General features: G+C 68.6%; 44 protein-coding genes and 2 pseudogenes. 23 read left to right on the top strand and 23 right to left on the bottom strand.

Annotation, left to right across the window (positions count from 1 at the left end; translation table 11 throughout):
* The 7 genes and pseudogenes from A5736_RS08640 to A5736_RS08610 all read right to left on the bottom strand — a co-directional run.
* Nucleotides 1-389 (bottom strand): annotated as a pseudogene (locus A5736_RS08640) (lipid-transfer protein); the annotation flags it as partial.
* Nucleotides 386-841: a MaoC family dehydratase gene (locus tag A5736_RS08635; RefSeq protein ID WP_076245613.1), complete on the bottom strand. Its 456-nt coding sequence runs from the start codon at nucleotides 839-841 to the stop codon at nucleotides 386-388. The pseudogene A5736_RS08640 and the gene A5736_RS08635, both read right to left, overlap by 4 nt.
* A complete protein-coding gene (locus A5736_RS08630; RefSeq protein WP_076245611.1) occupies nucleotides 838-1,950 on the bottom strand; it encodes an acyl-CoA dehydrogenase family protein in 1,113 nt (370 codons plus the stop codon). The genes A5736_RS08635 and A5736_RS08630 overlap by 4 nt, the downstream gene beginning before the upstream one ends.
* 9 nt (nucleotides 1,951-1,959) lie before the next feature.
* A complete protein-coding gene (locus tag A5736_RS08625; protein WP_076245610.1) occupies nucleotides 1,960-2,370 on the bottom strand; it encodes a Zn-ribbon domain-containing OB-fold protein in 411 nt (136 codons plus the stop codon).
* Nucleotides 2,370-2,912, bottom strand: a complete 543-nt coding sequence (locus A5736_RS08620; RefSeq protein WP_076127852.1) for a MaoC family dehydratase N-terminal domain-containing protein — start codon at nucleotides 2,910-2,912, stop codon at nucleotides 2,370-2,372. Before A5736_RS08620 ends, A5736_RS08625 begins: the two co-directional genes overlap by 1 nt.
* Nucleotides 2,913-4,112 carry an acyl-CoA dehydrogenase family protein gene (locus tag A5736_RS08615; RefSeq protein ID WP_076245608.1) on the bottom strand — a complete coding sequence of 400 codons (1,200 nt, stop codon included), beginning with the start codon at nucleotides 4,110-4,112 and terminating at the stop codon, nucleotides 2,913-2,915.
* A gap of 3 nt (nucleotides 4,113-4,115) precedes the next feature.
* Entirely contained in the window at nucleotides 4,116-5,336 is a 1,221-nt protein-coding gene (locus A5736_RS08610) for a cytochrome P450 (protein ID WP_083667267.1), read from the bottom strand.
* Nucleotides 5,337-5,504: 168 nt separating this feature from the next.
* Here A5736_RS08610 and A5736_RS08605 point away from each other — a divergent pair, with 168 nt between their 5' ends.
* On the top strand, nucleotides 5,505-6,974 hold the full coding sequence (locus tag A5736_RS08605) for an aldehyde dehydrogenase family protein (protein ID WP_076245605.1): 1,470 nt from the start codon (nucleotides 5,505-5,507) through the stop codon (nucleotides 6,972-6,974).
* A complete protein-coding gene (locus tag A5736_RS08600) occupies nucleotides 6,971-9,280 on the top strand; it encodes a CaiB/BaiF CoA-transferase family protein (RefSeq protein ID WP_076245604.1) in 2,310 nt (769 codons plus the stop codon). The genes A5736_RS08605 and A5736_RS08600 overlap by 4 nt, the downstream gene beginning before the upstream one ends.
* 1 nt (nucleotide 9,281) lies before the next feature.
* On the opposite strand, the gene A5736_RS08595 is transcribed toward A5736_RS08600, so the two are convergent.
* Both A5736_RS08595 and A5736_RS08590 read right to left on the bottom strand, forming a co-directional pair.
* A complete protein-coding gene (locus tag A5736_RS08595; RefSeq protein ID WP_076127860.1) occupies nucleotides 9,282-9,689 on the bottom strand; it encodes a VOC family protein in 408 nt (135 codons plus the stop codon).
* On the bottom strand, nucleotides 9,689-10,231 hold the full coding sequence (locus A5736_RS08590; RefSeq protein WP_076127862.1) for a carboxymuconolactone decarboxylase family protein: 543 nt from the start codon (nucleotides 10,229-10,231) through the stop codon (nucleotides 9,689-9,691). Before A5736_RS08590 ends, A5736_RS08595 begins: the two co-directional genes overlap by 1 nt.
* A 113-nt stretch (nucleotides 10,232-10,344) precedes the next feature.
* Here A5736_RS08590 and sigI point away from each other — a divergent pair, with 113 nt between their 5' ends.
* The 6 genes from sigI (at nucleotide 10,345) to A5736_RS08565 (ending at nucleotide 16,436) form a co-directional block, all read left to right on the top strand.
* Complete coding sequence (gene sigI / locus A5736_RS08585) at nucleotides 10,345-11,238, top strand: RNA polymerase sigma factor SigI (RefSeq protein WP_076127864.1); 894 nt, start codon at nucleotides 10,345-10,347, stop codon at nucleotides 11,236-11,238.
* A 126-nt stretch (nucleotides 11,239-11,364) separates the two neighbouring features.
* Nucleotides 11,365-11,772, top strand: a complete 408-nt coding sequence (locus A5736_RS26280; protein ID WP_175611227.1) for a hypothetical protein — start codon at nucleotides 11,365-11,367, stop codon at nucleotides 11,770-11,772.
* Entirely contained in the window at nucleotides 11,750-12,631 is an 882-nt protein-coding gene (locus A5736_RS08580) for an alpha/beta fold hydrolase (protein ID WP_076245602.1), read from the top strand. The genes A5736_RS26280 and A5736_RS08580 overlap by 23 nt, the downstream gene beginning before the upstream one ends.
* A gap of 29 nt (nucleotides 12,632-12,660) precedes the next feature.
* The gene (locus A5736_RS08575) at nucleotides 12,661-13,569 is read left to right on the top strand and encodes an alpha/beta fold hydrolase (RefSeq protein WP_076114951.1); all 909 of its coding nucleotides are present in this window, start codon (nucleotides 12,661-12,663) and stop codon (nucleotides 13,567-13,569) included.
* Nucleotides 13,570-13,591: 22 nt separating this feature from the next.
* Nucleotides 13,592-15,007 (top strand): acyl-CoA synthetase, encoded by a 1,416-nt coding sequence (locus A5736_RS08570; protein WP_076245601.1) that lies wholly within the window; start codon nucleotides 13,592-13,594, stop codon nucleotides 15,005-15,007.
* Between the two features lie 142 nt (nucleotides 15,008-15,149).
* Nucleotides 15,150-16,436 carry an MFS transporter gene (locus A5736_RS08565; protein WP_076245624.1) on the top strand — a complete coding sequence of 429 codons (1,287 nt, stop codon included), beginning with the start codon at nucleotides 15,150-15,152 and terminating at the stop codon, nucleotides 16,434-16,436.
* A gap of 1 nt (nucleotide 16,437) precedes the next feature.
* Here the strand turns inward: A5736_RS08565 and dapD are convergent, their stop codons facing one another.
* A complete protein-coding gene (dapD, locus tag A5736_RS08560) occupies nucleotides 16,438-17,391 on the bottom strand; it encodes a 2,3,4,5-tetrahydropyridine-2,6-dicarboxylate N-succinyltransferase (protein ID WP_139333207.1) in 954 nt (317 codons plus the stop codon).
* A 44-nt stretch (nucleotides 17,392-17,435) separates the two neighbouring features.
* Between dapD and dapE the strand changes: the two genes are divergently transcribed.
* Nucleotides 17,436-18,512 (top strand): succinyl-diaminopimelate desuccinylase, encoded by a 1,077-nt coding sequence (gene dapE, locus A5736_RS08555; RefSeq protein WP_076245599.1) that lies wholly within the window; start codon nucleotides 17,436-17,438, stop codon nucleotides 18,510-18,512.
* A gap of 13 nt (nucleotides 18,513-18,525) precedes the next feature.
* On the opposite strand, the gene A5736_RS08550 is transcribed toward dapE, so the two are convergent.
* A complete protein-coding gene (locus tag A5736_RS08550) occupies nucleotides 18,526-20,658 on the bottom strand; it encodes an ATP-binding protein (protein WP_076245598.1) in 2,133 nt (710 codons plus the stop codon).
* Nucleotides 20,659-20,717: 59 nt separating this feature from the next.
* On the opposite strand from A5736_RS08550, the gene A5736_RS08545 reads away from it, so the two are divergent.
* The 7 genes from A5736_RS08545 (at nucleotide 20,718) to A5736_RS08515 (ending at nucleotide 26,344) form a co-directional block, all read left to right on the top strand.
* Nucleotides 20,718-21,281: a TIGR00730 family Rossman fold protein gene (locus tag A5736_RS08545; RefSeq protein WP_076245621.1), complete on the top strand. Its 564-nt coding sequence runs from the start codon at nucleotides 20,718-20,720 to the stop codon at nucleotides 21,279-21,281.
* 47 nt (nucleotides 21,282-21,328) lie between these two features.
* Nucleotides 21,329-23,104 carry a long-chain-acyl-CoA synthetase FadD6 gene (gene fadD6 / locus A5736_RS08540; RefSeq protein WP_254848329.1) on the top strand — a complete coding sequence of 592 codons (1,776 nt, stop codon included), beginning with the start codon at nucleotides 21,329-21,331 and terminating at the stop codon, nucleotides 23,102-23,104.
* Nucleotides 23,105-23,207: 103 nt separating this feature from the next.
* Nucleotides 23,208-24,083, top strand: coding sequence for a dihydropteroate synthase (gene folP / locus A5736_RS08535; protein ID WP_076245594.1), 876 nt, complete (start codon nucleotides 23,208-23,210; stop codon nucleotides 24,081-24,083).
* Nucleotides 24,080-25,021 carry a glucosyl-3-phosphoglycerate synthase gene (locus A5736_RS08530; protein ID WP_076245593.1) on the top strand — a complete coding sequence of 314 codons (942 nt, stop codon included), beginning with the start codon at nucleotides 24,080-24,082 and terminating at the stop codon, nucleotides 25,019-25,021. The genes folP and A5736_RS08530 overlap by 4 nt, the downstream gene beginning before the upstream one ends.
* 33 nt (nucleotides 25,022-25,054) lie before the next feature.
* Nucleotides 25,055-25,423: a DivIVA domain-containing protein gene (locus A5736_RS08525; RefSeq protein ID WP_076123721.1), complete on the top strand. Its 369-nt coding sequence runs from the start codon at nucleotides 25,055-25,057 to the stop codon at nucleotides 25,421-25,423.
* Between the two features lie 5 nt (nucleotides 25,424-25,428).
* A complete protein-coding gene (locus A5736_RS08520; RefSeq protein WP_076245619.1) occupies nucleotides 25,429-26,010 on the top strand; it encodes a DNA-3-methyladenine glycosylase I in 582 nt (193 codons plus the stop codon).
* A gap of 166 nt (nucleotides 26,011-26,176) precedes the next feature.
* Nucleotides 26,177-26,344, top strand: a complete 168-nt coding sequence (locus A5736_RS08515) for a DUF3117 domain-containing protein (protein ID WP_003406247.1) — start codon at nucleotides 26,177-26,179, stop codon at nucleotides 26,342-26,344.
* A 25-nt stretch (nucleotides 26,345-26,369) separates the two neighbouring features.
* Here A5736_RS08515 and glgA read toward each other — a convergent pair whose 3' ends face one another.
* Nucleotides 26,370-27,533, bottom strand: a complete 1,164-nt coding sequence (gene glgA / locus A5736_RS08510; protein WP_076123722.1) for a glycogen synthase — start codon at nucleotides 27,531-27,533, stop codon at nucleotides 26,370-26,372.
* Nucleotides 27,534-27,708: 175 nt separating this feature from the next.
* Between glgA and glgC the strand changes: the two genes are divergently transcribed.
* The gene (glgC, locus tag A5736_RS08505) at nucleotides 27,709-28,923 is read left to right on the top strand and encodes a glucose-1-phosphate adenylyltransferase (RefSeq protein WP_076064043.1); all 1,215 of its coding nucleotides are present in this window, start codon (nucleotides 27,709-27,711) and stop codon (nucleotides 28,921-28,923) included.
* Between the two features lies 1 nt (nucleotide 28,924).
* Here the strand turns inward: glgC and A5736_RS08500 are convergent, their stop codons facing one another.
* From A5736_RS08500 to A5736_RS08475, 6 genes are all read right to left on the bottom strand, one after another.
* On the bottom strand, nucleotides 28,925-30,610 hold the full coding sequence (locus A5736_RS08500) for a CocE/NonD family hydrolase (RefSeq protein WP_139333206.1): 1,686 nt from the start codon (nucleotides 30,608-30,610) through the stop codon (nucleotides 28,925-28,927).
* 18 nt (nucleotides 30,611-30,628) lie between these two features.
* Complete coding sequence (locus A5736_RS08495) at nucleotides 30,629-31,303, bottom strand: isoprenylcysteine carboxylmethyltransferase family protein (RefSeq protein WP_076245618.1); 675 nt, start codon at nucleotides 31,301-31,303, stop codon at nucleotides 30,629-30,631.
* Between the two features lie 13 nt (nucleotides 31,304-31,316).
* On the bottom strand, nucleotides 31,317-32,960 hold the full coding sequence (locus tag A5736_RS08490; RefSeq protein ID WP_139333205.1) for an ABC transporter permease: 1,644 nt from the start codon (nucleotides 32,958-32,960) through the stop codon (nucleotides 31,317-31,319).
* A complete protein-coding gene (locus tag A5736_RS08485; RefSeq protein WP_076245588.1) occupies nucleotides 32,957-33,898 on the bottom strand; it encodes an ABC transporter ATP-binding protein in 942 nt (313 codons plus the stop codon). Before A5736_RS08485 ends, A5736_RS08490 begins: the two co-directional genes overlap by 4 nt.
* On the bottom strand, nucleotides 33,888-34,526 hold the full coding sequence (locus tag A5736_RS08480; protein WP_076245587.1) for a TetR/AcrR family transcriptional regulator: 639 nt from the start codon (nucleotides 34,524-34,526) through the stop codon (nucleotides 33,888-33,890). Before A5736_RS08480 ends, A5736_RS08485 begins: the two co-directional genes overlap by 11 nt.
* 85 nt (nucleotides 34,527-34,611) lie before the next feature.
* The gene (locus A5736_RS08475) at nucleotides 34,612-35,286 is read right to left on the bottom strand and encodes an O-methyltransferase (protein ID WP_076245585.1); all 675 of its coding nucleotides are present in this window, start codon (nucleotides 35,284-35,286) and stop codon (nucleotides 34,612-34,614) included.
* A 203-nt stretch (nucleotides 35,287-35,489) separates the two neighbouring features.
* On the opposite strand from A5736_RS08475, the pseudogene sigE reads away from it, so the two are divergent.
* The 4 genes and pseudogenes from sigE to tatB all read left to right on the top strand — a co-directional run.
* Nucleotides 35,490-36,253, top strand: a pseudogene (sigE, locus tag A5736_RS08470) (RNA polymerase sigma factor SigE); the annotation flags it as partial.
* A 127-nt stretch (nucleotides 36,254-36,380) separates the two neighbouring features.
* Nucleotides 36,381-36,773, top strand: coding sequence for an anti-sigma E factor RseA (rseA, locus tag A5736_RS08465; RefSeq protein ID WP_076123728.1), 393 nt, complete (start codon nucleotides 36,381-36,383; stop codon nucleotides 36,771-36,773).
* 132 nt (nucleotides 36,774-36,905) lie between these two features.
* The gene (locus A5736_RS08460; RefSeq protein WP_076123729.1) at nucleotides 36,906-38,420 is read left to right on the top strand and encodes a S1C family serine protease; all 1,515 of its coding nucleotides are present in this window, start codon (nucleotides 36,906-36,908) and stop codon (nucleotides 38,418-38,420) included.
* Nucleotides 38,421-38,816 (top strand): Sec-independent protein translocase protein TatB, encoded by a 396-nt coding sequence (tatB, locus tag A5736_RS08455; protein WP_076245584.1) that lies wholly within the window; start codon nucleotides 38,421-38,423, stop codon nucleotides 38,814-38,816.
* A 4-nt stretch (nucleotides 38,817-38,820) separates the two neighbouring features.
* Here tatB and A5736_RS08450 read toward each other — a convergent pair whose 3' ends face one another.
* The 5 genes from A5736_RS08450 to A5736_RS08430 form a co-directional block, all read right to left on the bottom strand.
* Nucleotides 38,821-39,978 carry an Mrp/NBP35 family ATP-binding protein gene (locus A5736_RS08450; RefSeq protein ID WP_139333204.1) on the bottom strand — a complete coding sequence of 386 codons (1,158 nt, stop codon included), beginning with the start codon at nucleotides 39,976-39,978 and terminating at the stop codon, nucleotides 38,821-38,823.
* 34 nt (nucleotides 39,979-40,012) lie between these two features.
* Nucleotides 40,013-41,350 (bottom strand): lytic transglycosylase domain-containing protein, encoded by a 1,338-nt coding sequence (locus tag A5736_RS08445; protein WP_083667264.1) that lies wholly within the window; start codon nucleotides 41,348-41,350, stop codon nucleotides 40,013-40,015.
* 127 nt (nucleotides 41,351-41,477) lie between these two features.
* Complete coding sequence (locus A5736_RS08440; RefSeq protein WP_076123732.1) at nucleotides 41,478-42,020, bottom strand: DUF1003 domain-containing protein; 543 nt, start codon at nucleotides 42,018-42,020, stop codon at nucleotides 41,478-41,480.
* Nucleotides 42,017-43,327, bottom strand: a complete 1,311-nt coding sequence (locus tag A5736_RS08435) for a magnesium transporter MgtE N-terminal domain-containing protein (RefSeq protein WP_076064019.1) — start codon at nucleotides 43,325-43,327, stop codon at nucleotides 42,017-42,019. Before A5736_RS08435 ends, A5736_RS08440 begins: the two co-directional genes overlap by 4 nt.
* A 62-nt stretch (nucleotides 43,328-43,389) precedes the next feature.
* Complete coding sequence (locus A5736_RS08430; protein WP_076245580.1) at nucleotides 43,390-43,860, bottom strand: DUF4190 domain-containing protein; 471 nt, start codon at nucleotides 43,858-43,860, stop codon at nucleotides 43,390-43,392.
* 108 nt (nucleotides 43,861-43,968) lie between these two features.
* Here A5736_RS08430 and A5736_RS08425 point away from each other — a divergent pair, with 108 nt between their 5' ends.
* The gene (locus tag A5736_RS08425; RefSeq protein WP_076123735.1) at nucleotides 43,969-44,496 is read left to right on the top strand and encodes a general stress protein; all 528 of its coding nucleotides are present in this window, start codon (nucleotides 43,969-43,971) and stop codon (nucleotides 44,494-44,496) included.
* Between the two features lie 18 nt (nucleotides 44,497-44,514).
* Nucleotides 44,515-45,637 (top strand): extracellular solute-binding protein (locus A5736_RS08420; protein WP_076245615.1); only part of this gene is annotated, 1,123 nt, incomplete at its 3' end.

Here is a 45,637-nt window from a genome sequence, read left to right as displayed (position 1 = left end):
GTCTCCGCGCTGGTGCGTCCACTGCCACCGAACCGGAAGCCGGAACGTTCGTTGAACGCGCGCCAGCACACCACCACATCGGCGACGCCCGTGGCGACGGCCATCGCCGCGTGCACCACGGTGCCCGCCGCGGCGCCGCCGCCGTGGTGCACCCGGCTGAAGAAGCTCAGGTCTCCGATGCCGACGTTGCGTGCGATGTCGATCTCGTCGCTGGCGTCCATGGTGAACGTCACCATGCCGTCGACATCGCCCGGTGTCAGGCCGGCGTCGTCGAGTGCGGCGCTGACCGCCTCACAGGCCAATTGGAGCTCGCTGCGCCCGGATTCCTTGGAGAACTCGGTCTGGCCGATCCCCACGATGGCCGCGGTGCCGCCTAGCGACGAACTCATGCGGAAGCTCCGTCGAGCAAGCTCAGGACGGCGGTGCCGGAAACGTGATCGCCAAGGCTGTTGGACGCCTTGAAGGCGACCTCGACGAAGTTCTCATCGCCGGGCCCCTCGGTCTTGCCGGTCACGGCGCCGGTGAACCGCAGCGGATCGTCGGGGAAGCACGGCACCCCGAGCCGGATCGACAGGTTCTTGACCATCGCTTCGGGGCCCGCCCAGTCGGTGAGGAACCGCACGCAATACCCATTGCTGGTCAAGATGTTCATGAACAAATTGGGCGAGCCCTGTTTGTTGGCGTAGTCGCGGTCGTGATGCACCGGCATGAAGTCACGTGAGGCGATCGCGCCCGCGACGATCATCGTTGTGGTGATGGGGATCTCGAGCGGGGTCACCTCGTCGCCGACTGCGATGTCGGCCCACTTCAAGGTTGTGGTGCGGGTTTTGGCGGTAGTCATCGGTTTCCTTTTCCAGCGGGGTATGTGTTGCCCATCCGGGCCAGTTGTGCGGTAGCGGAACCAAGGGTGAGCTCGTTGTGCTTGGCCCACAGGAAGTAGCGGTGCAGGGGATAGGTGGTGTCAATCCCGATCCCGCCGTGGACGTGCTGGGTGGTGGCGGCGACGCGGGCGCCGGCCTCTGCGGCCCAGAACTTCGCGATGCGCGCGGCTCGGTCGGCGGGCCGTCCGTGGGCGATCAGCCAGGCCGCGTGCCAGGTGGTCCACCGGATCGCCTCCACGTCGATGAAAGCGTCGGCCATCCGCTGTTGCACCGCCTGGAAGCTGCCGATCGGACGCCCGAATTGCTCGCGCTCCGTGGTGTATTCCGCGGCGATCTTCAACGCCCGCTCCGCGACGCCGAGCTGGATCGCGCACAGTCCGACCAAGGCCCGGGTGTAGAGCGATTCGATTGGCCCGTTGAGCCGGTTTTCCTCGGAAACGATTGCGCCATCGAGGAATACGTCCGCATGTGGCTCGTGGTTGGTGGTCGTTACCGCCCGGATCTCGACACCGTTGGCGTCAGTCGGCAACAGGAAAAGGCCCACGTCACCGTCGTCAGTGCTGGCGGGTACCACCACGGTATCGGCGAGCTGGGCGGCCGGCACCAGCTGTTTGGCCCCGTCTAGGCGCCAGTTCGGGCCGTCGCGAAGGGCTTTGGTGGATGGGCTCGTCGGGTCGGAGCGGCCGGGCTCGGCTAGACCGGCACTGAGGATGTGGGTTCCCGCGACGACCCGAGGCAGGAAACGTTGCTGTTGCTCGGGGCTTCCGTGTCGGGCGATCGGATCCGCGCCCAGCACCAAGGTCGCGTAGGCAGGCACCGGAGCCACGCTCCATCCCACCTCGGCCAGCAACACCCCGAGTTCCACGAAGCCGCCGCCATTGCCGCCCACCGATTCCGGCAATCCCGTGCCCAGCAGGTCGACGGCGGCGAGTTCTTTCCACAGTGCGGCGTCGTATCGGGTTTCGCCGGCTTCGAGGTCCGTCAGTCGCTCAGGGGTGGCGCGGCGTTCAAAGAGATCGCGCGCCAGCTTGCTGATGGTCTCTTGCTCTTCGGTGAAGGTGAAGTCCACGAGGCATTCCTAGGTGCTGGGCCGGAACTGATGCAGCACAAGGTCTTCGGGTCCAGAACTGTCGAAGGTCTGGTAGAAAACCTCGACCGGCATCCCGACCTTGACGTCCGCCGGGTCGATCTCGCACAGGTTCGAAACCAGCCGCACCCCTTCGGCGAGATCCACCAGCACGACGATGTAGGGGTATTCGAAGAACGGAAACTTCGGTTCGTGTGGCATCACGTAGCTGTAGACGGTTCCGCGGCCCGACGATTCGATGGCCTCCCAGTCCAGGGAGCGGCAGTTCGGGCACATGGGGCGAGGAGGGTGGCGCAGCTGCCCGCAGCCGCCGCAGCGCTGGATCAGCAGCTTATTGTCCCGCAGCCCATCCCAGAAGAACTTGGTGTCCGGGCTGATCGCCGGTGCCAGCCGGGTCGCCATCAGTTGGCCGGCCTGAATCGAAGGACCCGGAATCGCTGCCGCCCCAATACCTCACCGTCCTGGTTGGTATAGGTCGTCAACCAAGTGAGGAAGAAGCCGGTGCCCAGCGCCGTCTTCTTCTCGTCGGACACCGATTCGAATACCGCCGTTGCGCTGATGACGTCACCCAGCCGGGGATAGCGCTCGATCTCGAACTCCGAGTTCGTCGCGACGGTGCTGGTGTAGCCGGCCTCGTCGAGGAACGCCGTCGGGTTGTTCGTGATTATCATTGGGGCGCCGCCTCGTTCGCCGATCCCCTCGAGTAGCGGCGACGGCATGATCCACGTCTGCAGCATGACCGGCGGGGAGACGATGCCGCCGAACCGCGACGCGGCCGCGAACTCCGGATCGAGGTACACGGGGTTCATGTCGGCCAGTGCGTACGCCCAGTGCCGAATCATCGGCTGGTTGACGGGATCGGGTGCGACCGAAGGCTTTCCGGTGCCCCCGGTCGGCTGACCAACGAGCGCCCGCACCTTGGCTTGCACGTCTGCGTCTGTCACTTAACCTGCCTTTCCTGTTGCCGTGGCCCGAAGGTCACGGGGCGCGCGCGGCATGAGGAGCCCTGCCATGGCGATGATGTCACGCTGGATTTCGTTGGCTCCGCCGCCGAACGTATTGATGACCGCCATCCGGTAGGCGGATTCCAGTTCGCCGCGCAGCGGCGCGCCGGCGCCGCGGCGTATTCCGTTGCCGTCGAGCACTTCCAGGAGTTCGCGGGCGACCTGTTGGGTGAGCTCGGTGCCGAACACTTTGGCGGCCGACGCCTCGCCCATGTTCAGCACGCCCTTGGTCATGGCCGCGTTAACCCGCAGGTTGACCAGCTTGTAGGCGGCGACCTGGGCCTCGACCCGGGCGAGCGCGAGCTGCACCCACGGCTGGTCGATGACGTACCCGTCGTCGAGCTCTGTGGTTTGCGCCCAGCGCAGCGCCTTCTCGAACAACGGCTCCAGCGCGCCCAGATTGCCCAGCGCCGCGCGTTCGAAGTTCAGCTGCGTGGTGATCAGCTGCCAGCCCTGGTTCTCTTCTCCCACCAACGCACTCGCCGGGACGCGCACGTCGTCGTAGAACGTATAGAAGGTGGAGATGCCGGGCATCGTGTGCAGCGGCTGCCAGGAGAATCCGGGCGAGGAGGTCGGCACGATGAAGATCGAAATACCCTTGTGCTTCTTGACATCCGGGTTGGTGCGCGCCGCCAGCCAGATGTAGTCGGCGTAGGCGGCGCCGCTGGTGAACATCTTTTGGCCGTTGATGATGTAGTCGTCGCCGTCGCGCACCGCTGTGGTGCGCAGCGATGCCAGGTCGCTTCCCGCCCCGGGCTCGGAATAGCCGATGGCAAACTCGACGCTGCCGTCGAGGATTGCGGGCAGGAACTTTTGTTTCTGTTCCTCGGTGCCGCACTGCATGAGCGTCGGCCCGACCGTGTTGAGCGTCACCAGGGGGATGGGGGCGTCGACCCGGCGCGCCTCCTCGGAGAAGATAAACTGCTCGATCGCCGAGAACCCGCGTCCACCATATTCTTTGGGCCAGCCCACGCCGAGCAGGTTGGCCGCAGCCAGGGCGCGCACGCAGTCCCGGACCGCCGGGCCACCCTCGATGCGTCCGTCGATGGCGGCGATGCGCCCCGGTGTCATCACCTGTTCCAGGGTGGCGCGGATCTCGGCGCGCAGCTGCTCCTGATCGGGCGTGTATTCCAAGTGCATCGGTCAGGTTCCCAGCCGCACCGGCATGCGCTTCACTCCGGGCACCATGGTGGCCCGCATCCGGTCCACCTCACCCACCAGCTCGATCTTCGGGAAGCGGCGCAACAGTTCGTCGAACATGACGGACGCCTCCAGACGCGCCAATTGTGCACCGACACAGGAATGTTCGCCGCATCCGAACGCGATGTGCGGGTTCGGGTGCCGGGTCACCTTGAAGTCTTCGGAGTCGGCGCCGAATATCTCCTCGTCCCGGTTGGCCGATCCATACAGCATCACCACTGCGTCGCCTTCGGCGATTCGCTGACCCCGGATCTCAACGTCGGTCGTCGCGGTGCGCGCCATGTGCACGACCGGGCTGTTCCACCGCAGCATCTCTTCGACGGCGCCCGGGATCAGCGAGCGATCCTCGACCAGCAGGCGGCATTGGTCGGGATGGGTGATCAGCGCCAGCGTGCCCAGCGCGATCAGATTGCGGGTGGTTTCGTTTCCGGCGACCAGCAGCAGGTACGCGAAGTTGAGCAGGTCTTCGTCGGTGAGCCGGAGCCCGTCGATCTCAGCGCCGGCGAGCACTGACAGCAGGTCGTCACGCGCCTCGGCGCGCCGGGCCGCGATCAGCTTTTGGAAGTACTCGAATAACTCCCCCATGGCCACCAAGGGGTCGAGTTCGATCTCCGGGTCGGCGCTTCCGGTGGCGGCGTCCGACCAAACTCGGAACTGCTCCCAGTCGTCGGGCGGGGCGCCGATCAGCTCGGCGATCAGGCGGGTGGGCAGGGGAGCGGCGATCTTCTCGGCGAACTCGTGGACGGCACCAGGTTGTACTCCGTCGAGGATTCCCCGCACAATTTCGCGGATTTTCGGCTCCAGCACGGCCACCCGCCGCCGGGTGAACCCCGCGTTGATCAGCTTGCGCATCTGCCGGTGGCGCGGCGGGTCGGTGAAGATGAGGCTGCCCGGCACGACGGGGCTCGGCGCGCGCGGGTCGGGGATGGTGACGCCCTTGGTCGAGGAAAACAGGGCCGGGTTGCTCGACACGAAGCGGATGTCCTCATATTTCAGCAGTGCCCAGAAGTTGGTGACGTCGTTCCAACACACCGGTGACATGGCGCGCAGTTCCCGGTAGGCCGGGTAGGGGTCGGCCGCGTAAAAGTCGGGGGAATGCAGCGGAAAAGTGGTCTGCACGGCGAACCTCCTCGGCCGACCCCGCAGGATCGCGATCCGACACATTGGGCCAATGTGTCCTCCGGCGTTGTGTCTACTCTCGGCCAAGCGTCTCTGTCAATACATCCGCAACACCCGTGAAATAGCGGAAAATTCGCCGGATTAGTGATTGACGCCAGAGATCCACGGGTGAACACTGACTGTCGAGATGACCGACGCACGGTGAGGAAGCTGATGGCCGAGCTACAAACCCCGGGACCTCTTGTCGACACCTACCAGCTCTACATCGACGGGAGATGGGTCGAGCCGCAGGACGGTCGGTACGACGACATCGACCCGGCCACCGAGCAGACCATCGCAAGCGCGCCGGACGCGAGCGTCACACAGGTCGGTGACGCGATCGCGGCCGCACGCCGGGCGTTCGACGAGGGACCATGGGCCGCCGCGAGCCCCGACGACCGCGCCGGTTACCTCAATCAGCTCGGCGACGCGCTACTCAAGCACGCCGACGAGTTCTTCGCGCTCTCCCAGGTCGAGTGGGGCTGCGTCGCGAACGAACGAATGATGCAGATCGACGGCGCCGGATACATGTCAATGCACGCCGCCCAGCTCGCCACCAAGCTGACCGACGAGCCGGTCACCGGAATCGGCGCCGGAACGACGGTGCTTCGCCGTGAGCCACTCGGTGTCGTGTCGATCCTGACGCCGTGGAACTTCCCGCACTGCCTCAACGTCATGAAGGTGAACAACGCGCTGGCCGCCGGCAACACCGTGGTTCTCAAGCCATCGCCGCTGACGCCGCTCGCCGGACTTGCACTTGCCCGCATCATCGACGAGCACACCGACATCCCGCCGGGGGTAGTCAACGTCGTCACGCCGTCGGGTCTCGACGCCGCCAAGCTGCTCACCACCGATCCGCGAATCGACATGATCAGCTTCACCGGCAGCTCGGCCGTCGGCTGTGAGGTGATGCGAGCCGCCGGCGACGCCATGAAGCGGCTCTTGCTGGAGTGCGGCGGGAAGTCGGCAAGCATCGTTCTCGACGACACCGACGTGACCGACGAGATGCTGGAGCAGATGATGTTCGATTGCTGCTCGCTGCACGCCGGGCAGGCCTGCATCCTGCACAGCAGGCTACTTCTTCCCGACGCGTTACACGACGACGTCGTCGACCGGCTCGTCGGGCTGGCCCGCGCCGTGCGCGTCGGCGACCCCAAAGACCCTGCCGCGCAAATGGGTCCGCTGATCAGCGCGGCACAGCTGAAGCGCGTCAAGGCGCATGTCGACGGGGCGGTCAACGACGGAGCCAAGCTGGTGACCGGCGGCGGCCGTCCGGCCGGCCTGGATGTCGGGTTCTACTTCGAACCGACGATCCTCACCGACGTCGATCCGGATTCGACGATCGCGCAGGAAGAAGTCTTCGGACCGGTGCTGACGGTTCTGCGCTATCGGGACGACGACGACGCGGTGGCGATCGCCAACAACTCCCGCTACGGCCTGTCCGGTGCCGTGTGGGGTGGCGACGTGGACCGCGCCGTCGACATTGCCCGCCGGATCCGGACCGGCCAGGTGGCGGTCAACGGTTGCGGCCCCGGTGACGCGCCGTTCGGCGGCTTCAAATTGAGCGGGTTCGGTCGAGAGAGTGGCGGTGTCAGCGGAATACACCAGTACATGGAGGTGAAGGCTATCGGGATCCCCGCATGACGGGACCCCTCGCCGGGCTCCACGTCGTCGAAATCGCCAACGAGATCTCAGGTTCTTACGCCACCAAGCTTTTCGTCGACCTCGGTGCCGAGGTCACCAAGGTCGAGCCGCCCTCCGGGGACCCGCTGCGCCGGTGGGGTCCGTTCCCCGGCGGAGTTTTCGACCCGCGGCGCAGCGGATTGTTCGAGTATCTCAACGCCGGAAAGCGCGGGGCGACAATCGATTTCGCCGAGGCCGACGGCATGTCGGCCGCGCGCGAGCTGATCGCGCACGCACACCTGCTCGTGGAGGATTTCGGGCCGGGAACATTGGAGGACTGGGGACTGGGAGTCGATGAACTGCAACGGCTGAACCCGGAGTTGGTGCTGCTGCGCATATCCGCATTCGGGCAATCCGGCCCGCTGCGCGACCGGGCGTCCACACCCCTGACTCTGCAGGCGGCATCTGGCTGGATCAGCACCCGGGATCCCGAGCGCCCCCCGGTAGGCGTTGGCGCCCGGATCTCCGAATATGTCGCGGGCGCCTACGGCGCCCTGGGCGCGCTGACCGCGCTGCGCTCGGCGCCCACCGGCCGGGTTGCGGTGGTGGATGTCTCGCAGCTGGAATCGCTGCTCTCGACGTTGCCGTATCCGATGTTGATGGCGAAGCGGATGCGACGGCTCGGCCTGCCCGCCAACCTGCGATCGGCCCCAATGCTCGGTGTCGTCCGGGCCGCCGACGGCTGGGTGGGAATCAACTGCCTCACAGGTCAGCACTGGCTCGACGTGTGCGCGATGCTCGGGCTGCCCGAGTACGGCGAGCATCAGATCGCCATCATGATGGGCGGCCCCGAGCGTGCAGAATTCTTCGCCAAGGCCGAGCCGTGGTTGGCCAACCAAACCGTCGCCGAGATCGTCGAACTGGGCCAGGCGTTGCGCATTCCGGCCGCCGCGGTCAACGACGGCGCCACAGTGCTGGGCTGTCCGCAGTACGCCGAACGTGGGTTCTTCGTCACCGGCGGCACAGAGGGCTGGTCGTTCCAACGCCCGGGGCCGCCGTTCAGGTTCTCAAAAACCCCTGTGGCACAACCACACCCGGCACCCGGGCTGGGAGAGCGGCTAGCGCGATCGGGCACCGGCGGCCAGGCGCTTTCGCCTTCACGGGGGGAGCTGCCGTTTGCCGGACTCCGGGTGCTCGACCTGACCACGTTTTGGGCCGGTGCGTACCTGACCTGCTATCTCGGCGCGTTCGGTGCCGACATCGTCAAGGTCGAGTCGATCCAGCGGCCCGACGGCCACCGGTACTCGGGGGCGTTCGCCTACGAGGGCGACGACTGGTACGAGCGCAGCGCCATGTGGCAGGGGACCAATCTCAACAAGCGGGACCTCACGCTCGACCTGACCTCGCAGCCGGGACTCGACATCGCGCGGCGGCTGGCCGCGCAGGCCGACGTTGTCGTGGAGAACTTTTCGCCCCGGGTGCTCGAGCAGTTCGGCCTCGACTACGACTCGCTGGTATCGGCCAACCCCGACGTGATCGTGGTCCGGATGCCGGGGTTCGGCCTGCGGGGGCCGTGGCGCGACTACGTCGGCTGGGCGCTGAACATCGAGCAGACCTCGGGGATGTCGGCCGTCACCGGCTACCCCGACGGTCCGCCGTGCAACCCGCAGGGTCCCGCCGATCCCGTCGTCGGTGTACACGCCGGCGTTGCGCTGCTGGCCGCGCTCGAGCATCGCAGCCGGACCGGTGCGGGCCAACTCATCGAAGTCGCTCAGATCGAGGTCGCCGCCTGTGTCACAGCCGAGCCGGTGATCGAGTACTCGATGAATGGTGTCGTCCGATCGCGCGACGGCAATCGTCAGCGCGGCTACCTGCAGGGCGTCTACCCGACCAGCGTGGCGGATTCGTGGGTCGCGTTGTCGGTGCGCGACGACGGGCCGGGGCGCACGGACCACGACGTCTTCGACGCCATGGTCACGGCCTGGACCCGAACGCAGCCACCAGCGGTGATCATCGAAGCCTTGCAAGCACAAGGTATTCCGGCCGAGGAGGTGATCACCGGCGACCAGATGTACGACGGTTATGTCGGAGCCCAACTCGACGCGCGTGGATACTACGAGGAGCTTGAGCATCCGATCACCGGCCCGCACAGGTATCCCGGCTGGCCGTTTCGCATCAGCCCCGGACCGGACCGCCACCACCGCTCCGCGCCGCCGACACTTGGCCAGCACAACGACGAGATCCTGCGCGGTCTGGGCCTGTCCGACGACGAGGTGGCCACTTTGCGCGCCGATCGGGTGATCGGTGAGCGGCCGCTCAACGCCTGAATCACCTTGTGACGGAAGAGGATACGGTGATCAGCTGACCGTTGGGATCACGGAAGATCATCGAGCGTCTGCCCCATGGTTGGTTCGTGGGCGGCATCACCCAGCTCACGCCCAGGGCGTCGATGCGCGAATATTCGGCGTCGACGTCGTCGGCGGTGAAATCGACAATGATTTCTCCTTCCCGGGGCGCCAGGCCGGGCGGGCAGGTGGTGTGCGGGCCGCGGTCCTCGGTGAACCCGGCTTTGGAGAACCCGACCGAGGACGGACCCGCCGGCACTTCGAGGTAGTGCTCGTTCAGTGGCACCGACACGCCGAGGAGCGCGGCGTAGAAACCGGCGATCGGTTCGATCGTCGCCGACACAAATCGCAGTTGTGCCAGGGACAGCCGCGGCCCGTCGGGTCGGGTCATCACGCACCCGCCGGAACGTCGAGATCGGTTTGCGCATAGTTGAGGAAGTACGCGGTGAACACGGTCAGGCCCAGATAGGCGAAGGCCTCCGTGAGTTGTTCGGCGTTCCAGCCGGCCTCGACCGCGCCGGCCCACGTGGTGTCGCTGACCTTTCCGGAGTTGGCGGTCGCCTCCCGGACGAGACCGACGATCGCGTCCACCTTGTCGTCCCCGGTCGCGGTTCCCGCGTGCAGGGCCCCGACCTGCTCGTCGGTCCATCCCGCAAGTTTGGCAAGCCGGCCGGTGATCGCGACGACGTAGTCGTTGCCGACGGCGCTGCCCGCCGCGAGCATCAATGCGGCCGACAGCTGGGGGCCGAGGGTGCCATGCTCGGCCGTCGCCGCCCGCAACGACGTATACGCGACGAGCACCGCCGGGGAGTGCGCCATTTGGCCGTGCAGATTCAGCGGCCGTCCCGTCGGGGAGAACTGGATGACGTTTTCGAGCAAGCCGCGGCTGGCCTGCGGGGCATCGCCGACGGTGTGGGTGGGGATCCGGCTCATGGCTCTCACTTCTCTCGGACTCGATGGTTTCGGTGTCTGGAAGGACGGCACAGCGGCTCGGAATGTGACAGCGCGCGTGTCACATTCGGCCGGGCTATCGCGTCCTTAACTTCATGAATGCCCAGCACGACCAGGTGAGCGACGCGTGGCGGGCCCATCGCGCCTACCTGGTGGACCTCGCGTTTCGGATGCTGGGCGACGTCGGGGCGGCCGAGGACGTGGTGCAGGAGGCCTTCTTCCGGCTGCTGCAGGCCCCGATCGGCGACATCAACGACGAACGGGGTTGGCTGATCGTGGTGACCAGCCGACTCTGCCTGGACCACATGAAATCGGCCACGTCACGTCGCGAACGCGCGCAGGACATGGCCGAGCCCCGATACGGCGACCGGCCCTCGTCGTCCATCGACCCCGCCGACCGGGTAACCCTCGATGACGAGGTCCGGCTGGCCCTGCTGATCATGCTCGAACGCCTCAGCCCCGCCGAGCGGGTGGTGTTCGTGCTGCACGACATCTTCCAACTGCCCTACGACGCCATCGCCGCGACGGTCGGCAGCCGCGCGCCCACCTGCCGGCAGCTGGCGCATCGGGCCCGGCGCAAGATCAACGACGCCCGCCCCGGCAGCCCGGCCCGATCCGGGCAAGTGGAACCGGCCCAGCACCACGTCGTCACCCGGGCCTTCATCGAAGCGTGCTCCACAGGAGACCTGGACGCCCTGCTCGAGGTGTTGGACCCGAACGTCTCGGGCGAGATCGACGCCCGTAGGGGCGCTGTCGTCGTCGGCGCCGACCAAGTCGGCGGGAACATCCTGCGATTCTGGGGCCGGCCCGAAACCGTCCTGGTGGCCCAGCCGGTGTGCGGTCAGCCCGCGGTCCTGGCCTTCGTCAAGCGCAAACTCGTCGGCGTACTGGCCCTGACGATCGGGGACGGCAAGATCACGAAAATTCATGTGCTGGTCCAGCATTCGACGCTGGGTCCGCTGCGCGCCGAACTCGGCGGCGCGCGCTAGCGTCACATTCCCGCAAGCTGCGTCGTCCTCTAATGCATGAGTACACCAGCAGCACAACCACATTCAGCGAATGTGTCGTTCGTCCCGGTCGGGCCGTCACTCTTCGTCCGGCTGGTCCTCCGGCCAATGTCCAGACTGCTCAACCCGCTCGTCGGCGTGCTCGCCGGGCGGCGTTTCGTCCCGGTGATCGCCCGGGTCCATCACGTGGGCCGGCGCTCCGGCAAGCCATACGTGACCTCGACGGGCGCCCACATCACCGGCGACACCATCGTGATTCCGCTGTCGTTCGGCAACCAGTCCGACTGGGCGCGCAACGTGCGCCGCCGCCGGGCACTGCGACGTGCAGCTGGGTGGCCGGCTTTATCACGCGACGCAGCCGCGATTCGTCGACGCCGAGGACGCCAAACCCGTTGTCAGACAGTCATTCAACGCGGCCAACCGCGCCGGATTCAGGCTGTTTGGTATCAAGCAGTACCTGTTTCTGCACACCACAAATTGAGAGGAAACCGACATGAAAACGCTTGCCACACTTGACCGGCCAAGCTGGCTGCCGCCCTCGGCCTGGCCCTGGCCGACCTACACATTGCGCCACGACCGGGGCCGCATCGCGGTCACCGACATCGGCGAGGGGCCGACCCTGCTCTTCGTTCACGTCGGCAGTTGGAGCTTCGTCTGGCGCGACGTATTGCTGCGCCTGCAGAACGAGTTTCGATGCGTCACGGTGGACGCGCCCGGTAGCGGCCTCACCGACCGGCAGTCGAGCCCGCCGACGCTCGCCCAAGCGGGCGACGCCGTCATCGCGGTCATCGATGCGCTGCAATTGCGCGACGTAACCCTGGTCGCTCACGACCTGGGCGGCCCGGCCGGATTCCTCGCCGCGGCACGCCGTCCTGACCGCATCGCAGCATTCGCGGCGGTCAACTGCTTCGCGTGGCGGCCGACGGGCCCGGCATTCCGCGGCATGCTTGCGCTGATGGGCAGCGCCCCGGTCCGCGAACTCGCCGCCGCCACCAACGTGCTGTCCCGCGTGACGTCGACGAGCTTCGGCGTCGGCCGGCACCTGAGTCGTGGCGACCGCGCGGTCTTTCGGGCGGGCATCGACGCGCCGGCGCGCCGGGCCTGGCACGGCTACTTCCGCGACGCGCGCCGCGCCGACGCCCTCTACGCCGAGGTTGGTGACGCCCTGCGGGGAAAACTGGCCGACCGGCCGCTGCTGACCATCTTCGGCCAGCTCAACGATCCGCTGCGGTTCCAGCGGCGGTGGAAGGCGTTGTTTCCCGCGGTACGCCAACTGAAAGTTCGACGCGGCAACCACTTTCCGATGTGTGACGACCCGGACCTGGTAGCCGGGGCGATCAAGACCTTTGTGCGGCAGGCCGTGCGCCTTTCGTAAACGGCGCGGCGCATGCAAAGCTGCTGGGCATGGTTATCGCGATTGCCCGCCCTAAGCTCGAAGGCAACATCGCGGTCGGAGAGGACCGCCAAATCGGTTTCGCCGAGTTCGGTGCCCCCTGGGGTCGCGCGGTCTTCTGGTTCCACGGAACTCCCGGCGCCCGCCGGCAGATCCCGATCGAGGCCCGGGTCTACGCCGAGGAACACAACATCCGCCTGATCGGCATCGACCGGCCGGGCATCGGCTCGTCGACACCCCATCGGTACGCGAACATCCGGGCCTTCGGGGACGACCTGCGGACGATCGCGGACACATTGGGCATCGACAAGATGGCGGTCATCGGCCTGTCCGGCGGCGGCCCCTACGCGCTCGCGTCCGCCGCCGTGCTGTCGGATCGCGTGGTCGCGGCCGGCGTGCTCGGCGGCGTCGCGCCGTTCCTCGGCGACGAGGGGATCACCAGCGGTCTGATGAACCTCGGTAAGCGGGTGGCGCCGCTGCTGCGGGTGGGGGGTGACCCGCTGCGGATCGGCGCGAGCCTGGTGATCCGGATGATCCGTCCGGTCGCGAATCCCGCGCTGTATCTTTATGCCGCGATATCGCCCGAAGCCGACCGGCGCCTGCTCACCCGGCCCGAATTCAAAGCGATGTTCCTCGACGACCTGCTCAACGGCAGCCGCAAGCAACTGGCGGCCCCGTTCAACGACGTCATCCTGTTCACGCGGGACTGGGGTTTCCGGCTCAGTGAGGTCAAAGTCCCGGTCCGCTGGTGGCATGGTGACAGCGACCACATCGTCCCGTTCGCCCACGGCGAGCACGTCGTGTCCATGCTGCCCGACGCCGAGCTGTTCGTGCTGCCCGGCGAAAGCCATCTGGCCGGGTTGGGCCGCGGTGAGGAAATCCTGTCCACGCTGATGAAGATCTGGGACGAGCAGGCCTGACGCCGGCGGGTAACCTGCTGACGTGCTGCTGGCCTCGCTGGACTCCGCTGTCACCACGGACATTCCCGACGCGGTGAGCATCGACGGCACCGCGCTGAGCCGCAGCGGCTTGGTCGGTGCGGCGACCTCGGTGGCCGAGCGCGTCGCCGGCGCGGACCGCGTTGCCGTGCTGGCCACCCCGACCGCGTCGACGGTGCTGGCGATCACGGGGTGTCTGATCGCCGGCGTGCCGTTCGTTCCGGTGCCGTCGGACGTCGGCGCGGCCGAACGGCGGCACATGCTCACTGACTCTGGCGCGCAGGCGTGGCTGGGGCCCGAGCCGGACGACCCAAATGGCTTGCCGCACATCCCCGTTCGGCTACACGCCCGGTCCTGGCACCGCTATCCCGAGCCGGCGCCGGAGTCCACCGCGATGGTCATCTACACCTCGGGCACCACGGGGGCGCCCAAGGGGGTGGTGCTGAGCCGGCGAGCGATCGCCGCCGACCTGGATGCGCTGGCCCAGGCCTGGCAGTGGACCGCCGACGACGTGTTGGTGCACGGGTTACCGCTGTTTCACGTGCACGGGCTGGTGCTGGGCCTGCTCGGATCGCTGCGGATCGGAAATCGCTTCGTGCACACCGGAAGACCGACACCGGCGGGGTATGCGCAGGCCCGTGTCGAAGCCGGCGGCACGCTGTTTTTCGGGGTCCCCACCGTGTGGTCCCGGGTGGTGGCGGACGGGACGGCCGCCAAGGCGCTACGGCCGGCGCGGCTGCTGGTCTCCGGGAGCGCCGCGCTGCCGGTGCCGGTGTTCGACCGGCTGGCACGTCTCACCGGGCACCGGCCCATCGAGCGCTACGGCGCCTCGGAATCGCTGATCACGGTTTCGACGCGCGCGGACGGCGAACGGCGAGCGGGCTGGGTGGGGCTACCGCTCGCCGGTGTGGAGACCCGGCTGCTCGACGACGATGGCGGCCCGGTGCCACACGACGCGGAAACCGTTGGGAAGCTTCAGGTTCGGGGCCCGATGATGTTCGACGGCTACCTGAATCGGCCGGAGGCCACCGCCGGGGCCTTCGAGCCCGACGGGTGGTATCGCACCGGCGACGTCGCCGTCGTCGACGACGCCGGCATGCACCGCATCGTCGGCCGCGAGTCCGTCGACCTGATCAAGTCGGGCGGATACCGCGTCGGCGCGGGGGAGATCGAAACGTCGTTGCTCGGGCATCCGGGCGTGCAGGAGGCGGCCGTCGTCGGGCTGCCCGACGAGGACCTGGGCCAACGAATCGTCGCGTTCGTCGTCGCCTCCTCCGAGCTGAAAGCCGACGACCTGATCAGTCATGTCGCCGGCGAGTTGTCCGTGCACAAGCGGCCGCGCGAGGTGCGCATCGTGGATGCGCTGCCGCGCAACGCGATGGGCAAGGTCCTCAAGAAGCAGTTGCTGGCCGAGGGCTGAGTTGCTGGCGGCCCGAAGGTGCCCGGACCACGACACGCAGGATGTTGCCAGGTTTTCTAGCGGGCGCGACCGCGAGCCTTCACCTACCGTCGTAGGCGTGACGGAACTGCCGACGATTGCGGCCGGGCGCGCGTCGACACCGATGAGGCGGGTGGCGGCGGCGTGTCTCGTCGGCTCGGCGATCGAGTACTACGACTTCCTTATCTACGGCACCGCCGCGGCGCTGGTGTTCCCGACGGTGTTCTTCCCGCGACTCGGTTCGACGCTGGGGATCGTCGCCTCGATGGCGACGTTCGCGACGGCGTTCCTGTCCCGGCCGCTGGGCGCGGTCGTCTTCGGGTACTTCGGTGATCGGCTGGGCCGCAAGAAGACGCTGGTCGCAACGCTGCTGATCATGGCCGTGTCGACCGTCAGCGTGGGGCTGGTGCCGAGCACGGCCGCCATCGGTGCGGCCGCCCCCCTGATCCTGATCGTGTTGCGGCTCTTGCAAGGGTTTGCCGTCGGCGGCGAATGGGCGGGGTCGGCGCTGCTGAGCGCCGAGTACGCGCCCGCGGGCAAGCGGGGCCGCTACGGCATGTTCACCCTGCTCGGCGCGGGCACCGCCTCCGTGCTCGCCAGCCTGACCTTTTTGGGCGTCAACTTCAGCATCGGGGAAAAGAGCGCCGCGTTCATGCAGTGGGGATGGCGGCTGCCTTTCCTGTTCAGCGCGGGGCTGATCGGGATCGCGCTCTACGTGCGGCTCAACATCGACGAGACCCCGGTGTTCGCCGAGGAGAAGGCCCGCGACCGGGTCCCCAAGGCGCCGCTCGGGGAGCTGTGGCGCCTGCAGCGCCGCGAGATCCTGCTGGCCGGCGGCAGCCTGCTGGGCGGATTCGGGTTCGGCTACCTGGGTCACACCTATCTCCTCATCTACGCCAATTCGCACCTCGGGTACACCCGCGGCTTCATCTGGTCGGTGGGCGCGCTGACCGGGCTCGTCAGCATCGCGACGGTCGCGGCTTCGGCCGCCCTCTCCGACCTGGTCGGGCGCCGCCGCCTGATGCTGCTGGGCTGGTCGCTGCTCTTGCCGTGGGCGTTCGTGGTGATGCCGTTGCTGAACACCCGCAATCCGGCGATGTATGTGGTCGCCATCGTCGGCATGGCCGTCGGTGGTGCGATCGGCTCCGGGCCCACCGCCGCCTTCATTCCGGAGCTGTTCGCCACGCGATACCGCTACAGCGGATCGGCGCTGGCCCTCAACCTCGCCGGGGTCATCGGCGGGGCCCTGCCGCCGCTGCTCGCCGGGACGCTGTTCGCGACGTACGGCAGCTGGGCGATTGGCGCCATGCTGGCCGTGCTGACATCGATCGGCCTGGTCTGCACCTACCTGCTGCCGGAGACCAGCGGCGCGACGCTCGGGTCGCGCTTCGAAGAGCTGTCCGGCCGTTAGCTCAGTTGGCGTGCAGGTCCTCGTTGAGCGCGATGCCCTGACCGTCGCGGGCCACCGCTTCGACCGCCCCGGTGAGCGAATTGCGCCGGAACAACACGTTATTGGCGCCGGAGAGTTCTCGGGCCCTGACCGCCTTGCCGTCCGGCGCGGCGACCTTGGTGCCCGCGGTGACATACAGGCCGGCCTCGACGACGCAGTCGTCGCCCAGCGAGATGCCCAGGCCCGCGTTGGCGCCGAGCAGGCACCGCTTGCCTATCGAAATCACTTGCGTTCCACCGCCGGACAACGTTCCCATGATCGACGCCCCGCCGCCGATGTCGGACCCGTCGCCCACTACCACGCCGGCCGAGATGCGGCCCTCGACCATCGACGCCCCCAGGGTGCCGGCGTTGTAGTTCACGAAGCCCTCGTGCATCACCGTGGTGCCCGGCGCCAGGTGGGCGCCGAGCCGCACCCGGTCGGCGTCGGCGATGCGCACGCCGGTGGGCATGACGTAGTCGACCATGCGGGGGAACTTGTCGACGCCGTAGACCGTCACCTGCCCCTTGCGGCGCAACCGCGCCCGCACCGCCTCGAATCCCTCGATCGCGCACGGGCCGTGATTGGTCCACACCACATTGGTCAATACCCCGAACAAGCCGCCGGCGTTCAGCCCGTGCGGCGCCACCAGCCGGTGTGACAGCAGATGTAGCCGCAGGTAGGCGTCGTATGCGTCGGCGGCGGCATCGTCGAGGGAGCCGATGACCGTGCGCACCGCGATGGTTTCGGTGATGCGGTCGTCGTCGCGGCCGATCAGCGCCGCCAGCTCCGGGGGAACGTCGGAGAGCGCCAGCCGCGACGTGCCGCTGGTGCCCGGTTCGGTCAGTTCCGGTGCGGGAAACCAGGTGTCGAGAATCGATCCGTCGGAGGCGAGGGTCGCCAATCCGATGCCTGCAGCTCCAGTCACGCTCGCCACGCTACTTGCCCGGCATCGCGCGCCGAACCACTACCCTTGGTGGCGTGCTGGACTTGCATGGCGATCCGATCGAGCTGACCGCGGCGCTGGTCGACATCCCTAGCGAGTCCCGGGACGAAGCGCGCATCGCCGACGAGGTGGAGGCCGCGCTGCGCGCCCAGACGTCCGGCTTCGAGATCGTTCGCAACGGCAACGCGGTGTTGGCGCGCACCCAGCGCAATAGGCCGTCGCGGGTGCTGCTGGCCGGGCATCTGGACACCGTCCCCGTGGCCGACAACGTGCCCAGCCGACGCTCGACCGAACCGGAAGGCGACGTGCTGCACGGGTGCGGCACCGCGGACATGAAGTCCGGCGACGCGGTCTTCCTTCATCTGGCCGCCACCATCGCGGAACCCGTGCACGACCTGACCCTGGTGTTCTACGACTGCGAGGAAATCGATGCGGCCGCAAACGGTTTGGGTCGCATCGAGCGGGAACTCCCGGACTGGTTATCCGCCGACGTGGCCATCCTGGGCGAGCCGACCGCGGGCTACATCGAAGCCGGCTGTCAGGGCACGCTGCGCGTGGTGATCAGCGCGACCGGAACCCGCGCGCATTCGGCGCGTTCGTGGTTGGGCGACAACGCAATTCACAAACTCGGCGCCGTGCTGGACCGGCTGGCCCGCTACAGCGCGCGCACGGTCGACATCGACGGTTGCACCTACCGCGAGGGCCTGTCGGCGGTGCGGGTCGACGGCGGCGTGGCCGGCAACGTGATTCCCGACGCGGCCGCGGTGACCGTCAACTACCGCTTCGCCCCCGACCGTTCGCTGGACGCGGCGCTGCAACACGTGCACGACGTGTTCGACGGGCTCGACGTGCGCATCGAGCAGACCGACGCCGCCGCGGGTGCGCTGCCCGGCCTGTCACAACCCGCCGCCAAGGCTCTGGTCGAAGCCGCCGGCGGGCAGGTCAGGGCGAAATACGGGTGGACGGACGTGTCCCGGTTCGCCGCGCGCGGCATTCCGGCGGTGAATTTCGGGCCGGGTGACCCGAACCTGGCGCACCGGCGCGACGAACGGGTGCAGGTCGCCGCGATCACCGCAGCCGCCGCGATGCTGCGGCCCTACTTGGGTGGTTGACCCCCGGGCGCAATCAGCCGCACCGCTGTGCCTGCGTGGCGGCATCGGCCGCTGCCGCGCGCATCCCCGCGGCGTCCAGCTCATGCGACACCGCGCGCAGCGCCGCGCCATCGCGTGTCGCCAGCGCGCGCGCATGGGCCAGCGCGATTCGGCCTACGACGCAGTCGATCTCGCCGCTCAGCCGGGCCAGGGGGTCCGCGGCCCGGGCGTCGCCGAGCCGGACGGCCTCGTACCACGCGCGCAGCGCTACCGCCGACTGACCGCCGCGTTCGGCCATCCGAGCGGCGTCGCGGGCGGCGGCGACCGCGCCGTGCGAATCGCGCACCGAGGCCAGCCGCCACGCCCGCGCCACACCGAGTTCCGGCGTGAACAACGCCGACTTGGTTCCGTGCCGGGATTCGGCTCTGCTCAACGCCTTTGCCGCGGCGGCGGTGTCTCCCTCTTGCGCCAGGGCGGTGGCCAGTAGCGTCAGCGACAGCGGTCCCCACGAGTAGCCGGTGCGTTCCAGGGTGGCGGCCGCGGGTCCGAGAAGCGCTGCGGCTCGGGCGAATTCGCCGCCGGCGATCAGCACGTGCGCCAGCAGCACCTCGCCGATGGCGCGGCCCGGCTGCTGCAGCTCGGCGAAGTCGGTGAACTGTTGCGCGAGCTTTCGCGCCGCGTCGAGTTGACCCGCCATCAGCAGCGCGCTGGTCTGGCCCAGCCCGATCGTGAAGCGCAGCAAACCTGGATGCTCGGCGGCCAGGGCGCGCTGGGCCAGCGGCTCGACGTCGTCGAAGCGGCCCTGGCGCGCCGCACACAGCGCTGCGGCGCTGGCCGCCCACGCCACCGCCTGGTCGTCGGCCGACGGTGAGGCCAGCACCTCCCGCGCGACTTTGACGGCGTGTCCGACGTTGCCCGCGTTCATCGCGAACGTCGCGCTCAGTGCGTCGAGGGTGGTGCGCGGGCCCGGCTCCGCGACCCGATTGCGGGTGGTCCGCAGGAACGCGGTGGCCCACTCCGGCTCGCTGAGCATCCAGAACTGATTGGCCGCCCGCAGCAGCGCCCAGTCCATGAGCGCGGCTTCGGTCAACGCGGTGGAGTCGACGGCGTCCAGTAACGCGTCGGCCTCGCGGCCACGTCCCTGCCACGCCAGGGCGTGCGCCAGTGCCAGCCGCGCGGCCAGGCCGCCGGAGCGCTCCAGCGCCGACCGGGCCAGTCGTTCGCCCAGCGCGAGATCGCCCAGGCGCAACGCCTGCCGCGCGGCGTCGGCGACCTCGGCGACGCGTTGGGGGGCGTCGCTGTCCAGCGCCAGGGACGCCAGCCGCAGCCGGTCGACGAGGCGATCCGACGGATGCTCCGACAGCCGCGTGACCAGCTCGGTGCGCCGCCGCCGCGCGCCGTCGCCACCCAGCGCCGCCCGCGCGCGTTCGGCGAACAACGGGTGCGCCGTGTAGACCACCGGGTCGTCCGCGCGCTCGTCGCGCACCCGGGTTTCCGCCGCGCCCCATTGCACCGCCTCGCTGACCGCGCCGTCGCCGGCGAGAACGGTGAGATCGGCGAGCGACAGCGGCTCGGCGACGGCCAGGTAGTCCAGCACCGCGCGTGCCGGCGCGGGGAGCTCGGCGAGGAACGCGTCGACCTCGCCCGCTGTGGTGGCCCCGCCGGGCGCCTCGATGTCGATCCGATCCAGCAGGGCGTCGGTCCACAGCGCCGCGATGGCCTCGGGTGCGGCCCCAGAATCTTGGGCGGTGACGATCAGGCGGGCGGTGCCGGCCAGCGCCAATTGGTACACCAACGTGGCCGACAGGATGTCGAGGTGGTGGGCATCGTCGACGATGAGCAGCAGCTCGCCCTGCGGGTCGTCACGGCCCAGCGACGCCCGCGCCGCCCGCAACAGCGCGGCCGGCTTGCCGATCTCGTCGATGTCCACCAGGTGGCTGAAGGCGCCGAAGGGCACCGCCCGCTCCGTCGGCGTGCCGGTGACCCAGCGGGTGATGGTGCCCGGGTGCCGGCCGGCGAACTGTTCGGCGGCCAATCGGGCCAACGTGGATTTGCCGCAGCCGTCCGGTCCCAGCACCACCGCACCGGCCCGCGCCCCGTCGCCCAGCGCGGCGTCGAGCCGTTCCAGGGCGCCCGCATGCTGCGGGACATTCCATCGAATCGGCACCGCCGGATTTTAGTGCGCGCGGTGTGCGCGCCGCACCGCGCGTGGTCTACCTTTCGGTTATGCCGGCGGAGCGCGATTCATCGAGCGAGTGGTCGGTGTGTGTGTACTGCGCGTCCGTCCCGACGCATCCCGAACTGCTCGAGCTGGCCACCGAACTCGGCGAGGCGATAGCCGACCGCGGCTGGACCCTGGTGTGGGGCGGCGGCCACGTCTCGGCGATGGGTGCGGTATCGAGCGCGGCGCGGGCACGCGGCGGCCGAACCGTCGGGGTGATCGCCCAACACTTGATGAGCAGGGAGCTGGCCGATACGGAAGCCGACGAGCTGATCGTCAGCGAGACCATGCGCGAGCGCAAGCAGATCATGGAGGACCGCGCCGACGCGTTCATCGTGCTGCCGGGCGGTATCGGCACCCTCGACGAGTTCTTCGAGGCGTGGACGACCGGCTACCTCGGCATGCACCGCAAACCCGTGGTGATGCTCGACGCGTGGGGCCACTACGAGGGCTTGTGGATCTGGTTGAACGGATTGCTGGACAGCGGGTACATCTCGCAGGTCGCGATGGACCGTCTTGTACTGGTCGATAAGGTGGGTGCCGCAATAGAGGCGTGCGCCCCCACGTGAGGTCGGCGGGCTGAATGGGACGGCGCCGAGGGGAATCGAGGGTTCACGTGTCGAAAGACGGGGGAGCGCGCGCGGCGGTTGGGCTGGCCGATATCGCGGTTCGGGCGCCGCGTGTGCTGGCCGATCTGCCATCGATCGTGCGGGGTGTGCGCACCGGGCTGCTGGCGTTCCCGAACTCCAAGAAGTCGATCGGAACGGTATTCCAGGATCGGGCCGCTCGCTACGGTGACCGGGTCTTCCTGAGATTCGGCGACCAGGAACTGACGTACCGCGACGCCAACGCGGCCGCCAACCGGTACGCGGCCGTGCTGGCCGCCCGCGGCGTCGGCCACGGCGACGTCGTCGCGATCATGCTGCGCAACTCGCCCAACGCCGTGTTGACGATGCTGGCGACGGTCAAGTGTGGCGCGATCGCCGGGATGCTCAACTACCACCAGCGTGGTGAGGTGCTGGCGCACAGCCTGGGCCTGCTGGACGCCAAGGTGTTGATCGCGGAGACGGACCTGGTCAGCGTCGTCACCGACTGCGACACCACGGCCGGCACCGAGACGATGACCATCGAAGACGTGGAGCGATTCGCGGTGAGCGCGCCGGCCACCAACCCGGCATCGGCCTCCGCGGTGCTGGCCAAGGACACCGCGTTCTACATTTTCACGTCGGGCACCACCGGATTCCCCAAGGCCAGCGTGATGACGCACCGCCGCTGGCTGGCTGCGCTGGCCGCGTTCGGCGGGCTCGGGTTGCGGCTGAAGAGCTCCGACACGCTGTACAGCTGCCTGCCGCTGTATCACAACAACGCGCTGACGGTCGCGGTGTCGTCGGTGATCAACTCGGGCGCGACGCTGGCGCTGGGCAAGTCGTTTTCGGCGTCGCGGTTTTGGGACGAGGTGATCGCCAGCCGGGCCACGGCGTTCATCTACATCGGCGAGATCTGCCGCTATCTGCTCAACCAGCCGCCCAAGCCGACCGACCGCGCACACCAGGTGCGCCTGATCGCCGGCAACGGGCTGCGGCCGGAGATCTGGAACGAGTTCACCAACCGGTTCGGCATCGCGCGGGTGTGCGAGTTCTACGCGTCCAGCGAGGGCAACACCGCGTTCATCAACATCTTCAATGTGCCTCGGACGACGGGCATTTCGCCGACCCAGCTGGCCTATGTGGAGTATGACCCGGACACGGGCACCCCGTTGCGCGACGAGAACGGACGGGTGCGCCGGGTGCCGGCCGGTGAGCCCGGCCTGCTGATCAGCCCCGTCAACCGGCTGCAACCCTTCGACGGCTACACCGACCAAGCGTCGAGCGAAAAGAAGTTGGTGCGCAACGCTTTTCGTGAGGGCGACTGCTGGTTCAACTCGGGCGACGTGATGAGCCCGCAGGGCATGCGGCACGCCGCGTTCGTGGACCGGCTCGGCGACACCTTCCGCTGGAAGGGCGAGAACGTCGCCACCACGCAGGTGGAAGCGGCGCTGACGTCGGATGGGTCCGTCGAGGACTGCACGGTCTTCGGCGTCGAGATTCCCCGCACCGGCGGGCGCGCCGGAATGGCGGCGGTCAAGCTGCGCGACGGCGCCGAGTTCGACGGCAAATCGCTGGCCGGTGCCGTCTACGGCCAGCTGCCCGGCTATGCCCTGCCGCTGTTCGTGCGAGTGGTTTCGGCCCTGGAGCAGACCACGACGTTCAAGAGCCGCAAGGTCGAGCTGCGTGAGCAGGCCTACGGCCCCGACGTGGACGACCCGCTGTTCGTCTTGGCCGGCCGGGACGAGGGCTACGTGCCCTTCTACGACGAATATCCCGACGAAGTCGCGGCGGGTAAGCGACCGTAAGGCTCCGCTCGGTTTTACGCCCGAACGTGCGGCCAGCCGCGCGTTGGGCGTCGAGTGTGCGGCGGGCCGCACGCTCGCGAGCAAGGCCAGGCACCATGTACGTGTGCAGTCAACGTTGTGCGGCCGACCGGTCGCCGCCGATCGCCCGCTCATCATGGCGATCGTCAACCGCACGCCGGACTCGTTCTACGACAAGGGTGCGGCCTTCAGCGACGACGCGGCCAGGGCCGTCGCACACCGGGCCGTCGAGGAGGGCGCGGACGTCATCGACGTCGGCGGCGTCAAAGCCGGCCCGGGCGACGACGTCGACGCCGACACCGAGATCGCCCGGCTGGTGCCGTTCGTCGAATGGCTGCGCGACGCCTACCCCGACCAGCTGATCAGCGTGGACACCTGGCGTTCGGAGGTGGCGAAGGTGGCCTGCGCGGCCGGCGCGGACCTGATCAACGACACCTGGGGCGGCCACGACCCCGCCCTGGCCGAGGTGGCCGCGGAGTTCGATGCTGGGCTGGTCTGTTCGCACACCGGCGGGGCGCTGCCGCGCACGCGCCCCTTCCGGGTGAGCTACGGCACCACCACCCGGGGCGTGGTCGACGACGTGATTCGCCAGGTCACCGAGGCCGCCGAGTGGGCTGTCGCGACCGGTGTGGCCCGCGACCGGGTGCTGATCGATCCGACCCACGATTTCGGCAAGAACACCTTCCACGGGCTGGCCTTATTGCGTCACGTTGGCGATCTTGTTAAGACCGGATGGCCCGTCCTGCTCGCTTTGAGCAACAAGGATTTCGTCGGGGAGACTTTGGGTGTGGAACTGACCGAACGGCTCGAGGGGACGCTGGCGGCCACCGCGTTGGCGGCGGCGGCCGGCGTCCGGATGTTTCGGGTGCACGAGGTCGCGGCCACCCGCCGGGTGCTGGAAATGGTGGCCTCGATCCAGGGCATACGTCAGCCGGCGCGCACCGTGAGGGGGCTCGCATGACCGCATCGGAGCTGATCGCCGGCGATCTGACCGGCCACAGACTGCTCTGGAACCGCCCGCGCTGGACCATCGCCGAGTTGGAAGAAGCCAAGGCGGGGCGGACGATTTCGGTGGTGCTGCCCGCGCTCAACGAGGAAGAAACCATCGAATCGGTGATCGACAGCATCTCGCCGCTGGTGGATGGTTTGGTCGACGAGCTGATCGTGCTGGACTCCGGCTCGACGGATGACACCGAGATCCGCGCCATCGCCGCCGGCGCCCGCGTCGTCAGCCGCGAACAGGCCCTGCCCGAGATCCCGACGCGGCCCGGCAAAGGCGAGGCGCTGTGGCGTTCGCTCGCGGCCACCAGCGGCGACATCGTGGTGTTCGTCGACTCCGACCTGATCAACCCGCACCCGATGTTCGTGCCATGGCTTGTCGGCCCGCTGCTCACCGGTGACGGCGTCCACCTGGTCAAGAGCTTCTACCGGCGGCCACTCAAGGTCGGCGATTCCAGTGGCGATGCCGGGGCCACCGGGGGCGGGCGGGTCACCGAGCTGGTGGCCCGGCCGCTGTTGGCGGCCCTGCGACCGGAGCTGGGCTGCGTGCTGCAGCCCCTCGGCGGCGAGTACGCGGCCAGCCGGGAGCTGCTGATGTCGCTGCCCTTCGCACCGGGATACGGCGTGGAGATCGGCCTGCTGGTCGACACCTTCGACCGCTTGGGCCTGGACGCGATCGCTCAGGTCAATCTCGGCGTGCGGGCGCATCGCAATCGGCCGCTCTCGGAGCTGGGTGCGATGAGCCGGCAGGTGATCGCGACCCTGTTCGCGCGGTGCGGCCTGCCCGACTCCGGGGCCGGGTTGACCCAGTTCTTCGCCGACGGCGACGGCTACACGCGGCAGACCTCGCCGGTGTCGCTGGTGGACCGCCCGCCGATGAATGTGTTGCGGCCACGCTGATCGGTGTCGGCGGGATAGGGCAATATCGTTCCCGTGGCGTTGATTCTGCTCTACCTGGTCGTGCTGGTGCTGGTGGCGATCGTGCTGTTCGGCGCCGCCAGCCTGCTGTTCGGCCGCGGTGAGCAGCTGCCGCCGCTGCCGCGCGGGACGACCGCGACGGTGCTGCCCGCCTACGGCGTCACGGGCGCCGACGTCGACGCCGTCAAATTCACGCAGGCGTTGCGCGGCTACAAGACCAGCGAGGTGGACTGGGTGCTCGATCGGCTGGCCCGCGAGCTGGAGGCGTTGCGCGGGCAGCTGGCCGCCGCCCACCCCGCACCGGCCGCCGAGGTCGTCGAGAAACAGGCCGAGGGCGATGCGGTGGAACCCGACGACGGCGAGGATCGTCAGGACACTGTGTGAGCGACTTGAGTGATCAGGATCTGGTTCGCTGCGGCTGGGCGGACCTTCGACCCGGAGCCGACTTCGAGCTGTACCGCGACTACCACGACCAGGAATGGGGCCGCCCAACCCGCGACGGGGTGGCGTTGTTCGAACGGATGAGCCTGGAAGCCTTCCAGAGCGGCCTGTCGTGGCTGATCATCCTGCGCAAACGGGACAATTTTCGGCGCGCCTTCTCCGGGTTCGACGTCGAGAAGGTCGCCCGCTACACCGACGCCGACGTGGAGCGGCTGATGGCCGACGCCGGGATCGTCCGAAACCGCGCCAAGATCGACGCGACGATCGCCAACGCCCGTGCCGCGGCCGAGCTCGGCTCTCCCGACGACCTTTCCGAGCTGCTCTGGTCGTTCGCGCCGCCGCGGCGACCCCGGCCCGCCGACGCATCTGAAATCCCCTCGGCCAGCGACGAATCGAAGGCCATGGCGCGCGAGCTCAAACGCCGCGGGTTCCGCTTCGTCGGGCCGACCACCGCCTATGCGCTGATGCAGGCGACCGGCATGGTGGACGACCATATCCGTGCTTGCTGGGTGCCCGCGCAAGTCGAGTGAGGCGCGAGAGCCGGGTCTTTGTGTAACTGCCGACCCGAATAGGGAACAATGGGGGAGTGATTTGGCAGTTCAATGTCGGGTATGGCTGGAAATCCACTGGCGGGGCGTGCTCGGCGCCGACCCGGTCCGCGAAGGCGGGTCAGCTCGAACTTGGAGGGAGCATTCGATGGCGGCGATGAAGCCCCGGACCGGCGACGGTCCTCTGGAAGCAACCAAGGAGGGGCGCGGCATCGTAATGCGGGTACCACTTGAGGGTGGTGGCCGCCTTGTCGTCGAGTTGACGCCCGACGAAGCCGCCGCTCTGGGCGACGAACTCAAGGGCGTCACCAGCTAGACCCGCTACGGTCTGCCGGGCGGAGTCACGCACCCACCTTCCGGTAGATGTCCAGCGTTTGCTCGGCGACGCGGGCCCAGGAAAATTCCTCGATGCAGCGCTGGCGCCCCGCGCGGCCGTAGCGCTCCGCCCGTTCCGGGTCGGCGACCAACGCATTGACGGCTTCGGCCAACCCGGCCTGGTAACTGTCTGCGTCGTCGGGGTCGTAATGCACCAGCGATCCGGTGACCCCGTCGACGACCACCTCGGGTATCCCGCCGACGTCGGAGGCAACCACGGCGGTACCGCAGGCCATCGCCTCCAGGTTCACGATGCCCAATGGCTCGTAGACCGACGGACACACGAAAACAGTTGCCGCCGAAAGTATTTCGCGTAGCTGCCCGAGGGGCAGCATTTCCCGGATCCAGAACACCCCGGTGCGAGTGCGGGCCAAAGCGGCCACGGCCGAGCGAATCTCGTCGGCGATCTCCGGGGTGTCGGGAGCACCGGCGCACAGCACCAACTGCACGTCAGGGCTGAAGCGGTGCGCGGCCGCCAGCAGGTGAGACACGCCCTTCTGCCGGGTGATCCGCCCGACGAACGCAACGCTGGGGCGGCTCGGGTCGACGCCGAGGTCGGCCAGCACCGACCCAATGCGCCCCGGCCCGGCCGGATACCACACGTCGGTGTCGACCCCGCTCCGAATGACATGTACCAGGCTGGGATCCAGCGTCGGGTAGACCCGCAGCACGTCCTCGCGCATGCCGGAGCTGACCGCGATCACCGCGTCGGCGGCCAGCACCGCGGTGTGTTCCACCCATGTCGACACCCGATAGCCGCCGCCGAGCTGTTCGGCCTTCCACGGCCGCAGCGGCTCGAGCGAATGCGCGGTCAGCACGTGCGGGATGTCGTAGAGCAGCGCGGCCAGATGCCCGGCCAGGCCGGTGTACCACGTGTGCGAATGCACGACGGTGGCCGCCGATGCCGCATTGGCCATCAAGAGGTCGGCGGACAGGGTGGACAGGGCGGCGTTGGCGCCGTGGATCCGCGGGTCGGGCTGATACGCGAGGGCATCGGGACGCGGCGCGCCCATGCAGTGCACGTCGACCGCGCACAGCCGGCGCAGTTGTGCGACAAGCTCGGTGACGTGTACGCCGGCCCCGCCGTAGACCTCCGGTGGGTACTCCCGCGTCATCATCGCCACCCGCATACTCCGCACCGTAGTTCGCCGACGGCACCATCCGCGAGTCGGGCGGGACGATCTGTCGCCGCGGCGTCCAGCCGAGCCAAATACCTTGACGGACAGCCCGTCAGGGCCTGCCCGATCGGGAGGGCTAGGGCGTTGCCCCTGGCAGCACTGCGCGGCTGCCGTTAGGTTTGGAACCATGAGGGAAGCGCCACACGTGCTGGGTGTTGTCCTGGCCGGCGGCGAAGGCAAGCGGCTGTATCCGCTGACCGCGGACAGGGCCAAACCCGCGGTCCCCTTCGGTGGCGCCTACCGGCTGATCGACTTCGTACTCTCCAATCTCGTCAACGCCCGCTATCTGAGGGTCTGCGTTCTCACCCAATACAAGTCGCATTCACTGGACCGCCACATATCGCAGAACTGGCGGCTGTCGGGCCTGGCCGGCGAGTACATCACCCCCGTGCCGGCGCAGCAGCGCCTGGGCCCGCGCTGGTACACCGGCTCCGCCGACGCGATCTATCAGTCGCTCAACCTGATCTACGACGAAGACCCGGACTACATAGTGGTTTTCGGCGCCGATCACGTGTACCGGATGGATCCCGAGCAGATGGTGCGGTTCCACATCGACAGCGGCGCCGGCGCAACCGTGGCCGGCATCCGGGTACCGCGCGCCGAGGCCACCGCGTTCGGCTGCATCGACGCCGACGACTCCGGCCGGATCCGCGCCTTCGTGGAAAAGCCGCTGGACCCGCCGGGAACTCCCGACGATCCGGACACGACGTTCGTGTCGATGGGCAATTACATCTTCACCACCAAGGTGCTCATCGACGCGATTCGCGCCGACGCCGACGACGACCACTCGGACCACGACATGGGTGGCGACATCGTCCCGCGGCTGGTGGACGACGGGATAGCCGCCGTGTACGACTTCTCCGACAACGAGGTGCCCGGGGCCACCGACCGGGACCGGGCCTATTGGCGGGACGTCGGGACGCTGGACGCGTTCTACGACGCGCACATGGACCTGGTGTCGGTGCACCCGGTGTTCAATCTGTACAACCGGCGCTGGCCCATCCGCGGGGCGACGGAGAACCTGGCGCCGGCGAAGTTCGTCAACGGCGGCTCGGCGCAGGAGTCGGTTGTCGGCGCCGGCAGCATCATCTCGGCGGCCTCGGTGCGCAACTCGGTGTTGTCGTCGAACGTCGTGGTCGACGACGGCGCGATCGTCGAGGGCAGCGTGATCATGCCGGGCACCCGGGTCGGGCGCGGTGCCGTGGTGCGCCACGCGATCCTGGACAAGAACGTCGTCATCGGCCCCGGCGAGATGGTCGGCGTGGACCTGGAAAAGGACCGCGAGCGGTTCGCGATCAGCGCCGGCGGCGTAGTCGCGGTCGGCAAGGGCGTCTGGGTTTAGCTCACTGTCCGGGGATCTCCGGGACCAGCAGATGCGCGTCGTAATTCGGCCCCCAGTGCAGGGTGACCCGACCGCGCGGTGAGTTCCGGTAGGCCGCCGGCATCTGACCGATCAGCGGGTTGCGCGGCCACAGCCAGCGCCCCGCGACCACCAGCCGCAGCTGCTCGCCCGCGCGGAACAGCGTCGCCGACGGGCCCAGCGCGACATCGACGGCGACCACCTCGCCGGCCGACAGCGGCTGCGGCTCCGCGCATGTCGCGACCGGCTCCCACGGCCGAGACAGCTCGGGGTCCAGGGCCCGCAGCGCGACGCGCTGCCAGCCCGTGGTGACGCGGTCACGGCCGTAGCCGTAGGACCCCTCGAATTCGACGAACCGCCCGTCCCGCCACTTCTCCACGCCGACGAACAGGTTCGCGTCATCGCAGCCGTCCAGTTCTACCCACAACCGCGCGACCATCGGACCGGTCAGCTCGGTCTGGACGGAGAAGGTGTAGCTGAATGCTGCTGCGCGGGAAAGGGTTTCGAACGCGACCCGGCCAGCCCCGGCCGGCCGCTCCGGTGCCAGCGCCCCAGCAGCACCCAGATATAAAGGCCGCCAACGGGTTCGGGCGAGCGGCCAGTCGGCTTCTTCGCGCACCGCGGCGATGGTGTCACGATCCTCGCGCACCTCGAGGCGAACGCTGCGCGAAGCGGGCGCGCCGTCCAGCACCCCGCGGAAGAAGTTCAGCTGCTCGGCCCGTGCGTCCTCGGAATAGAACGTCGCCCATTTGCCGCCACGATGGGTGTAGAGGCGGGCGTGGGCGGAGCCGGCCTGCATGAAGGCCCGGACCGAGCCGCGCGAGTGCAGGTTGTTGTCGGAAAAGCTGCCGCAGACCAGCATTGGAACCGTGATGGCCGACAGGTCTGGCGCCAGCGAGCGCCAGAAATCGTCGCGCAGGGGATGCTCGTCCTGCATCGACACGAGGGCATAGGTCTGCCGCGTATCGCGGGACAGGTTGCGCGACCACATCCGGGTGAAGCCGCACTCCCGCACACCGCCCGGGTAGGCCAGGTCGCGATACGCGTCTGTGAACCCTTCCCACGGACAGATCGCCCGCAGCGCGGGCGGCCGCAGCGCGGCGACGGCGTACTGGCTGATGGCCAAGTAGGAGACGCCGAGCATCACGACGTTGCCGTCGCACCACGGCTGGTCGGCGATCCACTGCACGAGGTCGTAGGTGTCCTCGGCTTCCCGGCGCGAGAGCACGTTTCCGGTGCCGTCGGAATGGCCGCAGCCGCGCGAGTCGGCGTTGACGACGGTGAAGCCCTGCGCGGTCCACCAACTCGGGTCGGGTGCCTCCCAGCCCGTCAGGGCCGAGAAGCGCACCGGCATCGGCTGGCGCAGCATCCGGTACTGCATGGAGAACGTCCACTTTTTGCCCCGCCGCTTCGGCAGATTGTCCTTGCCGTACGGGTGGATGCTGAGGATGACCGGGCGGGTGACGTCGGAATGCCGGAAGACGTTGATCCGCAGCACTGTTCCGTCACGGGTCGACACCTCGACGTCGGTGTCGACGACGAGGTCTCGCGGTGGATCGGTGACGGTTACCGGCGGTCTGGCGATGCCGCGCAGCCGGCCCAGCGCGTACCGCAGGGCGCCAGAACGCCGCCACGGCCGGTCGAGTGCAGGTGCCGGATTGCGGGCCACGGCCATACCATAGGCCCGCTACCACACATTCGGTATCAACCGATAGCGCACCCGCTGCGTGTACTCGCGGTATCCGGCCAATTGCTGGGTGAGCAGCTTTTCCTCGTCGAGGATGCGAAGGACAAGCGCCAGCAGACCGACCGTCAGACCCAACAGCCCCCAGTAGGAGCCCAGCGACAGGGGGATGCCCACCATCAAGATCACATTCCCGGAGTACATCGGGTGTCGCACCAGCTTGTACAGGCCGCGGGAGGCCAGCTTCTGGCCCTCCTCCACCCGCACGGTGGCGGCCGCGTAACTGTTCTGAATCACCACGAACATGGCGACCGTTAGGCCGGTCACCACCAGGACGTCGCCGAGGACGCACACCGCGGCGGGCACCGACGACCAACCCATCCGGTGGTCGAGCGCGCTAAACGCGATCATCCCGAAGAGTCCGGCAAAGGCCAGGATGATGACGAACTTTTGGACCGTCCTGGCTTCGGCCAGAGGACCGCCGTGCATGCGCCGCCGCAGGGCCGCCGGGTTCGTCCGGGCCAGATACACGCTCGGGACGAGCGTCGCAATCGTGAAGATCGCGATGAAAACCCACGCCTGCCAATAGTCGAACGTACCTGCGGGATAGAACAGGATGAGGCCCAGGACGACCAGCCCTACGATGCTCGAAATCCCCAACCTGACAGCGATTTTCACGATTGTGTCCTTCCTACTGCCGTAGATCACGACGTCGAAAAGCGATGACTCCCACGATGATCAATGCCGCGTCGATGGCCAGCAGCCACAGCAGCGGCACTGCGGTGAAGTCGCTGCCGACCCGCGGAATGTGGGCGAACGGTTCGAGATCGAGCACCCACTGCCCGAACCCCGCCAGCGAACCGATCAGGTGCAGGGCGACGAATCCGACCAGCACGCCCCACGCCACCGGCGTGAATCGCGGTGCGATGCCGAACAATGCGAGCGTCACGGCGGACAGCAGCCAGACCGCGGGCAGTTGTACCGCCGCGGTCGCGACGACGGTCGCCAACTTGCCGCCGACGTCGCCGGCCGCGGTGCCGTACACGAGTCCGGCCACCACGCCGCAGGCCAGCATCGCGAATGCGGAGCCGGCCAGCGCGGCGATCAAATGGCTGGCCAGCCAACGGGTCCGCGAGACCGCGCCGGCCAGGGTGGTCTCGGCTCGCTGGGCGGATTCCTCCTGGTGTAGCCGCAAGGTGAGCGAGACGGCGAAGGCGGAAGCCGCCATGCCCAGCATCGCGAACGCCACCGCGATGAACGCCTCCTCCAAGACGCTGGTGCCGCCCATCCGCGCGACGATGTCGCGCGCGACGGTGCTGTCGCCCAGTTGGTCGCCGATGCCGTGCACCACGCTGCCCATCACCAGCCCATACAGGCACAGGCCCACGGTCCATAGGACTAGGGCGCCGCGGTCCAGCCGCCACGCCAGCCCGAAGACGTTGCCCAGCACCGGCGCGGCCCTACCGGGGCCGGCGCGTTCGGCGACGAGCCCGGCGCCGACGTCACGGCCCGCCAGCAGCCGATACGCCACCACCGTGAGCACGGCCGCCGTCGCCAGGTGCAGCAACAGCACCCACCAGCGCTCGCCCGCATACGGCCGAACCTGCAGCGACCAGCCCAGCGGCGAGAGCCACGACAGCGTGCCGGAGCCGGCATCGCCGATCGCGCGCAGCGTGAACGCCGCCGCCAACGCCGTGAACGCCACACCGCGGGCGAATCGCGCGCTCGGCGACAGCTGCGCGGCCACCCCCGCGACGGCGGTGAAGACCACGCCGGAGCCGGCCAGCGCCGCCCCGAAAGCCAATGATCCGCCGGGCGGGACGTCGGTGCTGAGCAATCCCGCCGCGCCGATCGCGCCGGTCGCGATCGAGGCCCCGAACGACAACATCAGTGCCGCGGTGAGGCTGGCGTAGCGGCCGACGGACGTCGAGTCCATCAGCTCGGTCCGGCCGGTCTCCTCGTCGGCGCGGGTGTGCCGGATCACCGTGAGGATGACGGCCACCGCGATCAGCACATGGAACATGCCCGCTTTCCAAATGCCAACTGCGCCAAGGCTGTCGTTGTAGATCTGCCCGTAGAGCGCGCGCTGGGCCGGGCTGGCCATGATGGAGGCCGCAAATCCGGCGCGGCCGGCCTGGGTGGGGTAGACCTTTTCGATGCTGCCGACGTACACCGTCGCCAAGGGGAGCGACAGCAGCAGCACCCACAGCGGCAACGAGATCCGGTCGCGGCGCAAATACAGGCGCAGCATCCCAAGCGTCCCGGAGAAATTCGAACTGCGTTGCGGCCCATGGTGCGCCGGAGGGCGCGGCCGATCCAGAACCGCGGTGCTCATAGCGCCGAAACCTTCCTTCCGCTGCGCTCACGCTGACCGTCGCCGGCCGTGTCGTAGTGGCGCAGGAAGAGCTCTTCTAGGGTCGGTGGCTGACTGACGAGGCTGCGCACGCCGGCGTCGCCGAGCACCCGGATGAGTTCCCCCAGGCTTTCGCTGTCGACCTGGGCACGCAACGTATTGCCGTCGAAGCTGATGTCTTCGACACCTTTGATCCGAGTGAGATCGCCGGGATCGCCGGTCATTTCGGCCTTGATCGAGGTACGGCTGAGATGACGCATCGAGTCCAGCGAACCGCTCTCGATGGTCCTGCCGGCCCGAATGATGGTCACCCGTTCGCACAGCGCCTCGGTTTCGGCCAGGATGTGGCTGGACAGCAAAACCGTCACACCGCGGTCTCGGGCCTCGGCGACGCACTGCTGAAATACGTTCTCCATCAACGGGTCCAGCCCGCTGCTGGGTTCGTCCAAAAGCAGCAGACCGGCCCGCGACGAGAAGGCCGAAATCAGGGAGACCTTTTGTCGGTTGCCCTTCGAGTACGTGCGCGCCTTCTTGTGCGGGTCGAGGTCGAAGCGCTCGATCAGCTCGTCGCGGCGTTTGTCATCGATGCCGCCGCGCATTCGGGCCAGCAGGTCGATGGTCTCGCCGCCGGTCAGTGAGGGCCACAGCGTGACATCGCCCGGCACGTAGGCGATCTGGCGATGCAACTCGACGGCATCGGTCCACGGGTCGCCGCCCAGCAGCCGTACGGTTCCGCCGTCGGCCTTCACCAGGCCCAGCAGGATGCGGATGGTGGTGGACTTCCCGGCGCCGTTGGGTCCGAGGAACCCGTGCACCTCTCCCGCGCGCACCGTCAAGTTCAGGCCGTCCAGCGCTCGCACGGCTCCGAAATTCTTTGTCAGATCCCGGATTTCGATGGGTGCGGTGTTGTCAGCTGCCATGTGATTCTCCTTGATCGTTTGCGGCCAGAAATGCGTCGTACATGGTGCGGTCGGCCATCAGGCCCTCGGTGTAGATCTCGAGGGCCGGCAGAATCATGTCCCGCGCGTAGTCCCGGAGGACCGCACGCAGATCGGTTGGCGTGTCGTGCATTTGGATGTAGAGCAGGAGGGCCCCGCCGCCGGTGATGCCGAGATACTTGGCCCTGGCCTTCGGATCGCGGCTGGGTTTGATCGTCCCGGCTCGCACGCCCTCTTCCATGTATTGTTCGGCGTTCTCAATCATCCTCTGCCACAACACCTTCGCGAGGTCGCCGCCGGTCTGCATGCTGCGCACCAGGTAGGCCGTCATCGGGGCGAATTCCTCGATCTCGGCGAGCCGTGCGAACCAGGTGGCCGGGTCGTTCGACCTGATCGTCTCCGACTTGGTGTCGCGGATCTCTTCGGCGATGAAGTCGTCGCACGCCTTGCGCAGGCCGTCCTTCGAGCCGAAGTGATGGATTACCAGCGCGGCGCTAACCCCCGCGGCCTCGGCGATGGCCCGCAGCCCGACGTCGAAGCCGCGCTGACCGAACTGCTCGATCGCCGCGTCGCGGATCCGGGCGGCGGCGGTCAGGTCGGCTGAACGCATGTTCAGTACACTAAACATGCGTTCAGTCCGACGTCAATGAGGCACGCCGTTAGGAATCCGTAAAGAAATCAGCGACGCGCGCCGGTCAGTCCCGGACCGCGGCCAGCACGCCGTCGCCGAGGGGCACCAGCGCGGGAGTGAGCCGCTCGTCCTCGGCGATCAACCGGGCCGCCTCGCGGACCGCGACGACCTCGGCGTCGCGCGCCGCGGGATCGCCGGCGCGCCCGCCCAGCCCGGCCCGGTGCACCACGATGACACCGCCGGATCGCAGCAACCGCACGCCCTCGATGACGTAGTCGGGCTGGTCGATCGGGTCGGCGTCGACGAACACGAGGTCATACGACTGGTCGGCGAGCCGGGTGAGGACCTCTTGGGCGCGGCCGCTGATCAGCCTGGTGCGCGACGGCCCGATGCCGGCTTCGGCGAAGGCCTGCTTGGCTAGGCGAACGTACTCGGGCTCGATGTCGATCGTGGTCAAGACGCCGTCGTCGCTCATGCCCGACAGCAGCCAGAGTCCGCTGACCCCAGCGCCGGTGCCCACTTCGGCGACGGCCTTGCCGCCGCTGAGCTTGGCCAGCAGGCTCAGCAGCGCACCCACCGCGGGCGTGACCGCCCCGGCGCCGATGTCCATCGCGCGCTCGCGGGCGCCCGCCAGGATCGCGTCTTCCGATATCGACCCCTCGGCGTGCGCGGAAAGTGCCTCGGCTCGGCTGGGGGCCGCATGGCCGGGGGCCACCGCGCCGTTATCGGTACCGTCCATGACCGGCAGCGTATGCCGGATTCGCGGTGCAGTAGGTCAGGCGCGCCTGAGCCCGACCACGCCGACACGCCCGGATGCCGCGGCGCGACGAAACTCACTGCGCGGTGGATACGCCCTGCGTATCGCAGGTAACGATATGGTTTCTCAGCCAAACCTCAGTGTGCTCCTATGTCGCGCATACGCCGATGCGCGACGGTTTGCCTATGGAACGCGGCGGGTACTGGACCGGGAATACACAGTGGCGAGTTCGCGTTGCCGCTGACGAATTATCAGACCCTGACGCCAGGGCGAACCCGGAGGACCCAATCATCACCACGCTTTTGAGCCCGAGCAGCATGTCTCACGCGCAGGAGTGCCGAGACGACGAGTGGGTGGAAACACCCGACGCGTTGCAGGGAACGGCGGTGTTCGATGCGACCGGGGACAAGGCAACCATGCCGTCGTGGGACGAGCTGGTGCGCCAGCACGCCGACCGCGTCTACCGGCTGGCCTACCGGCTGTCGGGCAACCAGCATGACGCCGAGGACCTGACGCAGGAGACGTTCATCCGCGTCTTCCGGTCCGTGCAGAACTACCAGCCCGGAACCTTCGAGGGCTGGTTGCACCGCATCACCACCAACTTGTTCCTCGACATGGTCCGCCGGCGCGCCCGCATCCGGATGGAAGCGTTGCCCGAGGACTACGACCGGGTCCCCGCCGACGAACCGAACCCCGAGCAGATCTACCACGACTCGCGGCTCGGCCCCGACCTGCAGGCCGCCCTGGATTCGCTGCCACCGGAGTTTCGTGCCGCGGTGGTGCTGTGTGACATCGAAGGTCTGTCCTACGAGGAGATCGGTGCCACCCTGGGCGTCAAGCTGGGCACCGTGCGCAGCCGCATCCACCGCGGGCGTCAGGCGCTGCGCGACTACCTGGCCGCGCATCACGAAAACGGCGGTGCGCTGCACACCAAGTCGGCGTAATACGGCGGGTCATTCGGTGCCCGAGTCGGCTCACGCGCGGTGACGATAGTGCAGCGTTGGGGTCTCGAGGCGGGTGTTCGGCGCTTCGTCGCGCTACATTCGAGGGGTACGTAGCAGCGAAAGGAGCTGGTGATGTCCGAGCGAGGACATGTGTTCCGCCGCGCGTTCTCCTGGCTCCCCGCCCAATTCGCCTCCCAAAGCGATGCGCCCGTCGGCGCGCCGCGCCGGTTCGGCTCGACCGAGCATTTGTCCGTCGAGGCGATCGCGGCTTTCGTCGACGGCGAACTGCGGATGAACGCCCATCTGCGGGCCGCCCATCACCTCTCGCTTTGCCCGCAATGCGCGGCCGAGGTCGAAGATCAGAGCCGGGCGCGTGCCGCACTGCGCGACTCGCAGCCGATCCGTATCCCCAGCGGGTTGCTCGGAATGCTGGCGGATATTCCGCACAGTTCGCCCGATGACACCTCCCGGCTGCCCGACGGATTCGCCGACCGCGACGCGCGCAACCGGCGCAAGCGCTCCTAGCTTGAGTCCCCGTAATCGGAAAACCGTGGATACTAGGGTGGACACGGACAATGCCGTGCCTGGTGCTCGCCCGGTAAAGGGCCCTGTATTAGGCGGTTTTCGAGCGCTCAGACGAGGATTTAAGAGGATCACGTGACCTCCGACCAAGGCAACGACAGCGGCAGTAACGGCGGCAACCGCCTCGCGCCGCGCCCCATCTCCCGGCCACCAGTCGACCCCGCCTCGCGGCAGGCGTTCGGTCGCCCCGCGGGGCAGCAGGGGTCCTTCGTCGCGGAGCGCGTGCGCCCGCAGAAGTACCGGGAACAGTCCGAGTTTTCGCCGCACGATCAACCGGCCGACCCCGTTCTGGAGGAGGCGTTCAGCCGCCCCGTCGGGGTCGGCGAGTCGCTGCAACGCCATCCTGTCGACGCCGGTGCGCTGACCGCCGAGACGGACGGTGCCGGCCCGGACGAGCTCGACGATCCGTGGCGGGACCCCGCGGCCGCGGCGGCGCTGGGGACCCCGGCGGTCACCCCGCCGGCACCGCACTCCGCGCTCGGTTACGGCGGCAAGCTGGGCGTGCGCGACGTACTGTTCGGCGGCCGGGTGTCCTACTTGGCGCTGGCCGTGCTGCTGCTGATTGCGCTGGTGATTGGGCTGATCGGCGGGGTGATCGGCCGCAAGACGGCCGAAGTCGTCGAGGCGTTCACCACCTCGAAGGTGACGCTGTCGACCCCAGGCAACAACGAAGGACCGGCGGGCCGATTCGCGAAGGTGGCGGCCGCGACCGCGGATTCGGTGGTGACCATCGAGTCGAAGAGCGACCAGGAGGGCATGCAGGGTTCCGGCGTCGTCATCGACGGTCGTGGCTACATCGTCACCAACAACCACGTGATTTCCGAGGCGGCCAACAACCCGAGCCAGTTCAAGACCACGGTGGTGTTCAACGACGGCAAGGAGGTGCCCGCCAACCTCGTCGGGCGCGACCCCAAGACCGACCTGGCCGTCCTCAAGGTCGACAACGTCGACAACCTGACTGTGGCCCGGCTCGGCGATTCGGACAAGGTTCGCGTCGGCGACGAGGTCCTTGCCGCGGGTTCGCCGCTGGGGCTGCGCAGCACCGTGACGCACGGCATCGTGAGCGCACTGCACCGTCCCGTCCCGTTGTCGGGGGAGGGCTCCGACACCGACACCGTCATCGACGCCATCCAGACCGACGCCTCGATCAACCACGGCAACTCCGGCGGCCCACTGATCGACATGGATTCCCAGGTGATCGGCATCGACACCGCCGGAAAGTCGTTGTCGGACAGCGCAAGTGGGCTGGGCTTCGCGATCCCGATCGACGAGGCCAGAGAAGTCGCCCAGACGCTGATCAAGGACGGCAAGATCGTGCATCCGACGCTCGGGGTCAGCACCCGGTCGGTCAGCAACGCGATCGCGTCCGGCGCCCAGGTCGCCAACGTGAAGGCGGGCAGCCCCGCGCAGAAGGGCGGGATCCTGGAGAACGACGTGATCGTCAAGGTCGGCAACCGCAAGGTCGCCGACGCCGACGAGTTCGTCGTCGCGGTGAGGCAGCTCAACGTCGGGCAGGACTCCCCGGTCGAGGTGGTCCGCGACGGTCGGCACGTCACGCTGACCGTGAAACCGGACGGGGATAACGGCTAGGTGTTCGCGAACCTCAGCTGGGAGCACATCCTGGTCCTCGTGGTGGTCGGGCTGGTGATCCTTGGGCCGGAGCGATTGCCGGGCGCCATCCGGTGGACGTCGAACGCGCTGCGCCAGGCCCGGGACTACCTCAGCGGCATGACGAGCCAGCTGCGCCAGGACCTCGGACCCGAGTTCGACGATCTGCGTGCCCCGCTGAGCGAGCTGCAGAGACTACGCGGCATGACACCCCGCGCCGCGCTGACCAAACACCTGCTCGACGGCGACGACTCTTTCCTCACCGGCAATTTCGACCGGCCGGTCAACGGCGTCCCCGCGAAGCCGGCGGAGCCTTCGTCGCCGGCGGCGCAGCCGCAGGCCCCCGGCCACACGCCGTTCGACACCGACGCGACCTGAGTAATCAGCGCTTGGTCGGATCGAGGCCCAGCGACACTCCGGCCAGGCCGCGCCGCCGCGTCGACAAGCCGTCGGCGACACCGCGCAGCGCCTTGCCCACGGGCGAGTCGGGCGCACTCAGCACGATCGGCAGCCCGGCGTCACCGGCGGCGACCAGCGCGGGGTCCAGCGGGATCTGGCCCAGCAGCGGCACGTCGGCGCCGGTGGCCCGCGACAGGCGTTCGGCGACCTGCTGGCCGCCGCCCTCGCCGAAGACCTGCAGCGTCGAGCCGTCCGGCAGCATCAGGCCCGACATGTTTTCCACGACGCCGGCGATGCGCTGACGGGTCTGCAGCGCGATGCTGCCGGCCCGCTCGGCGACCTCGGCCGCGGCCAGCTGGGGCGTGGTGACCACCAGAATCTCGGCGTTCGGAATCAGCTGGGCCACCGAGATGGCGATGTCGCCGGTGCCCGGCGGCAGGTCCAGCAGCAGCACATCCAGATCGCCCCAGTAGACGTCGGCCAGAAACTGTTGCAGCGCGCGGTGCAGCATTGGCCCCCGCCAGACCACCGGCGTGTTTCCCTCGGTGAACTGCGCGATCGAGATGACCTTCACCTCGTGGGCGATCGGCGGCAGGATCATCGACTCGACCTGGGTGGGCCGGGCGGTGGTGCCCATCATCCGCGGGATGGAATGGCCGTGGATATCGGCGTCGAGCACGCCCACCGCCAGGCCGCGCGCGGCCATCGCCGCGGCGAGGTTCACCGTGACGGTCGACTTGCCAACGCCGCCCTTGCCGGACGCGACGGCGTAGACCCGGGTCGTGGAGCTCGGCTGGGCGAACGGGATGACGGGCTCGCGGGCATCGCCACGCAACTGCTTGCGCAGCTCGGTGCGCTGTTCGTCGCTCATCACGTCCAGGCTGACCTTCACCGCGCCGGTGCCGGGAACGTCGGCGACGGCCTCGGTTACCCGCTCGCTGATTTCGGTCTTCTTCGGGCAGCCGGCGATGGTCAGGTAGATCGTCACGTGCACGCCGCCGTCGGGGGCGACGTCGATGCTCTTGACCATCCCGAGTTCGGTGATGGGACGCCGCAATTCGGGGTCGATCACCTTGCTCAGGGCGGTGCGGATGGTTGCGCTCAGGTCGGCTTGCGAACCGGCGGGGTCATGACGGGACATCACCGCCGAGTGTAGGCGGCCGGTCGGCCGAGGGTCAGGCCGCCGGGGCCGCTGCCGGCTGGTTGCCCGCAGCGTTCGACACCGGGCCGGCCGGCCTGGGTGACGCCGAGGCGCTCGGCGAAGCCGCGGCGGGGCCAGCCACCGGCGGCGCGGCCGGCGGGATGGCATCGGGCGGCGGTGGGGCTAGCGGCGGTGGGGCTAGCGGCGGTGGCGGTGCCGGTGGGGGAGCCGGCGGGCCGAACTGCGGTCCGGCTTGCGGCGAGCTTTGCGGGCCGATGCAGATCAGCGTGCAGCCGGGCTGTCGTGTCTGCGCCGGCGCCCCGGTGTTGGGCGACTGCCACGGGAACATCGGTGGCTGGCCGAGAGGCTGCTGCGGGCCGAAATCGATCAGCGGCATCCGCGCCAGCGGATCGTCGATGGGCAGGCCGTTGATGTTCATCGGCAGGTTGGGGCCCAGCCCTTCCGGGTGCTCGTCGTGCGCGTCGCCGAGCGGCGGCGGCGGACCGGTGATCGGCGGCAGGTCGACCGGGACGACGCCGGTCGCGTAGGCCGCCGCCCAACCCAGCACGTTCTGGGCGTAGGGCATCGAGTTGTTGTAGCGCAGGATCGCGGACATCACCTGCGCCGGGTCGCGCAGGTTGAGCCCGCCGCTGCACAGGTAGCGGGCGGCCGCGAGCGTGGCATCGAACAGGTTCTGCGGGTCGGCGGTGCCATCGCCCTTGCCGTCCGAGGCGTAGCGGGCCCAGGTGCCGGGCAGGAACTGCATCGGTCCCATCGCGCGGGCGTAGGTCGGGCGGTTGCCGACGCTGCTCTGCAGGATGACCTCGTTGCCGGGCAGCGTGCCGTCAAGAGCGGGTCCGTATATCGGAACGACCGCGGTACCGCGCGCGTCGACGGCGCCGCCGCCGGCGTGGCCCGACTCGATGCGCCCGATCCCGGCCAGCAGGTTCCAGCTGATGCCGCAGCCGGGGGCCTCGGCGGCCATCTTCTGTTCGGCACTGCGGTACGCCGTCAGCGCGATCGTCGGGATGCCCAGCGCGCCGGGCGCATTCACGATCCTCGGCGGCGGCGGCGCCGAGGCGGCGCCCGCGGCGACGTGGAAGGCGGTCGGCGCATGCTCGATCGCGATGACGGCCGGGCCGGACAGGTCAGGCACGGCGGGGGAAACCGCAGCTACCGGGCTTACGACGGCATGCACGGACGGGATTGGGCCTTTTCCGTGCAACGGCGGAGCCGCCGCGCCAACCGCCCCGGCTAACACCAACGGAGTAATCACGGCTACTCCGAATGCCGGTGTCCGCGTTACGCCGGCTGCCCGATTCGCGGCCGCCGCGGCGGCCGGGCGTGCACCCCAGCGTCCCCCTATGCGCACTCGACCGTCCTAAGTATGTGAGCTGCCGGATGAGTATGTGAGCTGCCGGAAACCTCTTCTTAGCCTCGTGAACTTGTCACCCTACATAACTCCCGTTACGGGAGTGGCGCAATGGTTGATTTGCGATTCATCTTGATTTCTTGGCGGCCCGCTCCAGGTCATCGCGCGCCTGCGCGGTCCCGTCGTCCGTGGTTTCCCGCTGTAGATCGGTTAGCAGGGTGCGGAGATCCTCGAGCTCGTGACGCAGGTACTCGCGGGTCACCACCTCGCCAACAGCCAGGCGCAGCGCGGCCAGCTCCCGCGCCAGATACTCGGTGTCGGCCTTGGTTTGCGCGGCGCGACGGCGGTCCTCTTCGAGCGCCACCCGGTCGCGGTTCTCCTGCCGGTTCTGCGCGAGCAGAATCAGCGGTGCCGCGTAGGCGGCCTGGGTGGAGAAAGCCAGGTTAAGCAGGATGAACGGGTATGGGTCCCAGCGCAGGGAGGCGGCGGATACGTTCAGCACGATCCACCCGATCACGATGATGGTTTGAATCAGCAGGTAGCGGCCGGTGCCGAAGAACCGCGCGATGGATTCGGTGATCTGGCCGACGGTCTCGGGGTCCAGCCGCGGCGAATACCTGCGCGATGTCCGCGGGGTGTACAGCCTTCGCGGTGCCGTGGATCTGCTCACGCGGATCCTCCCAGTCGTTGTTCGATACGACCGGCGGTGTCCAGCTGCTGCACGTCGACGCGCCAGTCGTGCGGCAGCAGGTGATCGAGCAGGTCGTCCACGGTTACCGCGCCTAACAGATGGTTCTGGTCGTCGAGCACCGGTCCGCATACCAGGTTGTAGGCGGCGAGGTAGCGGGTCACCGCGCCCAGGGGGGTTTCCGGCGTCAGGGTGAGCAGGTCGCTGTCGACGATCCCGCCGACCAACTCCGCCGGCGCCTCCCGCAGCAGTCGCTGCAACGAAATGCAGCCCAGATAGCGTCCGGTCGGGGTGGCCGTCGGCGGGCGCGCCACGAACACCATCGACGACAGCGCGGCGGTGAGGTCGGGATCGCGGACGCGGGCCAGTGCCTCGGCGACCGACGTGTCCGGTGTCAGCACGACGGGGTCCGAGGTCATCAGGCCGCCCGCGGTGTCGGGGGAGTGCGTCAGCAGCCTTCGTACCGGTTCGGATTCGTCGGGGTCCATCCGGGTCAGCAACATCTCGGCGTCGGTTGGATTGAGCACGCCGAGCAGGTCGGCGGCATCGTCCGGGTCCATCTCCTCCAGCACATCGGCCGATCGGTCGGTGCCGAGCTGCGACAGCACGTCGGCCTGATCCAGTTCGGGGAGCTCCTGCAGAACATCGGCCAGCCGGTCGTCGTCGAGCGCCCGCAGCACCTCGTAGCGCCGCTTGGGTGGCAGCCCGCGGATCGTATCGGCCACATCGACCGGCTTTCGCCCGTCGAATTGCTCAAGCAGCTGGGCCACCCCCTGACCCGGCAACGCCAGTGCCGACGGGGTCAGTCCCTGCACGCTCTGCCAGTCCACGACGTGCACGGGGCCGCGCCGTCCCAGCCGTCGTTGGCCGCGAACGGCCACCCGGTGCACCATCCAGTCCCGGGTTCGGGTCTGCTCGATTCCCAGGTCGGTGACGACGACGTCGACGCCGGCCAGCTCCGGCAGCTCCGGGTCGTTGACCTTGACCGGGGTGTCGAGCACCTGGCCTATCACCAGGACCTCGCCCGGCCGTTGCTCGAAGTGACGCAGGGATACGTTGCCGGTGTTGAGGGTCACCGCGTTGGGCTCGATCGCGGCGACCCGCAGGATCGGAATGAAGATGCTGCGCCGGGTGGCCAGGTCGACGACCAGCCCCAGCACCCGCGGTTGCTGACGCACGATGCTGATGCTGATCACGACATCGCGGACGCGCCCGAAGTTCTCACCGAGTGGACCCAGCACCAACATTCGCGCGAGCCGCGCGGCGTACACCCGGTTGACCGATCCCATGCAACAGAGCCTAGGCAGCCGCTGGCCGCAAGGCAGCCGCGGTGTCAGCGCCCCGCGCGCCGCTAACGCTGCATCGCGAAGATCGCGACGATCAAGGTGACGATCAGGGTGGCGACGCCGATCACTATGCCGGCGACCGCCAGCGCGTAGCCGTCTTGGTGAGTCCGCTTGATCTGGCCCAGTGCGATCGCGCCCAGCACGATGGCGACGATCCCGCCGATGCAGCAGAACACGCCGGTGAACGACGAGATCAGCGAGGCGATCGCCAGACCGTTCATCCCAGGCTGCATCTCCGGCTGCGGCCCATAGCCGGCGGGACCAAACTGCGGCGGCCCCTGCGGCCCGTAGGCGGGGGGCGGATAGCCGCCCGGATAGCCGGGCGGGTAGCTCGGCGGCGGATAGGGCAGTGGGTAGTCGGCCGCGGGCGGCGGTACCGGCGCATCCCAGGGAGGTTGCCAAGGCGGTTGCTCGCCACTCGGCGGCGGACGCGCCGCGTCGTCGTGGGCGTCTTCGCCGCCGCCGGGAGCTGTCATGCCGATCAATCTAACCGCCACGCTGGTGGAGGGCGCGGCCACAATCGGTCGATAGGGTGGGAGGGTCGGGGATGCAGCCGTTTCCAGGCCGGAGGAGAATGAGCGGCGATGACTAATCCATTCCAGCCCGGGCAGGTTCCCGGCGCGACGCCCTCCGGCCCCGGCGCCGGACGGCGTGGTGTGCCCGGATTGCCTACTCCCCCCAAGGGCTGGCCGGTCGGGTCCTACCCCACCTACGCCGAGGCGCAGCGCGCCGTCGACTACCTATCCGACCAGCAGTTCCCGGTCCAGCAGGTGACCATCGTCGGCGTCGATCTCATGCAGGTCGAGCGCGTCACCGGCCGGCTCACCTGGCCCAAGGTGCTCGGCGGCGGCGTGCTCAGCGGCGCCTGGCTCGGACTGTTCATCGGGTTGGTCCTCGGCTTCTTCAGCCCGAATCCATGGGCCGCGCTGGCCACCGGCTTGGTCGCCGGCGTGTTCTTCGGGTTGATCACCTCGGCGGTTCCCTATTCAATGGCCCGCGGCACAAGGGATTTCAGCTCGACGATGCAATTGGTGGCCGGCCGCTACGACGTGCTCTGCGATCCCCAGAACGCAGAGAAAGCGCGGGATCTGCTGGCGCGCCTGGCTATCTGACGCGCGGAGGCTGATTCAGTGAGTCGTCGCGGGCGCGCATTGGGCGCAATCGTGCTGGCGGCGTTGTCGATCGCATCGGTGTCGGCCTGCGGCTCCACCGGGCATCGGCTGGTGATCAGCTTCTATACGCCGGCCACCGACGGCGGGACGTTCGCCGAGGTGGCTCATCGCTGTACCGAAGAACTCGGCGGCCGGTTCGCCATCGCGCAGATAAGCCTGGCCCGGGCGCCCGGCGAGCAGCGCTTGCAGCTGGCCCGCCGGCTGACCGGTCGCGACCGCAGCCTCGACGTGATGGCGCTGGACGTCATCTGGACCGCGGAGTTCGCCGAGGCGGGCTGGGCGCTGCCGCTCTCCGACGACCCGGCCGGGCGGGCCGATACCGATGCGACCGCCGATACCCTGCCCGGGCCGCTCGCGACGGCCCGGTGGAAACACCGGCTCTATGCCGCACCCATGGCTACCAACACCCAATCGCTTTGGTACAGGCCGGATTTGGTCAAGCGGCCACCGAGCGATTGGAACGACATGGTGGCCGAGGCGGCCCGGCTGCGCGCGGCGGGCCAGCCCAGCTGGATCGCGGTGCAGGCCAACGAGGCCGAAGGGCTGGTGGTGTGGTTCAACACGCTGCTGGTGAGCGGCGGCGGTCAGGTGCTCTCCGAGGACGGCCGCCAGGTCACCCTGACCGACACGCCCGCCCACCGCGCCGCCACCGTCAACGCGCTGCGCATTCTCAAGTCGGTGGCCACCGCGCCCGGCGCCGATCCGTCAATCACCCGCACCGATGAGTCCACGGCGCGGTTGGCGGTCGAACAGGGTAAGGCCGCACTCGAAGTCAACTGGCCTTTCGTGCTGCCGTCCATGCTGGAGAACGCGGTGAAGGGCGGTGTGGACTTCCTTCCGCTCGACCGGAATCCGGAGCTGGCCGGCACCGTCAACGGCGTCGGCGCGTTCGTGCCCAACGATGAGCAATTCCGCATCGCCTACGACGCCAGCCAGAAGGTGTTCGGTTTCGCGCCCTACCCCGGCGTCGCGCCGGGCCGGCCGGCCCGGGTGACGATCGGCGGGCTCAACCTGGCGGTGGCCAGCACCACCCGTCACCGCGCCGAGGCGTTCGAAGCCGTCCGCTGCCTGCGCAGCCTGC

This window comes from Mycobacterium sp. SP-6446, assembly GCF_001954045.1.
Taxonomy (GTDB): Bacteria; Actinomycetota; Actinomycetes; order Mycobacteriales; family Mycobacteriaceae; genus Mycobacterium.
Note: the sequence above shows the minus strand (reverse complement) of the source record. Positions and strands in the feature narration are given on the sequence as shown.

Coding starts and splice junctions, on each gene's coding strand:
- A5736_RS08635 (WP_076245613.1), bottom strand. CDS start 841: ATGACTACCGCCAAAACCCGCACCACAACCTTGAAGTGGGCCGACATC.
- A5736_RS08625 (WP_076245610.1), bottom strand. CDS start 2,370: ATGGCGACCCGGCTGGCACCGGCGATCAGCCCGGACACCAAGTTCTTC.
- A5736_RS08615 (WP_076245608.1), bottom strand. CDS start 4,112: ATGCACTTGGAATACACGCCCGATCAGGAGCAGCTGCGCGCCGAGATC.
- A5736_RS08610 (WP_083667267.1), bottom strand. CDS start 5,336: ATGTGTCGGATCGCGATCCTGCGGGGTCGGCCGAGGAGGTTCGCCGTG.
- A5736_RS08605 (WP_076245605.1), top strand. CDS start 5,505: ATGGCCGAGCTACAAACCCCGGGACCTCTTGTCGACACCTACCAGCTC.
- A5736_RS08600 (WP_076245604.1), top strand. CDS start 6,971: ATGACGGGACCCCTCGCCGGGCTCCACGTCGTCGAAATCGCCAACGAG.
- A5736_RS08595 (WP_076127860.1), bottom strand. CDS start 9,689: ATGACCCGACCCGACGGGCCGCGGCTGTCCCTGGCACAACTGCGATTT.
- A5736_RS08590 (WP_076127862.1), bottom strand. CDS start 10,231: ATGAGCCGGATCCCCACCCACACCGTCGGCGATGCCCCGCAGGCCAGC.
- sigI (WP_076127864.1), top strand. CDS start 10,345: ATGAATGCCCAGCACGACCAGGTGAGCGACGCGTGGCGGGCCCATCGC.
- A5736_RS26280 (WP_175611227.1), top strand. CDS start 11,365: ATGTCCAGACTGCTCAACCCGCTCGTCGGCGTGCTCGCCGGGCGGCGT.
- A5736_RS08580 (WP_076245602.1), top strand. CDS start 11,750: ATGAAAACGCTTGCCACACTTGACCGGCCAAGCTGGCTGCCGCCCTCG.
- A5736_RS08575 (WP_076114951.1), top strand. CDS start 12,661: ATGGTTATCGCGATTGCCCGCCCTAAGCTCGAAGGCAACATCGCGGTC.
- A5736_RS08565 (WP_076245624.1), top strand. CDS start 15,150: ATGAGGCGGGTGGCGGCGGCGTGTCTCGTCGGCTCGGCGATCGAGTAC.
- A5736_RS08545 (WP_076245621.1), top strand. CDS start 20,718: ATGCCGGCGGAGCGCGATTCATCGAGCGAGTGGTCGGTGTGTGTGTAC.
- A5736_RS08530 (WP_076245593.1), top strand. CDS start 24,080: ATGACCGCATCGGAGCTGATCGCCGGCGATCTGACCGGCCACAGACTG.
- A5736_RS08515 (WP_003406247.1), top strand. CDS start 26,177: ATGGCGGCGATGAAGCCCCGGACCGGCGACGGTCCTCTGGAAGCAACC.
- glgA (WP_076123722.1), bottom strand. CDS start 27,533: ATGCGGGTGGCGATGATGACGCGGGAGTACCCACCGGAGGTCTACGGC.
- glgC (WP_076064043.1), top strand. CDS start 27,709: ATGAGGGAAGCGCCACACGTGCTGGGTGTTGTCCTGGCCGGCGGCGAA.
- A5736_RS08490 (WP_139333205.1), bottom strand. CDS start 32,960: ATGAGCACCGCGGTTCTGGATCGGCCGCGCCCTCCGGCGCACCATGGG.
- A5736_RS08485 (WP_076245588.1), bottom strand. CDS start 33,898: ATGGCAGCTGACAACACCGCACCCATCGAAATCCGGGATCTGACAAAG.
- A5736_RS08480 (WP_076245587.1), bottom strand. CDS start 34,526: ATGCGTTCAGCCGACCTGACCGCCGCCGCCCGGATCCGCGACGCGGCG.
- A5736_RS08475 (WP_076245585.1), bottom strand. CDS start 35,286: ATGGACGGTACCGATAACGGCGCGGTGGCCCCCGGCCATGCGGCCCCC.
- rseA (WP_076123728.1), top strand. CDS start 36,381: ATGTCCGAGCGAGGACATGTGTTCCGCCGCGCGTTCTCCTGGCTCCCC.
- A5736_RS08450 (WP_139333204.1), bottom strand. CDS start 39,978: ATGTCCCGTCATGACCCCGCCGGTTCGCAAGCCGACCTGAGCGCAACC.
- A5736_RS08435 (WP_076064019.1), bottom strand. CDS start 43,327: ATGGGATCGGTCAACCGGGTGTACGCCGCGCGGCTCGCGCGAATGTTG.
- A5736_RS08430 (WP_076245580.1), bottom strand. CDS start 43,860: ATGACAGCTCCCGGCGGCGGCGAAGACGCCCACGACGACGCGGCGCGT.
- A5736_RS08425 (WP_076123735.1), top strand. CDS start 43,969: ATGACTAATCCATTCCAGCCCGGGCAGGTTCCCGGCGCGACGCCCTCC.